The organism is Streptomyces sp. MH60 (assembly GCF_002939385.1).
Taxonomy (GTDB): Bacteria; Actinomycetota; Actinomycetes; order Streptomycetales; family Streptomycetaceae; genus Streptomyces.
In genome coordinates, this window is sequence record NZ_MULI01000001.1 from 56,776 (window position 1) to 114,446 (window position 57,671).

46 protein-coding genes and 1 pseudogene (2 of these 47 only partly in view) are annotated in these 57,671 nt (G+C 73.0%); 21 read left to right on the plus strand and 26 right to left on the minus strand.

The genetic code is table 11. The features are described from left to right. On the plus strand, positions 1-160 hold the final stretch of the coding sequence (locus tag BZZ08_RS00260; RefSeq protein WP_104630057.1) for a Gfo/Idh/MocA family protein. Its footprint begins 1,265 nt before the window's first position; only the last 160 of its 1,425 coding nucleotides appear in the window; its start codon lies off the left edge, out of view; it ends in the stop codon at positions 158-160. 48 nt (positions 161-208) lie between these two features. Here BZZ08_RS00260 and BZZ08_RS00265 read toward each other — a convergent pair whose 3' ends face one another. Further along, the gene (locus BZZ08_RS00265) at positions 209-961 is read right to left on the minus strand and encodes a hypothetical protein (protein ID WP_104630058.1); all 753 of its coding nucleotides are present in this window, start codon (positions 959-961) and stop codon (positions 209-211) included. A 330-nt stretch (positions 962-1,291) separates the two neighbouring features. Between BZZ08_RS00265 and BZZ08_RS00270 the strand changes: the two genes are divergently transcribed. After that, positions 1,292-1,495: a cold-shock protein gene (locus tag BZZ08_RS00270; RefSeq protein WP_003978336.1), complete on the plus strand. Its 204-nt coding sequence runs from the start codon at positions 1,292-1,294 to the stop codon at positions 1,493-1,495. A 93-nt stretch (positions 1,496-1,588) separates the two neighbouring features. Here the strand turns inward: BZZ08_RS00270 and BZZ08_RS00275 are convergent, their stop codons facing one another. The 8 genes from BZZ08_RS00275 to BZZ08_RS00310 form a co-directional block, all read right to left on the minus strand. Then, positions 1,589-2,422 (minus strand): alpha/beta fold hydrolase, encoded by an 834-nt coding sequence (locus tag BZZ08_RS00275; protein WP_104630059.1) that lies wholly within the window; start codon positions 2,420-2,422, stop codon positions 1,589-1,591. A gap of 37 nt (positions 2,423-2,459) precedes the next feature. Next, positions 2,460-3,275: an SAM-dependent methyltransferase gene (locus BZZ08_RS00280; RefSeq protein ID WP_104630060.1), complete on the minus strand. Its 816-nt coding sequence runs from the start codon at positions 3,273-3,275 to the stop codon at positions 2,460-2,462. Between the two features lie 203 nt (positions 3,276-3,478). Continuing rightward, positions 3,479-4,213: an SDR family oxidoreductase gene (locus tag BZZ08_RS00285; protein WP_104630061.1), complete on the minus strand. Its 735-nt coding sequence runs from the start codon at positions 4,211-4,213 to the stop codon at positions 3,479-3,481. A 373-nt stretch (positions 4,214-4,586) separates the two neighbouring features. Continuing rightward, entirely contained in the window at positions 4,587-5,168 is a 582-nt protein-coding gene (locus tag BZZ08_RS00290; protein WP_104630062.1) for a TetR/AcrR family transcriptional regulator, read from the minus strand. Positions 5,169-5,248: 80 nt separating this feature from the next. Further along, complete coding sequence (locus BZZ08_RS00295; protein ID WP_104630063.1) at positions 5,249-6,427, minus strand: YncE family protein; 1,179 nt, start codon at positions 6,425-6,427, stop codon at positions 5,249-5,251. After that, entirely contained in the window at positions 6,424-7,077 is a 654-nt protein-coding gene (locus BZZ08_RS00300; RefSeq protein WP_104630064.1) for an ankyrin repeat domain-containing protein, read from the minus strand. Before BZZ08_RS00300 ends, BZZ08_RS00295 begins: the two co-directional genes overlap by 4 nt. 229 nt (positions 7,078-7,306) lie before the next feature. Continuing rightward, positions 7,307-7,960, minus strand: a complete 654-nt coding sequence (locus BZZ08_RS00305; protein ID WP_104630065.1) for a maleylpyruvate isomerase N-terminal domain-containing protein — start codon at positions 7,958-7,960, stop codon at positions 7,307-7,309. Between the two features lie 93 nt (positions 7,961-8,053). Beyond that, positions 8,054-9,154: an AI-2E family transporter gene (locus tag BZZ08_RS00310; protein ID WP_104630066.1), complete on the minus strand. Its 1,101-nt coding sequence runs from the start codon at positions 9,152-9,154 to the stop codon at positions 8,054-8,056. 65 nt (positions 9,155-9,219) lie between these two features. On the opposite strand from BZZ08_RS00310, the gene BZZ08_RS00315 reads away from it, so the two are divergent. After that, complete coding sequence (locus BZZ08_RS00315) at positions 9,220-9,828, plus strand: TetR/AcrR family transcriptional regulator (protein ID WP_104630067.1); 609 nt, start codon at positions 9,220-9,222, stop codon at positions 9,826-9,828. A gap of 50 nt (positions 9,829-9,878) precedes the next feature. Here the strand turns inward: BZZ08_RS00315 and BZZ08_RS00320 are convergent, their stop codons facing one another. The 7 genes and pseudogenes from BZZ08_RS00320 to BZZ08_RS00350 form a co-directional block, all read right to left on the minus strand. Continuing rightward, positions 9,879-10,643, minus strand: a complete 765-nt coding sequence (locus tag BZZ08_RS00320; RefSeq protein ID WP_198601191.1) for an SDR family NAD(P)-dependent oxidoreductase — start codon at positions 10,641-10,643, stop codon at positions 9,879-9,881. Positions 10,644-10,838: 195 nt separating this feature from the next. Then, a complete protein-coding gene (gene glpK / locus BZZ08_RS00325; protein ID WP_104630068.1) occupies positions 10,839-12,362 on the minus strand; it encodes a glycerol kinase GlpK in 1,524 nt (507 codons plus the stop codon). 147 nt (positions 12,363-12,509) lie between these two features. Next, positions 12,510-13,340 (minus strand): ammonia-dependent NAD(+) synthetase, encoded by an 831-nt coding sequence (gene nadE, locus BZZ08_RS00330; protein ID WP_104630069.1) that lies wholly within the window; start codon positions 13,338-13,340, stop codon positions 12,510-12,512. Positions 13,341-13,474: 134 nt separating this feature from the next. After that, positions 13,475-16,483 (minus strand): family 16 glycoside hydrolase, encoded by a 3,009-nt coding sequence (locus BZZ08_RS00335; RefSeq protein WP_104630070.1) that lies wholly within the window; start codon positions 16,481-16,483, stop codon positions 13,475-13,477. A gap of 199 nt (positions 16,484-16,682) precedes the next feature. Continuing rightward, positions 16,683-18,042 (minus strand): annotated as a pseudogene (locus tag BZZ08_RS00340) (DEAD/DEAH box helicase). Positions 18,043-18,172: 130 nt separating this feature from the next. Next, the gene (locus BZZ08_RS00345) at positions 18,173-19,132 is read right to left on the minus strand and encodes an alpha/beta hydrolase family protein (RefSeq protein ID WP_104630072.1); all 960 of its coding nucleotides are present in this window, start codon (positions 19,130-19,132) and stop codon (positions 18,173-18,175) included. A 122-nt stretch (positions 19,133-19,254) separates the two neighbouring features. Further along, entirely contained in the window at positions 19,255-19,689 is a 435-nt protein-coding gene (locus BZZ08_RS00350) for a PGPGW domain-containing protein (protein WP_104630073.1), read from the minus strand. Between the two features lie 356 nt (positions 19,690-20,045). On the opposite strand from BZZ08_RS00350, the gene BZZ08_RS00355 reads away from it, so the two are divergent. Together BZZ08_RS00355 and BZZ08_RS00360 are read left to right on the plus strand one after the other, a co-directional pair. After that, positions 20,046-21,911: a CocE/NonD family hydrolase gene (locus tag BZZ08_RS00355; RefSeq protein WP_198601192.1), complete on the plus strand. Its 1,866-nt coding sequence runs from the start codon at positions 20,046-20,048 to the stop codon at positions 21,909-21,911. Positions 21,912-21,949: 38 nt separating this feature from the next. Beyond that, entirely contained in the window at positions 21,950-22,189 is a 240-nt protein-coding gene (locus BZZ08_RS00360) for a DUF5302 domain-containing protein (protein WP_104630074.1), read from the plus strand. 84 nt (positions 22,190-22,273) lie between these two features. On the opposite strand, the gene BZZ08_RS00365 is transcribed toward BZZ08_RS00360, so the two are convergent. Then, the gene (locus BZZ08_RS00365) at positions 22,274-23,221 is read right to left on the minus strand and encodes a methionyl-tRNA formyltransferase (RefSeq protein WP_104630075.1); all 948 of its coding nucleotides are present in this window, start codon (positions 23,219-23,221) and stop codon (positions 22,274-22,276) included. A 176-nt stretch (positions 23,222-23,397) separates the two neighbouring features. Here BZZ08_RS00365 and BZZ08_RS00370 point away from each other — a divergent pair, with 176 nt between their 5' ends. From BZZ08_RS00370 to BZZ08_RS00405, 8 genes are all read left to right on the plus strand, one after another. After that, entirely contained in the window at positions 23,398-24,753 is a 1,356-nt protein-coding gene (locus BZZ08_RS00370; RefSeq protein WP_104630076.1) for a lysine N(6)-hydroxylase/L-ornithine N(5)-oxygenase family protein, read from the plus strand. Between the two features lie 11 nt (positions 24,754-24,764). Continuing rightward, entirely contained in the window at positions 24,765-25,829 is a 1,065-nt protein-coding gene (locus BZZ08_RS00375; protein WP_104630341.1) for a FecCD family ABC transporter permease, read from the plus strand. An 11-nt stretch (positions 25,830-25,840) separates the two neighbouring features. Next, complete coding sequence (locus tag BZZ08_RS00380; protein ID WP_198601193.1) at positions 25,841-26,944, plus strand: FecCD family ABC transporter permease; 1,104 nt, start codon at positions 25,841-25,843, stop codon at positions 26,942-26,944. A 38-nt stretch (positions 26,945-26,982) separates the two neighbouring features. Further along, a complete protein-coding gene (locus tag BZZ08_RS00385) occupies positions 26,983-27,846 on the plus strand; it encodes an ABC transporter ATP-binding protein (RefSeq protein ID WP_104630078.1) in 864 nt (287 codons plus the stop codon). Positions 27,847-27,932: 86 nt separating this feature from the next. Further along, on the plus strand, positions 27,933-28,991 hold the full coding sequence (locus tag BZZ08_RS00390) for an iron-siderophore ABC transporter substrate-binding protein (RefSeq protein ID WP_104630079.1): 1,059 nt from the start codon (positions 27,933-27,935) through the stop codon (positions 28,989-28,991). Next, a complete protein-coding gene (locus BZZ08_RS00395) occupies positions 28,988-30,784 on the plus strand; it encodes an ABC transporter ATP-binding protein (RefSeq protein WP_104630080.1) in 1,797 nt (598 codons plus the stop codon). The genes BZZ08_RS00390 and BZZ08_RS00395 overlap by 4 nt, the downstream gene beginning before the upstream one ends. Before the next feature lie 57 nt (positions 30,785-30,841). Next, positions 30,842-41,857: a non-ribosomal peptide synthetase gene (locus tag BZZ08_RS00400; RefSeq protein WP_104630081.1), complete on the plus strand. Its 11,016-nt coding sequence runs from the start codon at positions 30,842-30,844 to the stop codon at positions 41,855-41,857. Beyond that, positions 41,844-43,544: an ABC transporter ATP-binding protein gene (locus tag BZZ08_RS00405; protein WP_198601194.1), complete on the plus strand. Its 1,701-nt coding sequence runs from the start codon at positions 41,844-41,846 to the stop codon at positions 43,542-43,544. Before BZZ08_RS00400 ends, BZZ08_RS00405 begins: the two co-directional genes overlap by 14 nt. Before the next feature lie 16 nt (positions 43,545-43,560). Here the strand turns inward: BZZ08_RS00405 and BZZ08_RS00410 are convergent, their stop codons facing one another. Continuing rightward, on the minus strand, positions 43,561-44,652 hold the full coding sequence (locus BZZ08_RS00410; RefSeq protein ID WP_104630082.1) for an alpha/beta fold hydrolase: 1,092 nt from the start codon (positions 44,650-44,652) through the stop codon (positions 43,561-43,563). Positions 44,653-44,739: 87 nt separating this feature from the next. On the opposite strand from BZZ08_RS00410, the gene BZZ08_RS00415 reads away from it, so the two are divergent. Then, positions 44,740-44,952 carry an MbtH family protein gene (locus BZZ08_RS00415; protein WP_104630083.1) on the plus strand — a complete coding sequence of 71 codons (213 nt, stop codon included), beginning with the start codon at positions 44,740-44,742 and terminating at the stop codon, positions 44,950-44,952. A 153-nt stretch (positions 44,953-45,105) separates the two neighbouring features. Next, entirely contained in the window at positions 45,106-45,822 is a 717-nt protein-coding gene (locus BZZ08_RS00420; RefSeq protein WP_104630084.1) for a DinB family protein, read from the plus strand. A 6-nt stretch (positions 45,823-45,828) separates the two neighbouring features. On the opposite strand, the gene BZZ08_RS00425 is transcribed toward BZZ08_RS00420, so the two are convergent. Next, positions 45,829-46,362 carry a MarR family winged helix-turn-helix transcriptional regulator gene (locus BZZ08_RS00425; RefSeq protein ID WP_104630085.1) on the minus strand — a complete coding sequence of 178 codons (534 nt, stop codon included), beginning with the start codon at positions 46,360-46,362 and terminating at the stop codon, positions 45,829-45,831. A 171-nt stretch (positions 46,363-46,533) separates the two neighbouring features. Between BZZ08_RS00425 and BZZ08_RS00430 the strand changes: the two genes are divergently transcribed. Next, positions 46,534-47,757 carry an FAD-dependent monooxygenase gene (locus tag BZZ08_RS00430; protein WP_104630086.1) on the plus strand — a complete coding sequence of 408 codons (1,224 nt, stop codon included), beginning with the start codon at positions 46,534-46,536 and terminating at the stop codon, positions 47,755-47,757. Positions 47,758-47,868: 111 nt separating this feature from the next. Here the strand turns inward: BZZ08_RS00430 and BZZ08_RS00435 are convergent, their stop codons facing one another. Further along, positions 47,869-48,486, minus strand: coding sequence for a TetR/AcrR family transcriptional regulator (locus tag BZZ08_RS00435; RefSeq protein WP_104630087.1), 618 nt, complete (start codon positions 48,484-48,486; stop codon positions 47,869-47,871). A gap of 148 nt (positions 48,487-48,634) precedes the next feature. Here BZZ08_RS00435 and BZZ08_RS00440 point away from each other — a divergent pair, with 148 nt between their 5' ends. Next, positions 48,635-49,792 (plus strand): FAD-dependent oxidoreductase, encoded by a 1,158-nt coding sequence (locus BZZ08_RS00440; RefSeq protein ID WP_104630088.1) that lies wholly within the window; start codon positions 48,635-48,637, stop codon positions 49,790-49,792. A gap of 28 nt (positions 49,793-49,820) precedes the next feature. Next, positions 49,821-50,228: a hypothetical protein gene (locus BZZ08_RS00445; protein ID WP_104630089.1), complete on the plus strand. Its 408-nt coding sequence runs from the start codon at positions 49,821-49,823 to the stop codon at positions 50,226-50,228. On the opposite strand, the gene BZZ08_RS00450 is transcribed toward BZZ08_RS00445, so the two are convergent. The 4 genes from BZZ08_RS00450 to BZZ08_RS00465 form a co-directional block, all read right to left on the minus strand. Continuing rightward, positions 50,225-50,965: a chitinase gene (locus tag BZZ08_RS00450; RefSeq protein WP_104630090.1), complete on the minus strand. Its 741-nt coding sequence runs from the start codon at positions 50,963-50,965 to the stop codon at positions 50,225-50,227. The two genes, BZZ08_RS00445 and BZZ08_RS00450, sit on opposite strands and share 4 nt — an antisense overlap. 115 nt (positions 50,966-51,080) lie before the next feature. After that, positions 51,081-51,599, minus strand: a complete 519-nt coding sequence (locus BZZ08_RS00455) for a lytic polysaccharide monooxygenase auxiliary activity family 9 protein (protein WP_104630091.1) — start codon at positions 51,597-51,599, stop codon at positions 51,081-51,083. A 221-nt stretch (positions 51,600-51,820) separates the two neighbouring features. Continuing rightward, positions 51,821-53,371 (minus strand): hypothetical protein, encoded by a 1,551-nt coding sequence (locus BZZ08_RS00460; RefSeq protein ID WP_104630092.1) that lies wholly within the window; start codon positions 53,369-53,371, stop codon positions 51,821-51,823. Positions 53,372-53,465: 94 nt separating this feature from the next. Next, on the minus strand, positions 53,466-54,410 hold the full coding sequence (locus tag BZZ08_RS00465) for an alpha/beta hydrolase family protein (protein ID WP_104630093.1): 945 nt from the start codon (positions 54,408-54,410) through the stop codon (positions 53,466-53,468). 141 nt (positions 54,411-54,551) lie between these two features. On the opposite strand from BZZ08_RS00465, the gene BZZ08_RS00470 reads away from it, so the two are divergent. Together BZZ08_RS00470 and BZZ08_RS00475 are read left to right on the plus strand one after the other, a co-directional pair. Further along, positions 54,552-54,929 (plus strand): MerR family transcriptional regulator, encoded by a 378-nt coding sequence (locus tag BZZ08_RS00470; protein ID WP_104630094.1) that lies wholly within the window; start codon positions 54,552-54,554, stop codon positions 54,927-54,929. Positions 54,930-55,189: 260 nt separating this feature from the next. Continuing rightward, the gene (locus tag BZZ08_RS00475) at positions 55,190-56,263 is read left to right on the plus strand and encodes a ferritin-like domain-containing protein (protein ID WP_198601195.1); all 1,074 of its coding nucleotides are present in this window, start codon (positions 55,190-55,192) and stop codon (positions 56,261-56,263) included. Between the two features lie 79 nt (positions 56,264-56,342). Here the strand turns inward: BZZ08_RS00475 and BZZ08_RS00480 are convergent, their stop codons facing one another. Together BZZ08_RS00480 and aztA are read right to left on the minus strand one after the other, a co-directional pair. Then, the gene (locus tag BZZ08_RS00480) at positions 56,343-56,735 is read right to left on the minus strand and encodes a VOC family protein (protein WP_104630096.1); all 393 of its coding nucleotides are present in this window, start codon (positions 56,733-56,735) and stop codon (positions 56,343-56,345) included. A gap of 86 nt (positions 56,736-56,821) precedes the next feature. Further along, positions 56,822-57,580, minus strand: a complete 759-nt coding sequence (gene aztA / locus BZZ08_RS00485) for a zinc ABC transporter ATP-binding protein AztA (protein ID WP_104630097.1) — start codon at positions 57,578-57,580, stop codon at positions 56,822-56,824. Between the two features lie 15 nt (positions 57,581-57,595). Between aztA and aztB the strand changes: the two genes are divergently transcribed. After that, positions 57,596-57,671: the beginning of a zinc ABC transporter permease AztB gene (gene aztB / locus BZZ08_RS00490; protein ID WP_104630098.1), read on the plus strand. The gene runs 776 nt beyond the window's last position; the window shows 76 of its 852 coding nt (coding positions 1-76); its start codon is at positions 57,596-57,598; its stop codon lies off the right edge, out of view.

The following is a 57,671-nucleotide window of genomic DNA, read 5'->3' on the forward strand; positions in this document are numbered from 1 at the left end:
CTACGACTCGGCCGCCTGGTGCTCGCCCGTCCCGCTCAGCGTCACCTCGCTGGCCAGGGGCGGCCGCCCCGTCGAGATCCCGGACTTCACCCGGGGCGCCTGGCGGGAGCGCAGGCCCGGCCTGGACTCGGCGCCCACCGACATGCCGCCCGTCGGCTGAGCACGGCACGCGGGCCGGCCCGCCTACGGCAGCCGCCCGCGGGGCGCCCTACCGCGCCAGGACCTCCTCCGGGCCCATGACGACGACCGGCCCCTTGTCCGGGTCCAGGGCGGTCAGCAGCGCGCGCATGTGCTCCTCGCTCAGGGACACACAGGCGTTGGTCGGCCCGTCGTGGTCCACGTGGATCCAGACCCCGCCGCCCTTGTCCTCGCCCATGGGGCGGGTCTTGTCCAGCGGGGTGGTGCCGGCCACCCGGTTGTAGTCGATGGCGACCACGTAGTCGAACGACCCTTCCAGGGGCTCGCCCAGGTACCCGGTGCCCGACACGGAGAACTCCGGGTCCTCGTCGTAGGGGAGCCGGGTGCCCGGGTCGGGCAGCCGGCCCCCGGCGTCGCTGAGGCCGAAGACGCCGATGGGCGAGTGCAGGTCGCCCGCCTCGTGGTCGTCGGTCCAGCCGCGCAGGCCGTTGTGCGCGGGCCAGGGACCGGCGACCGCACGCCAGCCCTCGGCCGGGTACTGCTCGTAGAGCACCACCTGGGACCGCGACGAGCTCTCGTCCTCACCGGTGACCACCAGGGCCTGCCGGGTGCCGTCCGGGAGCCGCTCCCGCATGACCGGGCCGACCCCGGGGAGGGGGCGGGGGAAGGAGCGCGGGGGAGCGGGGCGCGGGGCTGTGGAACTCGCGGGTGCGTGCGCGTCCTGCGGGGAGGCGCCCGCGGGCTCCCGGGTGCAGCCGGTGGCCAGCACGCCGGTGCACATGACAGCGCCGATCACCAGGGCCAGCGCTTTCCTGACGGTCATATCGATCTCCGACTCCGTGTGTGGACTCTTCATAGCTAGACCACTTCCGGAACCGCGTCGTGCGGCCGCCTCGCCGTCTCCCCCGGATGGCGCAGCGGGGACCCGCACGGCGGCGGTCGAGGCCTCAGGTCGGCAACAAGGTTCCCGCTCACCCCCCTTACTCACTGGTGAGGCTCGGACATGCCGTGTAGCGTCAGCAGCAGATGTCGTGGTTCGCCCAGACCGCCCGCGCCGGAGTGCGGGCGGTTTGCTGTGCAATGCCGGAGGACCAGGACGACCACCTCCGGGTTCGCGCGGTGCGGATCCGATAACGGCTGAAAGGCAAAAGGCATGGCCAGCGGAACTGTCAAGTGGTTCAACTCTGAAAAGGGCTTCGGCTTCATCGCGCAGGACGGCGGCGGCCCCGACGTCTTCGCGCACTACTCCAACATCAACGCTCAGGGCTACCGCGAGCTGCAGGAAGGCCAGGCCGTGACCTTCGACATCACCCAGGGCCAGAAGGGCCCGCAGGCGGAGAACATCACCCCCGCCTGATCGGGAGATCGCCGAGCAGGGCGGGGTCCCGGGGGAGCGCTCGTTTCCCCGGGGCCCCGCCCTGTGGCATGTCGTCCCCCGGACGGGCGGCCGTCAGCGCACGTCGCGGAAGAAGTCGAGCAGGGCGGCCGTCAGCTCGGCGGGGGCGTCCTCCTGCACCAGATGGCCCGCGTGGGCGATCGGTTCCCAGCGGGCACCGGGGACCAGACCGGCCAGTTCGCGTCCCTTGGCCACGGGGATCCAGGCGTCCTCCTCGCCCCAGCAGATCAGCGTCGGCACGTCGATCCCGGCGTACCGATCCTGTATCTCGTCGGTGTACCGCTGGTCCGCCTGGGCGATCTGCCGATAGAAGGCCGGCTGACCCGTTTCGCCGAGCCAGGGCTCGACCAGCCGGTCCAGGACCGCCGGGTGCAGCCCCGGGCCGCCGGTGGAACCGATGTACTCGCGCACCAGCGCCCGGTGCAGCGCCTCGGGCAGCTGCTCGAAGACCTCGGCGTGGTCGCGGACCAGGCGGAAGAACGGCGACCCCCAGGGCGCCAGCGCGACCGGGTCGACCAGGGCGAGCGCCGCGTACCGGACGCCGTGCAGCAGATGGGCCCGCAGGGCGACGGCACCGCCGAAGTCGTGCGCGGCCACGAGGGGCTCCTCCAGCCCCCAGTACTCCAGCAGCTCCGTGAAGAGACGGCCCTGCTCGGCCAGCGACACGTCCTGTCCGGCGCTCTTCTCCGACAGTCCGTAGCCGGGCATGTCCCAGACGAACACCTGGTGGTCGCGCCCCAGCGAGCGGGCCACCGCGCGCCAGACGTACGAGGAGAAGGGCGTGCCGTGCAGCAGGACCAGCGGGCGCCCGTCCGGGGCGCCCAGCCGGTTCCAGCGGACGGTGCCCGAAGCGCCGGCGAACGACTCGGGCAACGGCCATGCGGGCATGGTGCGGGTTCCTCTCGGTCCGACGCGGATCAGGACGTCACGGCTTGCGGGCGAGTCCGCCGTGCTCGCCGATGGGCTTCGGGTCGTCGGCGTCCGCGTCCGGACGCCACTGGGTCACCGGGACCACGCCGGGCTCCACCAGTTCCAGACCGTCGAAGAACGCGGTGATCCGGTCGACGGTGCGCAGGATGTACGGCGCGGCGCCGCTCTCGTTGTAGGCGTCCTGGGCCCGGTCGAACTCCGGGTCGACGCCGCGCGACCCGTCGTTGATCGAGAGGTAGCTGCCGGACGGCAGGGCGTCGACGAGCCGGGCGGCGACGGAACGCGCCTGGTCGTAGTCGGGGATGTGGCCCAGGATGTTGCTGAGGATCAGCGCGATGGGCTGGTCGAAGTCCAGCGTCTCGGCGGCCGCCGCCAGGACGGTGTCGGGGTCGAGCACGTCGGAGTCGATGTACGCGGTCGCGCCCTCGGGCGTCGAGTACAGCAGCGCACGGGCGTGGGCGAGGACCATCGGGTCGTTGTCGACGTAGACGATCCGGCTCTCGGGCGCGATCCGCTGGGCGACCTCGTGGGTGTTGTCGGCGGTCGGCAGCCCGGTGCCGATGTCCAGGAACTGCCGGATGCCCGCCTCGGTGACCAGGTGGGTGATGTTGCGGCGCAGGAACGCGCGGCTGCTGCGGGCGACGGTGACGATGCCGGGGAAGACGGCGGTGTACGCGTCCCCGGCCTGCTCGTCGACCGGGTAGTTGTCCTTCCCGCCCAGCCAGTAGTTCCAGATCCGGGCCGAATGCGGCACGGACGTGTCGATCTTCTGCTGCGCGGCGTGGCCGGGGGTCGTCGAGGGGTCGCTCATGGGTGCGGTCCGTCTTTCAGCCGAGGCGTGGATGCTTGACCACAACCTACGACGCAACGGCCCCCTTCTGTACACCGGTTGGCCGACGGGCCCGGACGGCACCGGGCAGCCGTCCGGACGGCGGCGGTCCTCACAGCCTGGAGACGTTCTTCGAACGTCCGTTGGACGCCGGCTCAGAGCCTGCCGGGTGACCGCCCGGCCGCCTACTGGGCGCTGGCGGCCGGGCGCACCACGATCTCGTTCACGTCCACCTCGGCGGGCCGGGAGACGGCGAACGCGATGGCGTCGGCGATCGCGGAGGCCGGCACGGCCACCGAGCGGTAGGTCTTCATGTCCTCGCGCGCCCGCGGGTCCGAGATGGAGTCGGCCAGCTCGGACTCGGTGACGCCCGGGGAGACCACACTGACCCGGATGTCCCCGGCCGACTCCTGGCGCAGCCCTTCGGACAGGGCGCGCACGGCGAACTTCGTCGCGCAGTAGACGGCGGCGGTCGGCACCACCTCGTACGCGCCGACCGAAGCGACGTTCACGACGTGCCCGCCGCCCTGTTCCCGCATGACCGGCAGGGCCGCCGCGATGCCGTGCAGCACCCCGCGGACGTTCACGTCGATCATCCGGTCCCACTCGTCCACCTTCAGTTCCGACAGGGGCGAGAGCGGCATCACGCCGGCGTTGTTGACCATCACGTCCACGCGTCCCCAGCGCTCGGCGGCGGCCGACACGAAGGCCCGTACGTCGGCGGCGTCGGTCACGTCGAGCCGCCGGAAGCCGGCGGTGCCCCCGTCCGCGGTGATCCGCCCGGCCAGCTTCTCCAGGCGGTCGGTGCGGCGCGCGCCCAGGAACACCCGGTGGCCGTCGGCGGCCAGGCGCAGGGCCGTCGCCTCACCGATCCCGCTGCTCGCGCCGGTCACCAGAACGACCTTGGTGGTCTGCGTCATGACGATGTCCTCCCGATGGATGGTCCCGCAGCTGTCTGCGCCACCGAGTCTGTGCGGTACGGCGGGGACGGACCAGGACGGTTGGTGCCTGGGTGCGGCACACCCCGGCAACGCGCCGACCGGCCGCCGACCTCACCGGACACAGCGCGGACTTCGACGGTTCGCGCATGCCCCACGGCGTGCGCAACGCTCGGGACGCCGAGAACCTGGGCCGGGCGGGGACGGACCCCCGACTTCGTCCGCCACGTCTTCGGCGCGCGCGAGGCCCCCGGTCGGCGACGGGTCGTCCACCGCGCCGACCGCGTGGCCCGAGCACCCGGGCCCTCGGCCCGCGTGTGTCACCAGGCCGCCGGACGGAGGGTGGGCCGCGTGGCTAGCCGGCGTTCGCCGTGCCGCGTGCGGATGCCGTGCGGAGGATGTCGAAGCACTCGGCGAGCAGGGGCCGCAGCGGTGGCTCCTGCCCCTCGTCGATCCAGCGCCGGAAGGCGACCTTGAGCACGGCGATCGCCGCCTCGGCGGCCAGTCCCGCCGTCAGGTCGTCCACGTCGCGCTCACGCAGCGCGTCGGCGAGGGCGCCGGACAGGGAGGCGAGCTTGGTCAGTTCCCGCTCCCGCAGCTCGGCGTTGGCGTCGATGACGCCCTGCCGCAGGCGGACCAGATCGCCGCGCTCCTCGAAGACGCCCGCCGCGGCGTCCAGGGCGGCGGCCACCGCCTCCATCGGCGTCGCCGTCGCGGGCGCCGCCGCGACGGCGTCCACGCACAGCCCCTCCAGCCCGCCGGAACCGCCGAAGAGGACCTCCCGCTTGTCGGCGAAGTGCCGGAAGAACGTCCGCTCCGTCAGCCCCGCACGCTTGGTGATCTCGGCCACCGGGGTCTGCTCGTAGCCGCGCTCCACGTACAGCTCCAGCGCCGCCTGCTCCAGGCGGCCGCGCGCGTTCGGCTCCCATCGACCCATGCCGCGGATTCTACGCGAGGGCAGGCACTGTCATGCCCGGCTCCGCCCGCCCTCCGGGGACCGGTCCCGGTCCCGGTGGCTCACGCGCCGCCCCGCTCCTCGTCGCCGAGGACCGCTACGGCCAGGGGCCGCTCGCCCACCGGGAGCCGGGTCACCCGGCCGGTGCCGATGTCGACGAGGCTCAGACCGTTCCAGTAGCCGTCGCGGGTGAAGCCGCCCGAGACGTAGGCGGTGCCGCCGTCGGCCGAGAGGGCGACGGTCTCGTGCGGGCCGTCCAGGGGGATGACCCGTTCGTCGCCGTCGGGCGTGCGGACGGTCAGGGACGGGCCGCCGTCCTCGGACGGGTCGATCGGGCCGGTGCCCACCACGTAGAGCGTGCCGTCGGCGCCCGCCGTGACGCCGTGCTGGTGCGTGTTGGCGGTCATGTTCTCGATCCGGACCCGCCCGCTGCCGGGGTCGACCACCGCCAGGCGCTCCCCCTCGAACGGCAGCAGCAGGGCCCCGTCGGAGGGGCGTACGGCGGCGTAGTGCGGCTTGAGCCACGAGCCGAGGCCGCCCTCGGTGCCGTAGGGGGCGACCTCGACGCGGCGCGCGGTCCAGTCACGGGTGTCGACGACGCTCACGTCGAACGAGTCGTGGTTCGTCGCGTAGACCTGCCGCCCGTCGCGCGAGACGTCGACGTCGAAGGGACGGCGACCGACCGGTACGACCTCCGTCACCTCGCGTCGCCCGGTGTCGACGACCTCCAGTGCGCCGTCGCCGCCGGGGACGTTGACCCCGACGTAGACGCGGCTGCCGTCGGGGGACAGGGCGATGCCCATGCCGCCGCCCCGGTACTCGCCGGTCGTCACCGGGCCCGTGTCCGTCCGGTACGGGATCAGGGCGGTGCGCTCGCGGGTGCGGGTGTCCACGGCGGCCACACCCTCCGCGGTCGCCACCCACGCCGTGCCGTCCTCGCCCAGGGCGATCCCGTACGGCGCCGTCCCGACCCGTACCGAGCCCAGGTCGGCCGTCCGGCCCCGCCCGGCGGGGTCGACGAAGGTGACGGTGTCCGCGTCGAAGTCCGTGACCAGCAGGGTGCCTTCCGGCGTACGTGCGGACGCGCCGCCGGAGCCGGGCGTACCCGGGGCCGTGCTGGAGGGCGGGGCGGGCACCGGTGACGCGGGCCCGTCGCCGCCGCCGTCCGACGCGCATCCGGCCAGCGTCGCGGTGACGGCGGCCAGCGCGGTGAGCCGGCCCGCGAGGCGACGCCGGTTCACCGCCGCCCGCCCTCGTCGCGAGTGCCGTCGCCGCCGCGTGACTCGGCCCGCCGCAGCAGGTCCGCGACGGCCTCGAAGCCCCTGCGCTCGGCATGCGCACGGGCCGTGACACCGTCGCCGTCCGGCAGTGAGGGGTCGGCGCCCGCGGCGAGCAGGGCCGCCACGACGTCCTGGTGCGCGCGGTCGCCGTCGCCGAGGACGACCGCTTCGAGGAGCGCCGTCCAGCCGAGCCGGTTGACGTGGTCGACGTCGATGTCCGTCTCCGCGAGCACCGCCCGTACGTAGGCCACGTGACCGCGTTCGCTCGCCGGGATGACCGAGACGCCGCCGAAGCGGTTGGTCAGCGTGACGTCCGGGCCGCCGGGCAGCAGCGTCCGCATCATCGCGACGCTGCCCGTGACCCCGGTGACCAGCCACGCGCTGTCCGCACGCGCGTCCTGGGCGTTGACGTCCGCGCCGGCCGCGACCAGTACCTCGGCGACGGCGACCCGGTCGGCCAGGGCCGCCAGCAGCAGCGGCGTGCGGCCCTGTTCGTCGCGCAGGTCCCGGTCGGCACCGGCCCGCAGTGCCGCCCGGACGGCGTCGGCGTCGCCGCGGCGAACGGCGTCCGACAGGGCGAGGTCGGCGGGGGTGGGTGGCTTGGCGGTCATGGTGGGACAGCTCCGCGGTGTCGGGGACGTGTGCCTCCAGCCTGGGCCCGCGGAGCGCCCGCACGGGTCGGCGCTCCGGCTCCCTCGCCGCTGCCGGACGGACGACGGCCCTGTCGTCCGATCGGACGACCCCCTGAACGACTCGTTAGGCCTCCCGTCGGGCGTCCTGCTGGACGGCTCACCGGCCGCCCCGTCGGCCGCCGGGGCCCCGCGGGGCCGGATGCGCCGGTCAGCCGACCGGGAAGGGGAGCCGCCCCGCCAACCCGCCCAGCGCGGCCGTCTCCGCCGCGGTCGGTGCCCGCCGCCCGGTGCCGATCAGCAGCGCGTCCCGGTCGGTGAACGACGCGGGGAACGCCGCTCCGACGACCCCCTCCAGCAGCTCCCGCGAGCGCCCGAGCCCCTCCGCGGGCGGTGCCGCCGCCTCCGGGAGATGCGCGACCAGGTCGAGATGGTGCAGGGACCATTCCAGGACGTACGCCGAGAGGTAGTCGCCCGCGGTGAGCACCTGGTCCTGGGTACTGACCCGGCCGGCGGGATCCGCGAGCACCGCGGCGCGGCCCGCGGCGGAACCGACGTCGTCGAGATGGAACTTGAGCAGCCACGGCTGCTCGTAGGCGGCGGCCAGGCGGACGATCAGCGCGTCGAGCGGATCGTCCCCGGTCGGGGGATCGACGACCTGCCAGTAGGTCACCGCGTCCCGGGTCGGCTCCTCGGTGGTCGGGGTGGCCAGGGTGATCAGGACGTCCTGGGCGTCGATGACCAGGTGGCAGACCAGGTCCCGCACGAGCCAGCCGGTGCAGCCGGACGGCCGGGCGAAGTCCTCGTCGGACAGGTCGGCGACCGCGGCGAGCAGGGCCGACCAGGAACGGCTGAAGGGATCCACGCCCGCCAGCCAACACCACCGCCCGCCCGGCCGCGACCCAATTCGCGCGAGGGGCCCGTCCTTCCCGTGCGGGGCACGTGTGTCTGTGTCCGCTCAGCCGTCGGCGGTCGCGGCCTCCTCGGGCGGCTCGGGCGGCTCGGCCAACTGCTCGCGCACGTAGTTCCACACCACCGCGATCAACGCGGCGAAGGGGACGGCGAGCAGGCTGCCCACGATCCCGGACAGGCTGCCGCCCAGCGTCACCGCCAGCAGGACCACCGCCGCGTGCAGACCGAGGCCACGGCTCTGGATGATGGGCTGGAAGACGTTGCCCTCCAGCTGCTGCACCACCACGATGATCGCGAGGACGATGAGCGCGTCCGTCAGCCCGTTCGACACCAGGGCGATCAGCACGGCCACGAAGCCCGCGAACAGGGCACCCACGATGGGCACGAACGCGGACACGAACGTCAGGACCGCCAGGGGCAGTACCAGCGGCACGCCCAGGATCCACAGGCCGAGGCCGATGAACACGGCGTCGAGCAGCCCCACCAGGGCCTGCGACCGGACGAAGGAGCCCAGGGTCTCCCAGCCGCGCAGGGCGACGACCGGGACGTCGGTGGCCAGCCGGCCGGGCAACTGGCGGGCCAGCCAGGGCAGGAACCGCGGCCCGTCCTTGAGGAAGAAGAACATCAGGAAGACGCCCAGGACAGCGGTGATCAGGCCGTTGACCACCGCGCTCACCCCCGTCGCCACCGCGGTGGTGATGCTGCCGACGCTGTCCTGGATGCGCGCCACCGCCGAATCGACCGCACCGGTGATCTCGTCGTCACCGATGTTCAACGGAGGTCCCGCGGCCCACTCGCGCAGATGCTGGATGCCCTCGGCCACGCCGTCGGACAACTCATCGGTCTGGGAGGACATCGGTACGGCGATCAGCGCCACGATACCCAGGACGACCAGCAGGAAGGCCACCGTCACCACCGCGGCGGCCAGTGCCGGACGCCACCCGTGCCGCCGCAGGAAGCGGGCCGAGGGCCAGGTCAACGTGGTCAGGAGCAGACCGACGAGCAGCGGCCACACCACCGACCACATGCGGCCCAGGAGCCACAGGGTCACGGCGAGCATGACGAGTATCAGCAGCAACTCGCCCGAGAAGCGCGCGCTGGTGCGCAGCGCGGCCCGGGTCCTGGCGGCGCTCAATCCGGCAGACATGGGATCACCCTAAGGGGACGTCAGTACGATGGACCCACCAGTCCAATATTTTCGAGGTGTGCGGCGTGCGCGGTGAGTTGACGGCCAAGGGGAAGGCGACGCGGCGCCGCATCGTCGAGGGTGCCGCGGCGGTGCTGCGGGAGAGGGGTGTCGCGTCGACGACCCTGGACGACGTCATGGCGCGGAGCGCCACCAGTAAGAGCCAGCTGTTCCACTACTTCCCCGCGGGCAAGGACGAACTGCTCGTCGAGGTGGCCCGGTTCGAGGCGGACCAGGTGCTGGAGGACCAGCAGCCGCAGCTCGGCCGCCTCGACTCCTGGGAAGCCTGGCAGGAATGGCGGGACGTGGTGATCGAGCGCTACGAGACCCAGGGCGACCAGTGCCCGCTCGGGTCGCTGTTCCTGCAGATCGGCCGCTCCACCCCCGGCACGCGCGCGATCGTGGTCGAGCTGCTGCGCCAGTGGCAGGAGAGCCTCGCGGCGGGCATCAGGTCGCTCCAGGCGTCGGGCAGGCTCCCCGCCGATCTCGATGTGGAGACCAGGGCGGCCGCGTTGCTGACGGCCATTCAGGGCGGGGTGTCCATCCTGCTCTCGACGGGGCGGTCGACCCATCTGCGGGCCGCTCTCGACCAGGGGATCGCGGACCTCCGGCAGGCGGGCGCCGCCGGTCGGTGACGCGTCCACCGCCCGGGCCGGGCCCGCCCCGGTCCGGACGGTGCCGCGTGTCAGGCGGCGATGACGGCGGCCGCGGTGCGCCCGCCGTCGACGTCGAGCACGGTGCCGTGCACGAACGAGGACTCGTTGCCGGCCAGGTAGACGGCCGCGCCCGCGATCGCTTCGGGGGTGCCCATCCGCCCCGCGGGCGTGCCCTTCATCATGATCTCGGCGGGGTGGACCTCGCCGGGCGGGGGCGTCTGCACCACGCCCGGCGAGATGGCGTTCACCCGTACGCCTCGGGCCCCGAACTCCGCCGCCCACGCCCGCGTCAGGGTCTCCACGGCGCCCTTGGTGGAGCTGTAGAGGGCGCCGACCGGGACGCCCAGGCGCGCGATCCAGGAGCCCAGGTTGATGATCACCCCGCCGCCGGCCTCCGCCATGGCGGGTGCGAGGGCCGCGGTGAGGAAGAACGGGGCCTTCACGTTCACGGCGTAGACCCGGTCGAAGGTCTCCTCGTCGGTGTCGGTCGTGGTGCCGGGCGGATAGATCCCGGCGTTGTTGACCAGCACGTCCACGCGTCCGCCGAGCACACGGGTCGCCTCGCGGGCCAGCGCCCGCGAGGCGGCCGCGCTGCCGTCCAGGTCGGCGTGGACGAAGTCGGCCCGGCCGCCGGCGGCGCGGACGGCGTCGACGACCTCCCTGCCCCGTTCGGCGCTGCGCCCGGAGACGGCCACGTGAGCCCCCTCGGCCGCGAAGGCCTCCGCGATGGCCCGCCCGATGTTGCTGGTCGCCCCGGTCACCAGCGCGGTCCTGTCCGCAAGCCGCATCGACATGTTCCTGCTCCTTGCCTGCCCTCTCGCCCGTGTGCTTCTCCGTCGCCCCTGGCCGGTCGGCGGCCGGGGCGCGGATGCCACTGTGCGGCGAATAAAATGGACTGGCAAGTCCAGAACATGAGGCTGGTCGGGGCGGGGGCCGCGACGGGGGACCAGCAGGACGACCGCGAGGTGCCGCGCCACTCCCCCCGCGCGTCAGCTCTCGGGGACCTTGACCCAGTCGAGCGTGCGCTCCACTGCCATCTTCCAGCCCGCGTACCCCTCCGCGCGCTTCTCCTCGGACCACTGGGGCTCCCAGCGCCTGGACTCGCTCCAGTGGGTGCGCAGTTCGTCGGTGTCCCGCCAGAAGCCCGTGGCCAGCCCCGCCGCGTAGGCCGCGCCGAGGGCGGTGGTCTCCGCGACCACGGGGCGGCTGACGGGGACGCCGAGCACGTCCGCCTGGATCTGCATGCACAGGTCGTTGGCGGTCACACCGCCGTCGACCCGGAGCACGTCCAGGTGGACCGAGGAGTCCTGTTCCATGGCCTCGACGACGTCGCGGCTCTGGTAGCAGATGGCCTCCAGCGTCGCCCGTGCCAGGTGCGCGTTGTCGTTGTACCTGGCCAGGCCGACGATCGCGCCCCGCGCGTCGGAGCGCCAGTACGGGGCGAACAGGCCGGAGAACGCGGGGACGAAGTACATGCCGCCGTTGTCCTCGACCGTGCGGGCGAGTTCCTCGCTCTCGGCCGCCGTCTTGATGATCTTCATCTGGTCGCGCAGCCACTGCACGGCGGACCCCGTCACCGCGATGGAGCCCTCCAGCGCGTAGACCGGCGGGCTGTCGCCGAGCTGGTAGGCCACGGTGGTCAGCAGGCCGTGCTGGGAGCGGACCAGTTCGGTGCCGGTGTTGAGGACCAGGAAGTTGCCGGTGCCGTAGGTGTTCTTGGCCTCGCCGGGCGAGAAGCAGACCTGGCCGACGGTCGCCGCGTGCTGGTCGCCCAGCACTCCCGTGATGGGCACGGCGGCGCGCAGGGGCCGGGAGGTCCGGGTCGTGCCGTACGCCTCCCGGTGCGAGGAGGGGTTGATGGTGGGCAGCATGCTGCGGGGGATGCCGAAGAAGCCCAGCAGTTCGTCGTCCCAGTCGAGCGTCTCCAGGTCCATCAGCATGGTGCGGCTCGCGTTGGTCACGTCGGTGGCGTGGATGCCGCCGTCGGGGCCGCCGGTCAGGTTCCACAGGACCCAGCAGTCCGTGTTGCCGAAGACCGCGTGCCCCTGCTCCGCCGCCTCGCGGACGCCGTCGACGTTCTCCAGGATCCACTGGATCTTCCCGCCGGAGAAGTACGTCGCGGGCGGCAGCCCGGCCTTGCGGCGGATGACGTCGCCCCGGCCGGAGCGCTCCAGGTGGGCCGCGATGGCGTCGGTGCGGGTGTCCTGCCACACGATGGCGTTGTAGTACGGGCGGCCGGTGCGCGGGTCCCAGACGACCGTGGTCTCCCGCTGGTTGGTGATCCCGATGGCCGCCAGGTCGGTGCCCGACAGTCCGCCGTTGCGCAGGGCGTTCTGCATCACCGAGTTGGTGCGCTCCCAGATTTCCACCGGGTCGTGTTCCACCCACCCGGAGCGCGGGAGGATCTGCTCGTGCTCCAGCTGGTGCTTCGCGACCTCGTTGCCGCCGTGATCGAAGATCATGAACCGGGTACTCGTGGTCCCCTGGTCCACCGCGCCGATGAAGTCCGCCATGTTCGCTCCGTCTCTCCGGCCGGTGTCGGTCCTGGTCCGGGCACCTCCTCGGCCAGAGTAAGGCGACTTCTGGCAATCCGCACATAAAGGACATACCCGGCGTGCGGCGGCCGCCGGTGGAGGCCGCCGCACGGCACCGGCCGAGGGTCAGGGAGCGATCGGCAGCCGGCGCTTGTGGTCGGTCTGCCGGTAGCGGGTGAGGATCTTCTCGAAGGTCTGCTCCTTCACCGGCTTGCCCTCCAGGAAGTCGTCGATCTCCTCGTAGGTGACTCCGAGGGCGTCCTCGTCGGCCTTGCCCGGGTCGAGGGTCTCCAGGTCGGCCGTCGGAACCTTCCGGACCAGCTCGGCGGGCGCGCCCAGCGCGTCCGCGACGGCGCGCACCCGGCGCTTGGTGAGGCCCGTCAGCGGTACGAGGTCGGCGGCGCCGTCGCCGAACTTGGTGAAGAAGCCGGAGACCGCCTCGGCCGCGTGGTCGGTGCCGACGACCAGGCCGCCGTGCGCACCGGCCACCGCGTACTGCGCGATCATGCGCTGCCGGGCCTTGATGTTGCCGTGCACGAAGTCCTGGTGGCCGGCGTCGCGGAAGGCCACGTCGGCGGCGAGCAGGGCGTCGAGCGCCGCGTCGCTCGCGGGCTTGATGTCCACGGTCAGTACGTGGTCGGCCCGGATGAACTCGAGGGCGAGCTGGGCGTCGTGCTCGTCGGCCTGGACCCCGTGCGGCAGCCGCATCGCGTAGAAACGGGCCTCGTGCCCCGCGGCGCGGGCCCGCTCCACGGCGAGCTGGCACAGGCGGCCCGCGGCGGTCGAGTCGACCCCGCCGCTGATCCCGAGCACGAGCGCGCGCAGACCGGTGGAGGTCAGCCGCTCGGCGAGGAAGGCCACCCGGCGCTCGATCTCCCGTTCGGCGTCGAAGGTCTCCGCGACCTCCAGTTCCCGGGCGATCTCCTTCTGCTGGGCGATGGACGCCGGCTCGCTCAATTCCGCTCCTTGTTCGACGGGCAGGGCAGTTCTCGTTTCACCCTACCCACAGGCGCCCGGGGAACTCGGACCCACCGTCCGGCGGAGCGGGAGGTGCGGGGCGGCCGTCAGGGGCCGCCCCGCACGGCTGCGGGTCAGTCCAGCGGTTCGATGCGGATGTCGCGGAACCGGACCTTGTTCCCGTGGTCCTGCAACCGGATCGCCCCGGCGGCCGGCGTCTCGGCCCGGCCGGCCGCGGTGGGCCCGTCGAGCACGATGTCGTCGTGGACCGTCCTGCCGTTCCACACCACCGTCACGCGCGCGTCGGCGGTCTTGGCGCCGTTCTCGTCGAAGCGGGCGGCACGGAAGACGATGTCGTACGTCTGCCAGGTCTCCGGGGCCGTCGCCGCGTTGGTGTCGGGTGCCTTCTTCAAGTAGATCGCCCCGGCCTCGTTGGTGTCCGGGGTGGTGTCGCCGTAGGAGTCGAGGATCTGCAGCTCGTAGCGGTCCTGGAGGTAGATGCCGCTGTTGCCGCGGTCCTGGCCGGTCACGTCGTCCGGCAGCAGGGGCACGCGGAACTCCACGTGCAGCTTGAAGTCCTGGTAGGCGTCCTTGGTGCGGATGTCGCCGCAGCACACCTCCATCGACCGCTCCTCGGCCAGCGGCCAGGCGACCTTCCTCCCGTCCGTGTGCTGCCACTGTTCCTGGGAGGCGGCGGTGCCGTCGAACAGGGCGACCTGGGCGCCGTGCGGGCGCACGGTGATCAGGTCGAGGTTGACGTGGCCGGTGTCGCCGGGGTCGTAGCGGTAGGAGAGCGTGTTGTGTCCGGCGCGCAGCCGCAGCGGCTCGGTCCGGGTGGACCAGGTGTCCCAGTCCCCGGTCGAGGGGAGCTGCGTCTGGCGGACCTTCGTCCCGTTGGCGTACAGGGAGAGCGACTTGGTGCCCTCGAAGGGGTTCGGGCCGTTGGAGTAGCGCAGGCCCACGTCGTAGGTGCCCGGCTTCGGGACGGTCACGTCGAACGTCGTGGTGACCTTGCCCTCGGTGGCGTAGCGGTCGACGAAGCCGCTGCCGGAGTAGCCGGCGTGGTCGGTGTTGATGCCCGCCTTCCCCGTCAGAAGCGCCTCCTCGGCCTCGTACAGGGTGGCCGCCGGCGGCTGCTTGCCGGGCATCTCGTTGAGGGTGTACCAGGCCTCGGTGCTCCACAGCGTCTCACCGGAGGCCGAGGTGAACGGGCGCGGGGAGCGCACGTGCACGACGCGGTCCGGCTTCAGGCCGTCCAGCCGCAGCCGCACGGTGCGGCCGTCGTCCGAGAGCGTCGCGGACCGCACGGCCAGCTCCTCCTCGGCGATCTTCGGGCCGCCGTAGTCGCCGGTCGGCGTGTAGCGCCACTGCTCGGCCTCGTAGCGGGAGGCCAGCTCCGCGGCCGTCTCCTGCGACACCGGCTGGGTGTACGTGAGGTCGAAGCCGCCCGGCACGGCCCGCATCTTCTGGACGTCGAAGGTGTTGCCGCCGTTGGGCGTCAGCTTCTGGAGGCCGAACTTGAGCTTGCCCTCCTGCCCCCAGTTGCCGTCGGCGCCCAGGCCGCCGGTGTAGATCGCGCCGTCGGGGCCCATGGAGACCCGGTTGACGCCCGCCTCCAGGCCCTGCGTGTAGCGGAAGACGGCGCCCTGGTACTGGCCCTTCACCTTCTCCAGGTAGGCGCGCTGGAGGCCGCCGTAGGTGACGTCGCCGATCAGCATCTGGCCCGCGAACCTGCCCTTGGTGAGGTACAGCGGGGTGGAGGGCGAGTTGCCGATCTCGTTCTGCGGCAGCCACAGCACCGGCTCGGTGACGGGGGAGTCCTCGAAGGGTCCCGCGGGCTCGGTGTAGTGGTTGAAGAAGCGGTCCTGCTTGATCTGGACGAGCTTCGAGGCGGGCAGCCAGCCGCCCTGGTTGTCGGTGGCGAACAGGTCGCCGCCCGGCCCCCAGCCGATGCCGTTGGGCGTGCGCAGCCCGCCCGCGATCGGGCTGATCTTCCCCGTCTTCTTGCTGATCTTGTACGTCGTCCCGCGGTTGGGGGCCGGCTGCGGGGTGGTGGTCGCGCCGCCGAGGTCGATGGCGACGGAGAGGTTCACGTAGAAGTAGCCGTCGCGGTAGAGCAGGCCGAACGCGAACTCGTGGAAGTTGCCGCCGTAGGGCCAGGTGGCGACCGTACGGTACTCGTCGGTCACGTCGTCGCGGTCGCGGTCGACGAGCCGGGTCAGCTCGTGCTTCTGCGAGACGTAGAGCGAACCGTCCACGTACTTGATGCCCATCGGCTCGCGCAGCCCGCTCGCCACCTTCTCGACGGTCACCTTGTCGCGGCTGGTCTCACCGGTGACGTTGTCCAGGAGGTACACCTCTCCGGCAACGTTGTCGGTGCCGCCCCAGGTGCTGATCGCCAGGCGCCCGTCGGGCAGCCAGTCCATGCCGGTGACCTGCGGTTCGAAGCCGTCGGGGCGCAGGTCGATGAGGTCGAGGTCGGGACGTACGGAGGTGAGCGGCAGACCGTCGCCGGGGGTGTCGCGCCCGGCCTCGCACTCCTTGCGGCCCGGCGCCGTCACCCGGACGACCCCGGCGTCGGTGCTGAGCGCCTCGGTGGGGACGACGGTGAACTCGCTCTCGCCCGGCGGCATCCAGGACAGTTGCAGTTGCTGGCCGCCGCCGCGGTCGAAGTGGTCGATGCGCAGCGGGTGCGTTCCCGCGGTGAGGTCGACCGTGCCGTCCTTGGGCTCCGCGCCGTGCAGTCCGTCGTGGTCGATCACCGTGGCGTCGTCCAGGGTCAGCCGGGAGCCGTCGTCGCTGACGAGCCGGAACACATAGGTGCCGTCACGAGGGGCGACCAGGTAACCGGACGCCTGGGAGACGAAGTTGTCGGCGATGCCGCCGAAGTCGGCGGTGCTCGACCAGTCGACCGTCGGCATCAGCTTGTCGTGGTTGGGGGTCTGGCCCGGCTTGAGGGTGCACAGCTCGTTGAGGGGTGTCTGGACGTCGAACACGCGCAGGGTGACGCCGGGTTCCTGCGGCGGGATGTCGGCGGGCGCCGCCGAGGACGCCGGGGCGGCCCAGGCACCGCCGAGCGCGACGGCCGACGTCAGCAGGAGGATGAGGTGTCTTCGGGCACGCGAGAACAGCCGTGGGTGCATTGGTCCTCCGGGAGATGGGGACCGGACCGTGCCGGATATCGCTCCGGTCTTGTGCGGTAGGACGGACGTTCCGCCGCCAAGGTAGGAGACTTCCGCTTGACATGTCCATACTTTGTCATCGGTGTGTTCAAAGTTCTCGGCGTCGACTCGGCCTCAAGTCCCGTTCCCCGGCGCCGTGATCGGCCCGCCCGCCCGGCGGTCAGCGGCCCCTGCGCACCCGGGCGGCCGCGCGCGCCTCCGCGGCCTTGCGTGCCTCGACGGCCTTGCGGGAGCCCTTGGCGGCGCGGCCCGGCCGGGTGCCCATCCCGCGGAAGGGGGCGTTGCCGCTCTCCTGCGCCGGACCGGTCGGCGGCCGGCTCGCCCCGGCGCAGGCCGCCGTCCTCTCCCTGCCCGCGCTTCGCGCCGGTGAGGGCCGTCAGCTTCTGCTCGCCCGAGCGCACCGGGGTCACCGTCGGCCGGATCCCGGCCTCGGACATCATCCGGTTCACCTCGCGCCGCTGGTCGGGGGTGACGAGCGTGACCACGCTCCCCGCCCGTCCGGCCCGCGCCGTACGCCCGCCGCGGTGCAGGTAGTCCTTGGCGTCGGCCGGCGGATCGACGTTGACGACGAGGTCGAGCGCGTCGACGTGGATGCCCCGCGCCGCGACGTTGGTGGCCACCAGCACGGTGACCTCGCCCGCCACGAACCGGGCGAGGGTGTGCGTGCGCTGCGGCTGCGACTTCCCGCTGTGCAGGGCGGCGGCGGGCACACCGGCGGCCCGCAGGTGCCGGGTGAACCGGTCGACCCCGGCCTTGGTGTCCAGGAACATCAGCACCCGGCCGTCGCGGGCCGCGATCTCGGTGGCGGTCGCGTACTTGTCGGCGGGGTGGATGGTCAGCACGTGGTGCTCCATCGTGCTCACCGAGGCCGACGCCGGGTCGACCGAGACGGGAACGGGGTCGTGGAGGTGGTCCCGCACCAGCTGGTCGACGTCGCCGTCGAGGGTGGCCGAGAACAGCAGCCGCTGCCCGTCGGAGGGCACCTGCTCCAGGATGCCGGAGACCTGCGGCAGGAACCCCATGTCGCACATCTGGTCCGCCTCGTCCAGCACCGTGATCCGCACCTGGTTCAGATGGCAGTCCCGGCGGGAGACCAGGTCGGCCAGGCGGCCCGGCGTGGCGACGACCACTTCGGCCCCGTCGCGCAGCGCCTGGATCTGCCGGTTGATCGACAGTCCGCCGACGACCGTGGTCAGGCGGACGTCCAGCGCCCGTGCGTACGGCGCCAGCGCCTCGCTCACCTGCTGGGCCAGTTCCCGGGTCGACACCAGGACGAGGGCCAGCGGCCGCTTCGACTCCGCGCGGCGGCCCGCGGTCCTGGCGAGCAGGGCGAGCCCGAAGGCCAGCGTCTTGCCGGAGCCGGTCCGCGCCCGGCCCAGGACGTCGCGGCCGGCCAGCGCGTCGGGCAGGGTCGCCGCCTGGATCGGGAACGGCTCGGCCACCCCGAGGGCGGACATCGTCTCCACCAGTACCGGCGGCAGTCCGAGGCCGTCGAAGGATGCGGTCGGCTTCGCGTTCATGGGGGACCTCTCTGATCAGGCGCCCGGAACGCGACCGGGTCCGTACCCCTCGGTACGGACCCGGGCGCCTCAAAGCGTGCCGCCATTTTACCAGCGGGGCCGCCCGCGCCCCGCGGCCGACCGTGCGGGCCTACTTGGACTCGACCCGCCCGAGCGGGTCCGGCCCGGCCGCCAGCCCGTCCCGGGCCTGCTGCCAGGAGGTGTCCCCGGGATACAGCTCGGAGCGCAGATAGGCCCAGGTGAGCCGCTGCACGACGGCCACCCGCGCGGGGTCCTCGTCGGTGGTCTCCGCGACGTCGTATCCGGCCACCCCGCCGAGCCCGTGCTCCGCGCCGAACAGGGTCAGCAGGGACTTGGGGCCGGGGGAGAGGGTGTACGGGTCGGCATGCCACTCGGGTCCGGACACCGTCAGGTGGGCGGAGTCGTCCTTGTCGCCGGCGACGACGAGCGCGGGCGTGGTCATGCGGGAGAAGTCCGTGGTCAGGAAGAAGGGCATGTGCTCGGCGGCGGACTCGCTGAGGGCGTCGCCGCCCCGGCCGGGGGCCGCGAGCAGCACGCCGGCCTTGACGCGGGGCTCGGCCAGGTCCACCTCCGTGCCGTCGTCCGGATCGGTGAGCCGGGCGCCGAGCAGCAGGCTCGCGGTGTGTCCGCCCATCGAGTGCCCGGCGACCGCGACCCTGCTCCGGTCCAGTCGGCCGGAGAGCTGCGGGACGGCCTCCTCCAGGACGTCGAGCCCGTCGAGGACGCGCGTCATGTCCTCGGCGCGCGACCGCCAGAACAGGGGCGCCCCGGGGGTCCCGGGGTCCAGCGCCAGTGTCCGCGAGCTGAGATGGGTCGGCTGGATCACGACGAAGCCGTGTGCGGCCCAGTAGTGGGCGAGCGGGGCGTAGCCGTTCAGGGAGGAGAGGTGGTTCGAGTAGCCCTGGCCGTGCGAGAGCAGGAGGACCGGCAGGCCGGTGCCGGTCACCGGCGCGGAGACCCGCACCTGGAGGTCCACCGGCCGCCCCGGGGCCGGCAGCACCACCGGGGCGACGGAGAGGACGGGAGCGGGCGGGGAGACGAAGTCGGTCGGGTGGGTCTGTGCGCTCATGATGCGTGGGTCCGTTCGATGAATCGACGGCGGGGACGGCGAGGCCGTCCAGGAGTGGGCGCGTCGGCGTGAGAAAGCGGGACGCTGTCCCGGTTAAATATACGGAACGCTGTCCCGTTTAGTCAACGTGCCTGCTCCTGGGCCGGTGGTGAGCCGCGACGCGCCGCCCGGACACGGCGGTGGCTCCACCCGAGCAGGGCGAACAGCACGAAGCCGGAGATGATCAGGCTCGCCCCGGTGGCCCATCCCGAGTACGGCAGCTCGGGCACGAGGCCCCAGGCCACGCCGGCGGCGAGGAGGAACAGCCCCACGAGCACGGACCCGGCGATGCGCCATCGGGAGGAGACGCTCTCCTCGGCGGCACGCATCGCCCGGGTGCGGACCGGGGCGACGAAGCGGTCCAGCGCCGGAACGGCGCGCGCCAGCAGCACCACCCCGGCGAAGACGAGCAGCAGGCCAGGGCCGGGCAGCACCAGCAGCGCGACACCGACCAGCAGCAGGACGGCGCCGAGGGCACCCACGGCGGTCCGCCGGATCGACTCGACACCCCGCGCCATGGCGCCCCACTCTCCTGCGGTCGGCAAGGAATCCGGTTCCGTCGGCCTGCCCCACCCTAGGCGGGGACCGCGGCGCGGGCGATTCCGACGGGCTCGGCCGGCGTGCTCGGAGGCGTCCGGACCCGGCGGCACCGGGGCCGGGCAGCCGCGGGCGAAGGGCGCGCGCCGGGGGGCGAGGCCCGACATGGGCCCATGTGCCCGGCGGGCCCGGCCGGAGACGGGTGCTGACCGGTCACGTCCGCCAACGCCCGATGTGACAGGGGAAGTTGCGATTCGGCCCCATCGACGTGCGGGGGACTTCGCTGCTAGACCTGCACCACCCGTACCACCTGCACCCGCCTTCCAAGGAGGAGCATGTGAGACCACGTCGCGCGGTCGCCCGGACCGCATCGGCACTCGTCGCCGCCCTCGCCCTGACCGTCGGCCTGGGCGGCACCGCCGTCGCGGCGCACGAGGCGGAGACCGGTCCGGCCGCCGCCGGGACCGGCCCCGTCACGCACGAGGAGAACGACCGGGTCCCGGAGGGCTCGGTCTGGACCCAGCACTACTTCCCGTCCTCCGACCGCTCGGGCACCCGGCTCCACGCCGACGTCCTGCTGCCCGAAGGGCTGAAGCGGAAGGAGAAGGTGCCGGTCATCGTGTCGATCGGCCCGTACTTCGCCCACGCGGGCCAGACCGGCCCCGAGGGCTGGTCCCACACCGGCCCCTCCGCCCGCTTCCAGGACTTCATCGAGGGCACCGACCTGTTCGACCAGGGGTACGCCTTCGTCATGGTGGACCTGCGCGGCTTCGGCGGCTCCACCGGCTGTCTGGACTGGGGCGGACCCGGTGAACAGGCCGACGTCAGGGCCGCGATCGACTGGGCCGCGAAGCAGCCGTGGTCCACCGGCGCGGTCGGCATGTACGGCAAGTCGTACGACGCCGTCACGGGTCTCATCGGCAACAACCTGGACCAGCGCGCGCTCAAGGCCGTGGTCGCCCAGGAACCCGTGTGGGACATGTACCAGTACATCTACTCCAACGGCGTGCCGCGCCCGAACGTGACGGGCACCGCCGACGCGTACAACTCCATCGCCTCGATGCCCCCGATGGCGGACGACGACCCCCGCTACCAGGCCGCCGCCCGCTACGAGGAGGGCCACCCGGAGTGCCTGACGGAGAACTCGGCCGGCTACCGGATATCCGACCAGGGGGACGAGCACTGGACCTCCCGTGACCTGGCGAGGATGGCCAGGGGCAGCGACACCCCGCTGTTCGTCACGCAGGGCTTCGTCGAGAACAACACCAAGCCCGAGGAGATGGAGGAGTACCTCGGCAACCACCGCGGCCCCGAGCGCGGCTGGCTCGGCCAGTGGGACCACGTGCGCGGCGGCGACCGCGTCGAGGACGGACGCCTGGCCATGGGCCGCGAGGGCTGGTACGACGAGACCCTCGCCTTCTACGACCAGTACCTGAAGGGCACCAGGCCGACGGTGCGTTACCCGGCCTACGCCGTCGAGGACTCCACCGGTGCCTGGCGGGCCCAGCGCACCTGGCCCGTCACCGAGCGGTCGGTGACCCTTCCGCTCGGCGGCGGCTCCTACCTGGACGACGGCGGCGCGTCCGCCCGCGCGGCGCTGACCGCGGCCGGCAGCCCGGCACCGAAGGCACCGCCGCAGCCGACCGGCAGGTGGGACATGGAGAACGCGCCCGCGACCGAGCGGCCGGCGCCGGCCGGGCTGGCCGCGGAACTGGCGAAGCGTCAGCGCGCCGGTGAGGTCGCCTCCAGCTTCTTCGTCTGGTCGAAGCCGCTGCGGAACGCCACGCGCGTCACCGGCACCCCGCAGGTGTCCCTGACGGCCCGCGGCGAGGGCAACGTCATGCTCAAGCTGTACGACGTCGCCCCCGACGGCACCGCCGTCATGTTCGACGAGCAGGTCTCCCTGGTGAAGTCGGGCCGCCTGAGCGTCGACCTGAAGGCGACCGACTGGACGCTCGCCGCCGGGCACGTCCTGGCCGTGGAGATCGGCTCCATCCAGACCGGCTCCTGGCGGGACACCCCCTCCGGCGAGACCATCGAGGTCAGGGGAGCGAGGCTGCGGCTCGCGCTGGACGACCCGGCCGACGACATCGCCACCGCGGGCGACCGGTCGCCGTACCTGGACACGTACCTGCGCCAGTACACGGTGACCCTGCCGGCGGGCCCGGGCACATACTCGGTGGTTCCGGGCGGCCGGTCGTGACAAGCTGTGCTCCTGTTGTCCGAGCCCAGGAGGTCGTCATGACTGAAGAGTCTTCATCGCAAGCAGGTTCGGAACCGGCGGAGGACGAGCGTCCCGCCCTGACACCCGACGCCGACGGTCAGTACGACCTGAAGGGCAAGTTCCGCCAGGCGCTGGAGCGCAAGCGCGGCAAACAGGCGGAGGCCGCGGCCCTCGCCGCGGGCGCCGACGTGGCGAAGATCCGGGGCACCCACGGCCCCGCCGCCAGTCAGCGTTCGTTCCGGCGCAAGAGCGGCTGAGGCCGCCAACGACCGTCCCGCGCGGGGCCCGACCGTGGCAGCACGGTCGGGCCCCGCCCGTCGTGGAGGGCCGTTCGGGAGTGCTCAGGGGCGGGTGGTCAGATAGCCGCCCATGGAGGTGAAGTACTCCGTCGCGGCCAGCTCCCTTCCGTCCTGCGTCCTCACCCGCGTCACGGCGAGACCGTGGTTGCGGCCCCGGCGCGCGTCCGCCCCGGCGACGATGACCACACCCTCGCCCTCGCGGTAGAAGATCCGGCCGGGCGTACCGCCGTAGCGGCCCTCGGAGACCACCGCGGCGAGGATCTCCAGACGCCTGCCCCGGTGGAAGGTGAAGGCGCTGGGGTACGGCTCGGACTGGGCCCGGACCAGACGCTCCAGGTCCTCGGCCGGCCAGTTCCAGTCGATGCGGATGTCCTCGGCGGACCGCTTGTGGAAGAAGCTCGCCCGGGACCGGTCCTGCTTCGTGAACTCCGTCTGCCCCGCCGCGATGAGGCCGAGGGCGCCGATGGTGACCGGGGCGATGAGGTCGACGGTCTTGTGGAACAGGTCGGTGGCGGTGTCCGCCGGCCCGACCGGCACCGCCTCCTGCCGGACGATGTCCCCGGCGTCCAGCTCGTCGTTCATCATGTGCGCGGTGACGCCCACTTCGGTCTCGCCGTTGATCAGCGCCCAGATCAGCGGGGAGAACCCGGCGTACTCGGGCAGCAGTGAGTCGTGCACGTTGAGCGTGCCGTGGCGCGGCAGGCCGAAGATGCGCGGGGGGATCCAGGTCCGCCAGTTGTTGGCGACGATGAGGTCCGGGTCGGCGTCCCTGAGGCGCTCGAACAGTTCGTCGTCGTCCGGGCGGTTGCGGATCAGCACCGGGACGCCGTGCTCCTCGGCGAGGTCGGCGACGGAGTCGCTCCAGATCTTCTCGTACGCGTGCTCGCTCTTGGGATGGGTCACCACCAGGACCACGTCGTGCTCGGAGTCCAGCAGGGCTCGCAGGGTGCGGTGCCCCCAGGTCTGGTAGCCGAACATGACGACCCGCATGGGTGTTCCTCCTCGGAGCAGGGGCTGACCCGGAAAGTTAAGCAAGCCTTACCTTAGTGTGCAACACCGCCATGAGACGCGTCAGTTGGCTCGAAACGGCCCCTGTCGCGCCCTATCGACACCCGTATCTCATTAGCTTAGGCTCACCTAAGTTTCCGGCGCACGAGGGGAGTGACATGTCACAGGTTCTTCCTGCTGACTCAACGCTGGTCCACGACCTCATTGGTATCGGCTTCGGGCCGTCCAATGTCGCCATGGCGATCGCGATCCGCGAACACGACGCACGGACCGGCGGGCAGGAGGCGCTCGACGCCCGCTTCTTCGAGCAGCAGCCGCGCTTCGGCTGGCACCGCGGCATGCTGATCGACGACGCGACCATGCAGGTGTCCTTCCTCAAGGACCTGGTGACCCTGCGCAACCCGGCCAGCGAGTACAGCTTCCTCTGTTACCTGCAGAGCAAGGGGCGGCTGATCGACTTCATCAACCACAAGAACCTCTTCCCGCTGCGGGTCGAGTTCCACGACTACTTCGAGTGGGCCGCGGGCAAGGTCGACGACATGGTCTCCTACGGCCACGAGGTCGTCGGCGTCGCACCCGTCGTGCGGGACGGAGTCGTGGACCACCTGGAGGTGACGGTCCGTTCGGGGGAGGGTCTTGAGGTCCACCGGGCGCGCAACCTCGTCGTCGGCACCGGGCTGCGCCCCCTCGTGCCGGAGGGTGTGGAGCGCGGCGACCGCGTCTGGCACAACTCGGAACTGCTGGCCAGGGTCGACACGTTGGAGGGCACCTCGCCCTCCCGGTTCATCGTCGTCGGCGCCGGGCAGAGCGCCGCCGAGAACGTCGCCTACCTGCACCGCCGCTTCCCCGCGGCCGAGGTCTGCGCGGTCTTCGCCCGCTACGGCTACAGCCCCGCCGACGACAGCGCGTTCGCCAACCGGATCTTCGACCCGGCCGCGGTCGACGACTACTTCACCGCGCCCGGCGGCGTCAAACGACGGCTGATGGACTACCACGGCAACACCAACTACTCCGTGGTGGACATCGACCTGATCGACGACCTGTACCGGCAGATGTACCGGGAGAAGGTCCTGGGCACCGAGCGGCTGCGCTTCCTCAACGTGTCCCGGCTCTCCGACGTCAAGGAGACGCCGGAGAGGGTACGCGCCACCGTGACCTCCCTGGTCACCGGCGAGGAGAGCCTCCTGGACGCCGACGTCGTGGTCTTCGCCACCGGCTACGGCCCGGCCGACCCCCTGGGCCTGCTCGGCGAGGTCGCGGACCGCTGCCTGCGCGACGACGAGGGCCGGGTGCGCGTCGAGCGCGACTACCGCGTCGCCACCGACCCCGCCCTGCGCTGCGGCATCTATCTGCAGGGCGGCACCGAGCACACGCACGGCATCACGTCGTCGCTGCTGTCCAACACCGCCGTCCGGGTCGGCGAGATCCTCGCCTCACTCCTCGGCCGGGGTCTCGAGTCCGCCTCCGACGCGGCCCGTACGGTCGCCGACGGAACCGGCACCGGCGCGCGTTGACGTACATCGCCATGACCACGACTGCGGCCCAGCGCCCCGCGTCCACGCCCAGCGGCCCGTCGGAGGCGCGCCGGCGTCGGCTTGCCGGCCTGGGTGTGCTGGCGGCGCTCCTCGTGGTCGCGGCGGCGGCCTCGCTGGCCGTCGGCGCGCGGGCGCTCAGTGCCGCCGAGGTCTGGCACGGGCTGTTCGCGGCGCCCGAGGCCGACCAGCGGCTCACCGAGATCAGGCTCATCGTGCAGACCGTACGGGTGCCCCGCACGGTGCTCGCCGTCGTGGCCGGCATCGCGCTGGGCGTCGGCGGGGCACTGATCCAGGGGTACACGCGCAACCCCGTCGCCGACACGGGGCTGCTGGGGGTGAACTCCGGCGCCTCGTTCGCCGTGGTGTCGGGGATCGCCGCCTTCGGGTTCACCAGCCCCTTCCAGTACGTGTGGTTCGGCTTCCTGGGCGCGGCGGTCGCCGGTGCCGTCGTGTTCGGGCTGTCGAGCATCGGCCGGGGGGCGGGCAACCCGCTGACGCTCGCGCTGGCCGGGCAGGGGGTCACGGTGTTCCTCGCGGCGATGACCACGGCGGTCGCGCTGACCGACAAGGCCTCGCTGAACGCCCTGCGGTTCTGGAACGCGGGCTCGCTGACCGGGGTCGGCTTCGACGTCATCTGGCCCGTGTCCGCCTTCATCGCGACCGGGCTGCTGCTGGCGCTGACCACACTGCCCTCCGTCAACCTGCTCAACCTGGGGGACGACGTCGCACGGGGGCTCGGCGTGAACATCGCGCTGACCCGCACGGTCGGCATCGTCGCCATCACCCTGCTGGCCGGGGCGGCGACGGCGGCCTGCGGCCCCATCGCGTTCCTCGGGCTCATGGTGGCCCACGTGGCCCGGTACCTGACCGGCCCGGACTACCGCTGGCTGGTGCCGTACGCCGGTCTGCTCGGCGCCGTCGTGCTGCTGGTCTGCGACATCGCGGGGCGCCTGGTCGTACGGCCGGGGGAGCTGGACGCCGGGGTCGTCGTCTCGCTCCTCGGCGCACCGTTCTTCGCCGTCCTGGTGTGGCGCGGGAAGTTCAAGAACGCGTGAACGGGGCGGACATGAAGACGAACGGGGCGGACCCGGCGGTGGACGCGGCAGTGGACGTGAAATCGGACGTGCGGGCCCCGGTGGCGCCCGGTGTGCGGTTCGGCGGCGTGTCGTTCGTGTGGCGGCCCTGGATCGCGGCTGTCACCCTGCTCCTGGCGGTGGCGGCCTTCCTGGTGTTCTGCCTGTCCATCGGGGTCGGGGACTTCCCCATCGCCCTGCCCAGGGTGTTCGCCACGATCCTCGGCCGGGGCGAGCAGGTCGACGAGTTCGTGATCATGGACCTGCGGATGCCCCGGGCCCTCGCCGGACTCGTCGTGGGCGTCGCGCTCGGGGTCTCCGGCGCCCTCACCCAGTCGATCGCCCGCAATCCGCTGGCCAGCCCGGACGTCCTCGGCATCACCAGCGGCGCCGGCGCGGTCGCGGTGTTCCTGGTGACGGTGTCGGGCCGCGCCGCGACGGCCGTGGCCGACTCCGTGGGCCTGCCGGCGGCGGCACTCGCGGGGGGCCTCGGCACCGGGCTGCTGGTGTACTTCATGGCGTGGCGCCGCGGGATCGACGGCTTCCGGCTCATCCTCATCGGCATCTCGGTGAACGCCGTGATGCAGGCGATAACGACGTGGCTGCTGGTCACCGCCGACATCAGGGACGTGGCCCGGGCCCAGGCGTGGCTGGTCGGCTCGCTGGACAACCGGTCCTGGCACGAGGTCCACGTCGCCCTGTGGTGCACGCTCGTCCTGCTGGCCGTCGTGGCCTGCGTCGCCTTCCAGTTCAAGCCGCTGCACTTCGGCGACGAGGTCGCCGCCGGGCTCGGCGTCCGGTACGGCGCGGTGCGCGCCGTCCTGCTGCTGTGCGCGGTACTGCTGGCCGGTGTGGCGGTGAGCGCGGCGGGACCGGTGCCGTTCGTGGCGCTGGTGGCGCCGCAGGTGGCGATGCGGCTGGCCAGGTGCCCGACCCCGCCGCTGGTGGCCTCCGGCCTGGTGGGGGCGCTGCTGCTGACCGGCTCCGACCTGGTCGCGCGCACCGCGCTGCCCGTCTCGCTGCCGGTCGGTGTGGTCACCGCCGCCATCGGCGGGCCCTTCCTCGTCTATCTGCTGGTGCGGGCGAACCGCAGATAGCTGGTACAAAGTAAGGTGAGCCTAATCGAGGGGGCCTTGTGGTCGTTCAGTCCATCACCGGGACCAAGACGGAAGTTGACGGCGCCTCACGGCTGGCGGCCAGGGGTGTCACCGTCGGGTACGGGGCCCGGTCCGTCATCGACGGTCTCGACGTGGCGATCCCGCCCGGGGTGATCACCACCATCATCGGACCCAACGGCTGCGGCAAGTCGACCCTGCTGCGCACCCTGTCCCGGCTGCTCAGGCCGACCGGCGGAACGGTCGTGCTGGACGGCGAGGACATCGCCTCGCTCAGGACCCGCGACGTGGCGAAGAAGCTCGGCCTGCTGCCCCAGGCGCCGGTCGCCCCGGAGGGACTGACGGTGTCCGACCTGGTCGCCCGGGGCCGTCACCCGCACCAGAGCTGGCTGCGGCAGTGGTCCTCGGACGACGCCGACGTCGTACGGCGGGCGCTGGCCATGACCGGCGTGTCCGACCTCGCGGACCGTCCCGTCGACTCGCTCTCCGGCGGACAGCGCCAGCGCGTGTGGATCTCGATGACCCTGGCCCAGGGCACCGACCTGCTGCTGCTGGACGAGCCCACCACCTATCTGGACCTCGCGCACGCGGTCGACGTGCTCGACCTGGTCGACGACCTGCACGAGTCCGGGCGCACCGTGGTCATGGTGCTGCACGACCTCAATCTGGCCACGCGCTACAGCGACAACCTCGTCGTCATGCGGGAGGGCGCGATCCTGGCGCAGGGGCATCCGCGCGACGTGATCACCGCCGACCTGCTGCACGAGGCGTTCGGACTGCGCGCCAAGGTGATCGACGACCCGGTCGGGGACCGCCCCCTCGTCGTACCGATCGGACGCACCCACGTCGAACTCGACCGGCAGGCCCCGGAGTTGGCGCAGTGAGGGTAGGCTAACCTCACTCGGGCGCGACAAGGTCTGCTGCCCTCAGGCGGGCGCAGTGGACGGCGCGACAGCAAAGGGATCTCCGGATGCTCCTCAGAACGACGCGTACGAAGCCCTGGCGACGACTCGCGGCGGCCCTGTCCGCCGCCGCGCTCGGCGTCGGACTCCTCGCGGGATGCGGTTCCGACTCGGACGACTCGGCGGACCGGGCCGGCGGCGACACCCCGGCCGCCGCCGGCGCCTTCCCGGTCACCGTGGAGCACGCGTTCGGAACGACGAAGATCGAGAAGGCCCCGGAGCGGGTCGTCTCCGTCGGCTACACCGACGACCAGACCGTCCTGGCCTTCGGCATCAAGCCCGTCGGCATGGTCGACCAGTACCCGAACCCGGCCGGGCAGAGCCCCGACATCAACACCCAGTGGCCCTGGGTGAAGGACAAGTGGGGCGGCGCCGTGCCCGAGGTCATCATGAAGAACGGTGACACGGGCCCCAACTACGAGAAGATCGCCGCCCTGCGCCCCGACCTGATCGTCGCGGTCTACTCCGAGATCGACCGGGCCGCCTACGACAAGCTCTCCAAGATCGCGCCCACGGTGGGCCGCACCAAGGGCGAGAAGGAGCCGTTCAGCGCTCCCTGGCAGGACAACGCGCTGCACATCGCCAAGGCGCTCGGCAAGGCCGAGGAGGGCGAGAAGATGGTCGCCGGCATCCAGGGCAAGCTGGACGCGGCCACGCAGGACCACCCCCGGTTCGCGGACCAGACCGCGGTGGTGCTCTCCTGGTACAAGGACTCGGTGGCCCCGTTCACCTCCACCGACGTGCGCGGGCGGCTGGTGACCGGCATCGGCTTCAAGTACCAGACCGAGATCGACGAGATCGCCGGCGGCGACTTCTACACCACGCTCTCGCCCGAGCGCGTCGACCTGGTCGACGTGGACCGCGTCTTCGTCATCAACGACAAGGCGGACCAGGACGCGTTGAAGAAGTTCGAGCTGTTCGGCAACCTGGACGCCGTCAAGAACGGCAAGGTGTCCTACCTGCTGGACAGCGAGGGCCCGGCGGTCGGCGCGGCCATCTCCCAGGGCACCCTGCTGTCGATGCCGTACGCCGTCGACGAACTCGTCAAGGCGGCCGGGCAGGGGTGAGCGCCACCGACGCCCCTCCCGCCCCGGCCGTCCTGCGCACGGCGACCGGACGCGAGGCAGTCCGATGGGTCGCGGCCCACTGCCGCCAGGTGCCGTGGCTGACGGCCGCCACGGTGCTCACCACGGTGGCCGGGGCGGCGCTCCAGGTGCTCCCGGTGCTCCTGCTGGGCCGCGTGGTCGACGCCGTGGCCGGGGGCAAGTCGCAGTCCGTCCTGGTCACGATCGGCGCCCTGATGGTCGCCGCGGCGCTGCTCGGCGCGGCGGCGACCGCGGTGTCGACCTACCTGATCGGGCGGCTGGGCGCCGACCTGCTCGCCCGGCTCCGCGAGGGCGCCGTCCGCGCGGTCCTGGCCATGCCCAGCGCCCGCGTCGAACAGGTGGGCCGCGGCGACGTGCTGTCCCGGGTCGGCGACGACGTCGCCGTGATCTCCAAGGGCATCCGCAGCGCCGTACCCACGGTGTTCTCCGCGGGCGTCCTCGTCACCATCGCCACGGCCGGCATGTTCGGCCTCGACTGGCGGCTCGGCCTTGCGGGCGCCGGCGCGCTGCCCGCCTACGCGCTGGCCCTGCGCTGGTACCTGCCGAGGTCCGCCCCGCTCTACCGCAGGCAGCGGGTGGCCCAGGCCGACCGGGCGCAGGCCCTGATCAGCGGCCTGGACGGCATCGACACCGTCCGGGCGTACCGGCTCGAGGGCGCCTTCCGCGAGCGGGTCACCCGCGAGTCGTGGCGGGTGCGCGACCTCGGCATCGAGGTGTTCCGGTTCTTCGGCCGGTTCGTCGGCCGGGAGAACCGCGCCGAGTTCATCGGGCTGACCCTCATCATCGTGGTGGGCTACGCACTGCTGGAGGCGGACGCGGCCACGCTGGGCGAGGTGTCGGCGGCCCCGCTGCTCTTCCACCGGCTGTTCACCCCGCTGGGCGCCATCATGTTCACCTTCGACGAGGCGCAGAAGTCGGGCGCGAGCCTGACCCGCCTGGTCGGCGTGCTGGGGGAGGACGCGGCGGACCGGCTGGTGGGCGACGAGTCCGTCGGCGCGGCGGCCGGACCGTACCCGGTCACGGTGCGGGGGCTGACGTTCACCTACCCGGGTGCCGGGGAGCCGGTCCTCAGCGACGTCGACCTGACGATCCCGGCGGGTGGTTCGCTCGCCCTGGTGGGGGCGACGGGCGCGGGCAAGACGACCCTGGCCGCGCTGGTCGCGGGCATCGGCACCCCGCAGGAGGGTTCGGTGCGCGTCGGGGCGACCGATCTGGCGGGACTCGACGGGGCCGGGGCGCGGGCCCTGGTGAGCATCCTGACCCAGGAGACGCACGTGTTCTCCGGGCCGCTCGCCGACGACCTGCGGCTGGCCGCCCCGCGAGCGACCGACGCCGAACTCCTGGGTGCCCTGCGCACCGTGGGCGCCGGTCAGTGGGTCGACGCGCTGCCCGACGGGCTGAACACGCCGGTGGGTGAGGGCGGCGAGCGTCTGGACGTGACCAAGGTCGCCCAGATCGCGCTGGCCCGGCTGGTGCTCGGGCGGGCACCGGTGGTGGTGCTCGACGAGTCGACCGCGGAGGCGGGCAGCGAGGGTGCCGCCGAGCTGGAGCGGGCGGTGCTGGCCGCGTGCGCGGGCCGCACCACCCTGTTCGTGGCGCACCGCCTGACCCAGGCGATGGCGGCGGACCGGATCGCCGTGCTGGACGGCGGACGGGTCGTCGAGGAGGGCACGCACGCGGAGTTGGTGGCGCTGGGCGGCCGCTACGCACGGCTGTGGCGGGCCTGGCGAGAGGGCAGCCGGGCGGGGTGTTAGGTATGCCTAAGTTAGGTTAGCCTGCCTTCATTCCTTGGAAGGGGCGTTGAGTCTTCGATGATGGAACCGACCGCTTCTCTCGTACGGCTTTCCCCCGCGCAGCTGACCGGCATGCGCCGGCGCACCGGCGACTTCCCCGACCAGGTCATCGCCGAGGCGTGCGCCGTCGGACTGGCGTACTGGACCTCGGGCCGCGGCCCCGCCGGACTCGACCTCACTGCGGGCACCCTGTTCACCGATGTGCTCGGCTGGACCGACAACGGCGGCACGGCGCCCAACGGTTGGACCGTCGGCACCGACGGCCGGACCATCACCCTCCCGGACGGCGTCGTACCGGACGACGCCCAGCTCGCGCTCGACGACCTCGCCGACTTCCCGGACCGCCCGCTCGGCACCATCGGCCCCTCCGGCCCGGCGGAGCGGCTCGCGGACCTCGCCCGGTGGAACGACACGGACGCCGACCGGGCCCGCCCCACCCTGGTGGAGATGTTCCGCGAACAGGCGCGCGCCAGGCCGGACGCCGTGGCCGTCGTCGACGAGCACCGCACACTGACCTACCGTCAGACGGCGGAGCTGTCCGCCCAGTTGGCCCACCACCTCATCGCTCGCGGGCTCACCGGCGAAGACGTCGTCGGCATCTCCCTGGAACGCTCCGCCGAGATGGTGATCGGGCTGCTCGGAGTGCTCCAGGCGGGCGGTGCGTTCGTCCCGCTCGACCCGCACTGGCCCGCCGAACGCCGGGCCGTCGTCATCGAGGACGCGGGCGTCGTCGTACAGCTCAACTCCTCGGGCGAGCACGCCCGGACGGAACCGGAAGCCGTGGCCGTGGACCTCGGCGACTGGCGGTTCGGCGCCCGTCCCACCGAGGGGACCGGGATCACCGTCTCCGGCGACGCCCTGGCCTACGTGATCTTCACCTCGGGTTCGACCGGGCGGCCCAAGGGCGCCATGATCCGGCACGAGGCGATCAGCGAGCGCCTGCTGTGGCAGATCCACGAGATCCTGGGCTTCGGACCCGACGACGCGGCACTGTTCAAGGCGCCGCTGTCCTTCGACATCTCCATCAACGAGATCTTCCTGCCCCTCGTCGGCGGCGGCCGCCTCGTGGTCCTGCGCCCCGGCGGCGAACGCGACCCGCAGCACCTGCTGAGCGTGATCGACGAACAGCGCGTCACCTTCACCTACCTGGTCTCGTCCATGCTGGACGTGCTCCTTGAGATGGTGGGCGACTCGGGGCGCCTCGACAGCCTCCGGCACGTCTGGTGCGGCGGCGAGGTGCTCACGCCCGAACTGTACGAGCGCTTCCGCACCCGGCTCGACATCCCCCTGTACCACGGCTACGGCCCCGCCGAGACGACCATCGGCGTCTCGCACGTCGTCTACCGGGGAGCGGCCGAGCGCCTGTCGACGTCGATCGGCCGGGCCAACCCCAACACCCAGCTGTACGTCCTGGACGACGAACTGCGCCCGGTGCCGGTCGGCGTCGGCGGCGAACTGTACGCGGGAGGACTGCTGCTGGGGCGCGGCTATGTGAACGCGCCGGGCCTGACGGCCTCCCGGTTCGTGGCGAACCCCTTCGCGAACGACGGCTCCCGGCTGTACCGGACCGGCGACCTCGCGCGCTTCGCCCCCGACGGCTCGCTCGACTTCCTCGGCCGCGCGGACAACCAGATCAAGATCCGCGGCATGCGCCTGGAGATCGAGGACGTCGAGGTCGGCCTCGCCGAGCACCCCCACGTGCGCCACACCTGCGTCGTCGCGAAGAAGAACACCGCCGGCGGCACCTACCTGGTGGGATACGTCATCCCGGCCGCCGGCCACGAGGACCTGCGCGCGGACGACGTCAAGGCGTGGGCCGGCGCGCACCTGGTGGAGTACATGGTGCCCACCCACGTCGTCGTGCTGACCGAGTTCCCGCTCACCGCCCACGGCAAGCTCGACCGGCACGCGCTGCCCGACCCCGTGCTCGCCGCCGCCTCCGTCGTCCCGCCCGCCACCGACGAGGAACGGACGGTGTGTGCCGCGGTCGCGACCCTGCTCCGGCTGGACCGGGTGGGGACCGACCAGGACTTCTTCCAGCTGGGCGGGGACAGCATCCTGGCGATCTCCCTGCTGAGCGCGCTGCGCGACGCCGGACTCTACGTCACGGCCGGGCAGATCTTCACCCACAGCACGGTGGGAGCGTTGGCGGCGGTGGCGAGCCGCGAGGACACCACAGCCGTGGACCACCGCGACGTGGCGACCGGAACCGTCGTCGGACCACCGGTCGTGCAGTGGCTCGGCGAGACCACGGACGCGATCGACGGCTTCGTCCAGTCGGTCGTGCTCAACACCCCGGCGGACCTCACCGCGGACGCCCTCGACACGCTCCTCACCGCCCTCGTCCGCCGCCACCCCATGCTGCGGGCCAGGCTGGTGCGCGGTGACCGCTGGAGCTTCGACATCCCGGAGGCGGACGTCGTTCCTGCCGGGTCCCTCTGGCAGGAGAGCGACGAGTCACTGGACGCGTGCGTCGCCCTCGCCACCGGGGAACTCGACCCGACGGGCGGCACGATGCTGCGCGCCGTCTGGCGCCGCGAGGCACGGCAACTGGCCGTCGTCGTCCACCACGTGGTGATCGACGGCGTGTCCTGGCGGGTGCTGACGGACGACCTGGCCACGGCCTGGCGGCAGCTCGCCTCGGGCACTCAGATCGCACTCCCACCGGTCGGGACGTCGTTCCGGCGCTGGACCCAACTCCTGGAGCGCGCGGCGTTCGACGCGGACAGCACCTACTTCCGGCGCCCCCTGCCGGGCCCCGACGAACCGCTGGGCAGACGCGCCCTCACCGAGGACGACGCCGTGGCACGCGAGCGGACCCGGACCGTCACGGTCGGCGCCCGGACCACGGCGGCGCTGCTCGGGGACACCCCCGCGAAGTTCCACGCGGGCGTCAACGACGTCCTGGTCACCGCGCTCGCCGTCGCCCTCGCCCGACGGCGCCGGGACCTCGGACAGAGCCAGACCTTCGCCCACCTCGAACTGGAGGGCCACGGCCGCGAGGCCGCGTTCGTCGCCCCGTCCGCCGGTTTCGAGCCGGAACTCTCCCGGACCGTGGGCTGGTTCACCACCCTCTTCCCGGTGACCGTCGACCCCGGCACGGCCACCGACCCCACCGCACCCGAGTACCTGGCCGCAGCCCTCAAGGCGGTCAAGGAGGACCTCGCGCGCGTACCGGACCACGGCGTCTCCTACGGCGCCCTGCGCCACCTGGCCCAGGCCGCCTTCGACGCGCCCGCACCCCAGGTGCTCTTCAACTACCTGGGCCGCTTCGACGCGGGCTCGTCCGGCGACTGGCAACTCGCCCGCACCACCGGACAGCTGGGCGAGAAGCGCGACCCGCGGATGCGGCTGCCCCGCGCCCTGGAGTTCAACGCGATCGCCGAACCCGGCCCCACCGGCGCGTACGAGCTGGTCACCGCCATCTCCTGGCCCGACGGCATGTTCACCGACACGGACATCAACACCCTCGGCGCCTACTACGAGCAGGCCCTCGCGGGTCTTGCCGCGCTGGAGAGCGGCGGCCACTCGCCCAGCGACTTCCGCCCGCTGCCGCTCACCCAGGCCGACGTCGACGCGCTGGACGGCCCGGCGCTGCGGGACATCCTCCCGCTGACCCCGCTGCAGGAGGGCCTGTACTTCCACTCGGTCTACGACGACGACGCCACCGGCAGCTACGTCGAGCAGCAACTGCTGACCCTGGAGGGCGAGGTGGACCCCGGCCGGCTGGCGACGGCGGCCACCCGCCTGCTCACCCTCCACCCGAACCTCGCCGCGCGTTTCGTGGCCCTGGCCGACGGCCGTGTGGTGTCCGTGCTGGAGAACGGCGTCGAGGCACCCTTCACCACGCTGGACCGCCCGGGCATCACCGACGACGAGATCCGCGCCCTCGCCGAGCGGGACCGCCGCGCCGGATTCGACCTGGCCACCGGTCCGCTGATGCGGTACACACTCGTCCGCGCGGGAGCCGGCCGGCACGTCCTGGTGCAGACGGTGCACCACATCGTCGCCGACGGCTGGTCGGTGCCGCCCATGCTGCGCACCCTGCTGGCCGAATACCACGCGCCCGGTTCCGGACACGCGCTCGGCGGCTTCCCCGGCCACGTACGCCGCCTGGCCGCACGCGACGACGCGGCGAGCGACCGGGTGTGGGACGAGCAACTGGCCGGGCTCCCCGGCCCGTCGCTGATCGCCGAGGGACACACACCCTCCGCGCACTTCGCCGACACCGCCGTGACGGCGGACACCGACGTCGACGCGGCCGCCCGGTCGGCCGGGGTGCCGCTGAGCGTCGCCGTGCACAGCGCCTGGGCCCTCACCCTGGGCGGCCTCCTGCACAGCGACGACGTGGTGTTCGGCTCCACGGTCTCCGGGCGGGACGCGGACGTGCCCGGCATCGAGGACATGGTGGGCCTGCTCATCAACACGGTTCCCCTGCGCGCCCGCTGGTCCGGCACCACCACCGCGCGCGAACTGCTCGCCTCCGTCCGGGCGCACCAGAGCGCGGTACTGCCGCACCAGCACGTCTCGCTGGCCCGCATCGCCCGCAGGGCGGGTACCGGAGCGCTCTTCGACACCCTGGTGGTGTTCGACGTGGCGACCGACGTGGCCGGACTGCGGCGCCCCGGCGACACCCTCGCCGTCACCGAAGTCGTCAACGAGGGCGCCCCGCACTACCCGCTGACGCTGGTGGTGGAACGCACACCGGACGGCCGCCCGCGCTTCAACCTGATCCACGACGCCGAGCTGCTGGGACAGACCGGCGTCCGCGAGATCCTGCGCACCTTCACCCGGACCCTCACCGCTCTGCTCACCCGGCCGGACGCCCCGGTCACCGACCTGGCGACCGAGCGCCCCGGGCACGCCGAGCCGATCACCCCGACCACCCTGGACGACCTGTTCGACGCCGCGGCCTGCCGCGACCCGGCCGCCACCGCCGTCACCCAGTGCGCCCTCGACGGCACCACCCGGAGCCTGACGTACGGCGAACTGGGCGTCGCCAAGGACGAGTTGGCCGCCGCCCTGCGCACGGCCGGGGTCGGCCCCGGCAAGCGGGTCGCCGTCGCCGTGCCGCGTTCCGTCGAGCAGGTCGTCGCCCTGATCGCCGTCGTCGCCGCGGGCGGGGCCTATGTACCGCTGGACCTGGCGTACCCCGACGAGCGCCTGGAGTACGTCCTCGCCGACTCCGCCCCGCAGGTCGTCCTCGTGGACCCGGAGCAGCGCGACCGGTTCACGAGGCTGCTGGGCCGCGCGGGAGGGTCGGCCCGTGTCCTCGTGGTGGGGGAGGAGCACCCGCCCACCGCCGCGCAGTCCGGACCCGGGGCCGACTGGCACGACCCCGCGTACGTGATCTACACGTCCGGCTCGACCGGGCGGCCCAAGGGCGTCGTCGTCCCGCACTCCAGTGTCGTGACGCTGCTCGCCCACACCCGGCCCGCGATGGCCTTCGGCCCGGACGACGTGTGGGTCCAGTTCCACTCCTTCGCCTTCGACTTCGCCGTCTGGGAGCTGTGGGGAGCGCTCGCGCACGGCGGTGAGCTGCTGGTGCCGGAGTACGGGCTGACCCGCTCCCCGGTCGACTTCCACCGCCTGGTCCGCGAGCGCGGGGTGACCGTGCTCAACCAGACCCCGTCGGCGTTCCACCGGTTCGCCGAGGCCGACCGGCACGCGGGCGAGCCGCTGCCCGCGCTGCGCCGGATCGTCTTCGGGGGCGAGGCGCTGGACCTCGGGCGGCTGCGCGGCTGGGTCGAGCGGCACGGCACCGACTCGCCCGAGCTGGTCAACATGTACGGCATCACCGAGACCACCGTCCACGTCACCCACCGGGTGCTGACCGCCGCCGACTTCGCTCCCGGCGCGGCCACCACCAGCCCGATCGGCGGTCCGGTCCCCGGCCTCGTCACCCACCTCCTCGACGACCGGCTCCGCCCGGTGCCACCGGGCCGGGTGGGTGCCATCTACGTCGCCGGTGACCAGGTGTCGCTCGGCTACCTGGGCAGACCGGGGCTCACCGCCGCCCGTTTCGTGGCCGACCCGTTCAGGGCGGACGGCTCCCGCATGTACCACACGGGCGACCTCGCCCGCCGCACGCTCGACGGCGAGCTGGAGTTCGTGGGCCGCGCCGACGACCAGGTGCAGCTGAAAGGGTTCCGCATCGAGCCGGGCGAGGTGGAGTCCGCGATCCGGGGCATCGACGGCGTGGTCGACGCCGCCGTCACCGTCGCCGACAGCGCCGACCACCTGGTCGCGCACGTCGTGGGCCGGGTACCCGCGGACCTCACCGCGCTGCTGTCGGCGAAGCTGCCCGCGCACCTGGTGCCCGGCCGCGTGCTGCCCGTGGACGCCCTGCCGCTGACGGTCAACGGGAAGCTCGACCGCGGGGCGCTGAGCGAGCGCGCGGCACTGACGCCACCCGGGAGCGGCGGTGTGCGGGACGGTGGCGCGTGGGGCGGCGACGCGTCCGAAGGCGGTGCGTGGGACGGGGGCGCGGCGGACGGCGGTGCGTGGGACGGGGGCGCGGCGGACGGCGGCGAGGACTCCGTGCTCGCGTCACTCGTCGGCGTCTTCGCGGCGACGCTGCCCGGCTCCGACCCGGACGCCGACACCGACTTCTTCACCGCCGGAGGCGACAGCATCGTCGCCATCACGGTGATCAACCGGGCCAGGGCGCTCGGCCTGCCGATCGCGCCGCGCGACGTGTTCCTGCTCCGGACCCCCCGCGCGCTCGCCGAGCACCTGGGCACCCGCACCCCGCGGCCCGCGGCGTGCGCACCCGCCGGCCAGGAGGACGGCCCGCTGCCGCCCACACCGATCATCCTGCGCCAACGGGAACTGGGCGGCTCGCTCGCCCGGTTCGCTCAGGCCAGGACGCTGACCGCCCCCGAAGGCGCCGGGTTCGCCGACGCGGAACGCGCCGCGCGTGCCGTCGTCGCCACGCACCCGGCGCTGCGGCTGCGGCTGCGCGTCGACCACGGGGCGTGGTCCCTGCGCACCGAACCCGTCCGCGAGGTCACCGTGGTCCGGGCCGCCGGGACCGACGCGGCGGGCGCGGCCGACCAGGCGGCCGGCCGCCTCGATCCCGAGAACGGCGACGTCATCGCGTTCACCTGGCTGGAGGCGACCCGGACGCTGGTGGTCGCCGTGCACCACCTCGCCGTCGACGCCGTGTCCTGGCTGATCCTGCTGGACGACCTGGCCGACGCGATGCGCGGCGCGGACCCGGCACCCCAGACCACGCCCTACGCCGAGTACGCCCGGGCACTGACGTACCGGTCCAGTGAGGGGACCGACGGCCTGGCCCACTGGATCACCACGCTCCAGGCCCCCGCCCCGCTGCCCGCCGCCGTGAACCCGCGCGCGAGGACGGTCGTCCTCGCCCCCGACCTGAGCGACCGCGTCACCCGTACCGCGCCCACCGCGCTGGGCCTCGGCCTCACCGAGCTGCTGTGCGGGGCGCTGCGCACCGCGCTGACCCGCGTCCAGCCGACGCCCACCGACCTGGCGGTCGACCTGGAGCGGCACGGCAGGGTCCCGGCCCGCGACGACCACGACTACACCCGCACCGTCGGCTGGTTCACCGCCGTCGCACCCGTACGGCTCACCGCGCACACCGACCCCGTCGCCGCGGCGCGCGAGGTCGCCGAACGCCAGCCGGACGAGCGCGCACACGTCGCCTACGGCGCCCTCAGGTACCTCAACCCGCAGACCGCCCCGCTGCTCACCGCCCGGCCGCAGGTCCTCTTCAACTACCTGGGCCGGGGCGGCGAGTCCGAGGCACCGCGGCTCACGGACGACGGCCAGGGCACCCCGTACGCGGTCGAGGTGAACGCGTGGACCGACGCGGCCACCGGCAGCCTGCACGCGGCCTTCACCCTGGCCGAGGGCGTCCCCGACGAGATCACCCAGCACTGGCACCGCGCGCTGGAACGGATCGCGGAGGCCGCCGCGACGGCCGAGCGCACGGCACCGGTCGGCCCCCTCCAGCGGGGCCTGTACTTCCAGGCCCAGCTGACGGGCCCGGCCGGGCACTACGTCGCCCAGAGCTACTTCACCTTTGAACGACGCCTGGACACCGAGGCGTTGTCCCGGGCGATGGAGTACGTGCTCGCCCGGCACCCGGCCGTGGGCGCGGGCTTCACCACGGACGAGGACGGGAACCCGGTGCAGGTCCTCGCCGCGGGCCGCCGGGTCGACGTCCGCACCGTCGAGGCGGCCACGGACGCGGAGGCCGACGCCCTGCGGCTGGCGGACCGGGAGCGGGGATTCGACCCCGGCGAGCCGCCGCTGATCCGGCTGACCGTGGTGCGGCTGCCCGACGACCGCGACGGCCTGCTGCTCAGCTACCACCTGCTGCTGTGGGACGGCTGGTCACGGGAGATCGTCCTGCGCGACCTGTTCGACGCCTACGAGGCCACCGTCGAGGGCGCCCCCCTCGACGCCGTGCCCGCCACACCCGCCTTCGAGGACCACACCCGGGCCCTCGCCGCCAAGGACCCGGCCGCGTCGGAACGCTTCTGGGCGCGGCACCTGGCCGGACTGACCGGCCCGACCCTGCTCGCCGGACCGGCTCCCGCCCTCCCCGACGACCTGCCGCACGCACTCGCGCACACCCTGACCGCCGAACGGTCGGACGCGCTGAGGGCGGCGGCCAGGACGTGCGGCGTCACGCTGAACTCGGTGCTGACCGGCGCCTTCGGCCTCCTCCTCGGCGCCCGCACCGGCCGCGCCGACGCCGTCTTCGGCGTGACCGTCTCCGGCCGGGAGGGCGAAGGGCTGGCCGACGTCGTCGGCGTGCTGCTCAACACCGTGCCCCAATGGACGCGGGCCCGGCCGCACGACACGGTCCGCGCCTATCTGGCGGCGGTGCAGGCGGCCCGGGTCGACGCCATGGAGCACGAGCACCTCGGGCTCGGCGAGATCCAGCGGGCCGGCGGCCACGACACGCTGTTCGACAACCTGTTCGTCCTCCAGAACTTCCTGGACCTGGACGCCTTCGCCGAGATGAACGCCCGGCACGGCATCACCTCGGTGCGGGCCGACGACTCCACCCACTATCCGTTCACGTGGGTGGTCACCCCGGGCGACCGGCTCACCGTCAAACTGGAGTACCGCGACCACGACACCGAGGGCGCCCGGCGCCTCCTCGACGACTACCTGCGCGTGCTCGACGACCTCGCCGCGCGCGCCGGCTCCGACGGTCCGATCGGGTCCCTCCCCGGACCGGCCCCCGCACCCGAGCCCGCCGCACGCACCGACATCGGCACGGACACCGTCGTGGACCGCTTCGACCGGGCGGCCGGCCGCGACCCGCGACGGACGGCACTCGTCGCCCACGGCTCCAGCATGACCTTCGCGCAACTGCGCGACCGCAGCCGGGCGGTGGCCGGTGTGCTGGCCCGGCGCGGCGTCGGACCCGAGGCGACCGTGGGCCTCGCCCTCCCGCGCTCCCTCGACTCGATCGTGGCCCTCTTCGCCGTACTGCGCACCGGCGCCGCCTACGTACCGCTGGAGCTGGACCACCCGGACGAGCGGATCGCCGCGATCGTCGCGGACGCCCGCCCGGACGCCGTCCTCACCACCAGCGCGGTCTCGCACCGGCTCACCGGCGGCCTCGACCTGATCGAGCTGGACCGGCCGCTGCCCGAGGCCGAGCCGTTCGTGACCTTCGCGCCGGACGACCCGGACCGGCTGCGGCACCCCGCGTACACCATCTACACCTCCGGCTCGACCGGCCGGCCCAAGGGGGTGGTGACCGAGTACGCCGGACTCACCAACATGCTGGTCAACCACCAGCGCCGGATCTTCGAACCGGTCCTGGCCCGGCACGGCCACCGGACCTTCCGCGTCGCCCACACCGTGTCGTTCGCGTTCGACATGTCGTGGGAGGAGCTGCTGTGGCTCGCCGACGGCCACGAGGTCCACATCTGCGACGAGGAGTTGCGCCGCGACGCGCCCCGGCTGGTGGCGTACTGCCTGGAGCACGGGATCGACGTCGTCAACGTCACCCCGACCTACGCCCAGCAACTGGTCGCCGAGGGCCTGCTCGACGACCCGGGCCGCCGGCCCGCGCTGGTGCTGCTCGGCGGGGAGGCCGTCACCCCGGCGCTGTGGCGGCGGCTGGCCGAGACCGAGGGCACCGTCGGCTACAACCTGTACGGGCCCACCGAGTACACGATCAACACCCTCGGCGTCGGCACCTTCGAGTGCCCGGACCCGGTGGTGGGCGTCGCGATCGACAACACGGACGTGTACGTGCTCGACCCCTGGCTGCGGCCGCTGCCCGACGGCGTCCCCGGAGAGCTGTACGTCGCGGGCACCGGCATCGCGCGCGGCTACCTCGGACAGCCCGCCCAGACCGCGCACCGCTTCGTCGCCTGCCCGTTCGGCGTCCCCGGCGAGCGCATGTACCGCACCGGCGACCTGGTGGTGCGGCGGCCCGACGGGAACCTGACGTACCTCGGCCGCACCGACCAGCAGGTCAAGATCCGCGGCCACCGGGTCGAACTCGGCGAGGTCGAGGCCGGGTTCGCCGCCCACCCGGCGGTGCGGTTCGTCGCCGCCGTCGCCCAGCCCGACCCCCAGGTCGACGGCGCCCACCGGCTGGCCGCCTACCTCGTGCTGGACGGCGCCGGACTGGCCGAGGTCGCCGCCGAAGTGGGCGCCGGACTGCCGGACTTCCTGCGCCCCACGCACTACGCCCAGGTCGACGCCATCCCGCTGACCGTGAACGGCAAGGCCGACACCAGGGCCCTCCCGGAGGCCAAGCCGCTGGGCGCACTGACCACGGCGGGGGAGCGCGCACCGGAGACGGAGACCGAGACGACGGTGTGCGAACTCTTCGCCGAGGCCCTGGACCTGGACGACGACGAGGTGAGCGCCGTGAGCGACTTCGTGGCCCTCGGCGGCCACTCCATGCTGGCGGTGCGCCTGACCGGGCTGCTCCGCCGGGAGTACGGTCCAGTGATCACGATCCGCGATCTGTTCAGCCTGCGCACCCCGGAAGCGATTGCCCGCCACCTCGATGACCACTCCTGACGCACAGCGGCCCCGCGCGGGGTCCGACATCCTCCGTACCGCCCTGCGGCGCAACATCGGCGCGATGGCCTGGGGCACCGTCCTCATGGGCCTCTACCAGGCCGGTGAGACGGCCTTCCCCATCGCCCTGGGCCTGATCGTCGAACACACCATGCGGGACCGGAGCCTCGACGCGCTCGGCGTCTCCGTCGGCGCGCTGGCCGTCATCATCACGACCGTGTCCCTGTCCTGGCGGTTCGGGATGCGGATCCTCCAGAAGGCCAACACGACCGAGGCGCACCGCTGGCGGGTCCGCGTCGCGGGCTGCGGACTCCAGCCGGTGGCCGGGGACGTCGACCTCAAGTCCGGCGAGGTGCTCACCATCGCCACCGAGGACGCCGACCAGACCGCCGACATCATCGAGGTGGTGCCGCTGCTGATCAGCTCGCTGGTGGCGGTGCTGATCGCGGCGGTCGCGCTGGGCCTGGCCGACATCCGGCTCGGGCTGCTGGTCATCGTGGGGACCGTCGCGATCCTGTCCGTCCTGAGCGTGATGTCCAGGCGCATCGGCTCCAGTACCCGCGAGCAGCAGGCCCGGGTGGCACGGGCGGGCGCCAAGGTCGCCGACCTGATCACCGGACTGCGCCCGCTGCACGGCTTCGGCGGCAACCACGCGGCGTTCCGCTCCTACCGCGAGGTCAGCACGGAGGCGAAGCGCCAGTCCGTCACCGTCGCCCGGGTGAGCGGCGTCTACGCGGGCACCGCACTGGCCCTCAACGCGGTGCTCGCCGCCGCCGTGACCCTCACGGCGGGCTGGCTGGCCTTCCGGGGCCGGATCAGCATCGGCGAACTGGTCATGGCCGTGGGCCTCGCGCAGTTCATCATGGAACCGCTGAAGCTGTTCTCGGAGATGCCGAAATACGTGATGATCGCGCGGGCCTCGGCCGAGCGGATGGCCCTCGTCCTCACCGCACCCCCGGGGACGGCACCGGGGACGGAGCGACCGGCCCCGGGCGGGGACCTGGAGGTCGAGGACGTGCGGCACGGGGCGCTGCGCAAGGTGCGGTTCCGGGTGCGGGCCGGCGAGTTCGTGGCCGTCGCGGCGTACCAGCCCCGGGCGGCGGCCGACCTCGCGGCGGTCCTCGCGCTGCACGTGGCGCCCGACGCGTACGAGGGGACGGTGCGGATCGGCGGACGGGACCTCGCGGACCTGGCGGTCGAAGGCGTCCGCGAGCATCTGCTGGTCAACCCGTACGACGGCGAGATCTTCGCGGGCACCCTGCGGTCCAACATCGACCCCTCGGGCACCAGCCGTTCGGTCCCCGAAGCCGTCGAGGCGTCGATGCTGACCGACGTCGTCGCGCTGCACCGGGAAGGGCTCGACCACCCCGTCCGCGACCGGGGCGCCAACCTCTCCGGCGGGCAGCGCCAACGGCTGTCCCTGGCCCGCGCGCTGGCCGCCGACACCGACGTCCTGGTGCTGCGCGACCCGACGACGGCCGTGGACGCGGTGACCGAACAGCTCATCGCGCGGGGCGTGGCCAAGCTGCGCCGGGACCGCACCACCCTGGTGATCACCAGCAGCCCCGCCCTCCTGGACGCCGCCGACCGCGTCCTCGTCCTGGACGAAGGGGTCATCACCGCCGAGGACACACACCGCAACCTCCTCGCCACCGACGAGGCGTACTGCCTGGCCGTGACCCGCTGATCCGGCCGCGGCGCCCCTATCCGAGGGCCCAGGCCACGTCCCGGAGCAGCGCGTGCCGCCAGCCCGCGCGGTCGTGGCCGCAGGCCGACCTGGAGACCCGCACGGTCGCACCGGCCTGCTCGGTGAGGGTCTCCACCAGGGCGCAGTGGGGGAGCATCCGCGTCTCGTGCTCGCCCACGTCGAACGCGATCCGCAGCCCCGACAGGTCGGGACGCGCGCGCAGCCGTGCCGCGAGGGTGCCGCCGACCGGGCCGCCCAACGGGTCCGCCAGATCCGCGGCGCCGGGCGTCCACCACAGCGAAGCCGACTGACAGGCGACACGCGACACCAGGTCCGGGAAGTCCAGCGCCGCGTACAGGGCGCTCAGCCCGCCGAGGCTCTGCCCCGCGACCACCGTCCGGCCGGGGTCGGCGGGCACCCCGCTGCCGGCCACCAGGGGCAGCAACTCGTCCCGCACCGCCTCCCACAGCGCGGGCCGGCACCCGAACTCGGCCCCGCGGTCCTTGGCCGGGAGGAACACCAGGGTGACCGGAGGCATCTCACCGCTCGCGACGGCCGAGTCGAAGGCGGCCGCCGCCGGGTGCAGATGCAGCCAGTCGTCCCCGTCCAGCAGCAGCACCAACGGCCCGCCCCCGCCCACCGGATGGACCCGCACGGTGCGCCGCCCGCCGAGCCGCTCGCTGGTCCAGCGCAGTCGGGTGCGGGGCAGCGGCAGGACGTCCGAGGCGCCGAGCAGGGGCCAGTGCGGCTGGGGCGGGGCGTCCGGGGTGGCGGCGATGGACCGGTCACCGCCCGCACCCGCGGGGTTGCACGGGTCGGCGTACGCCGCGTCGCCCACCAGGAACCGGTAGGTCACCCGCAGCCGCGCCGGCATCCGCACCTCGGCGTACCAGCAGTCCGTGTCGCCCCATCGGCGCAGGGGCACCGGAGCCGACCAGCTCTCGAAGACGACGCTCGCCGCCCGCGACCCGCGCCGCAGGAACAGGGCCGTCCACCCGTCACCGTCGGGCACCGCGAGGGGAGTCTTCACGGCGGCCCAGAAGGCGTCGGTGCCCGGCACTGCGGACAGCCCGAACGCGGCGAAGGCGTCCGGCCCCGACGGCCTCATGAACGTCTCCTTGTGGAGCGGAAATCCAGAAGGCTAAGCTCAACGCGCATTAGGCGAGCCTAACCTAATCCAACGGGAGGTACGCGGATGAGCACCAACCCCTTCGACGACCCCGACGGCCGATTCCTCGTCCTGGTGAACGACGAGGGCCGGCACTCGCTCTGGCCGTCCTTCGCGGCGGTGCCCGGCGGATGGACGACCGTCTTCGAGGAGAACTCCCGGGACGCCTGCCTGGCCTACGTCGAGGCCAACTGGACCGACCTGCGCCCGCGTTCCCTGGCCGGGTCCGCGGACGCCTGAGGCGGGGCCCGGTCACGTGCCGCTCCAGGGCGGTTGCCGTCCCGCCGTGCGAGCGGGAAATCGGTCGCGTGCGCGGGGTGCGAGTCGTTAGCCTCGGCCTCCGCCGGAGCGCCGCGTGGCGTGGGGCACCGTGGAACCGTGGAAGGGGCCGGCATGGAGATCGAGGGCGCGCGGACGGACCGACTGGGCGTGCTGCTCGACCAGTTCGACCAGGCCAGGGAGATGGCCGAGGTGCGGCTGGCGGGGCTGGGCGACGAGGAGTACCTGTGGGAGCCCGTGGCCGGTTGCTGGTCGATCCGGCGTAGGGGCGAGGCGGTGACGCCCAGGGCGTACGGGCCGGGCGAGTGGGTGCTCGACAAGGGCGCCCCCGACATCCCGGCGAGCGAGTACGCGGAGGTGGCCCGGCAGGCCGCCGGCGGCATGCCGGTCACCAAGATCGCCGACGACTGGAGCGTGAGCGTCGAGCGCGTCGAGCAGGTCCTCGCCCACAAAGGCACGCCGGAACCCGACGCGACGCCGGTCACCACCATCGCCTGGCGGCTCGCGCACCTGCACTCCTGCTTCGCGGGCCAGTGGGAGTGGACCTTCGGTGAACGACGCCGGGACCCGCGGCAGCTGGTCGACTTCACCCCCTCCGCCGCCCTCGAACTCGAACGGTTCTGGGCGGTGATCGACCGCTGGCGCGAGGACGTCGCCCACGTCACCGAGGAACAGCTCGACACCGTCGGCTTCTCCCAGTACCCGTACGGCTCCGATCCCGACGACCCCTACATCGGCGTCGTGGCCGGGGACAGCCTCGAGTTCATCCACCACATGGCCGAGATCGCGCTCCTGCGCGACCTGTGGCGGGCCCGCTCCGCCGCCCGGTAGGTCCGCTCACTCCTCCGCGTCGAACCGGGCCAGACGCGCCGTCACGTCGTCGGCGAGACGGTTGAGAAGGCGGGTGAGATCCTCCCGGTCCTGCCGCGGCCAGTCGGCGAGCGCCTCGGCGAACCAGCCGAGCAGGGACGTCACATACCGGTTGGCGGCCTCCATGCCCGCCGCGGTCGGTTCGATGAGACTCGCGCGGCGGTCGTGGGGGTCGGCGACCCGGCGGACCAGACCGCGCTTCTCCAGCGCCTGCACCTGGCGGGTGACGTGCGGGCCCACGACCTGCATCCGGTCGGCGATCTCGCCGATCCGCAGCGGCTGGTCGGCCGTACGGAGGGTCACCAGCACGCCCATGGCGGGACGGTCGAGGGCGAGCCCGGCCGCCTCGGCGGCGCGTTCCGTGAGTCGGCCCTTGGTGAAGGCCGCGCTGAGCTGGGTGAGCCGCGGCAGCACGGCGAGCAGGTCGGAGTGCGGGTCGTCCGGCTCGGACGGCCCGGCGGATCCGGACGGCCCGGCGGGCTCGGCGGGTTCGAGGGTCATGGGGTCTCCATTTGCATACCTGAGTTAGGTATCTATATCGTGGGGAGCGGCCGGTGCCTGGGAGGGTGCCGTATGGCCTCCATAAAGATACCTAAGGTACGTATATTTGCCGTCCGTGCGGCACGTGCCTCCGTTTTCCCGGGGTCCACCCCGGTGAAAGGGTGAGAAGCCATGATCCACACGTCCCGTTCCGCTCGTCGCGTACTGATCTCCGGAGCAAGTATCGCGGGCCCCGCGCTCGCGTACTGGCTCGACCGGTACGGCTTCGAAGTGACCGTCGTCGAGAAGGCCGCCGCCGTCCGCGGGGGCGGCTACGCGATCGACGTGCGCGGCACGGCCCGCGAGGCCGTGGACCGCATGGGCCTGCTGCCGGCGCTGAGCAAGGCGCACGTCGACAGTCAGCGGATCACCTTCGTGGACGCCGAGGGGGAGACGGTCGGCTCGCTGCGGCCCGAGCAGCTGACCGGGGGAGAGGCGGGAGCCGACCTCGAGATCCGGCGCGGTGACCTGGCCGACGTGCTCTACGCCTCGCTGCGGGACCGGGTCGAGTTCCTCTTCAACGACTCGATCGCGACGCTCGACGACGCCGGGGACGCCGTGCACGTCGTCTTCGACAGCGGTGTGCGCCGCACCTTCGACCTGGTGGTCGGCGCGGACGGGCTGCACTCCAACACGCGCAGGCTGGTCTTCGGCCCGGAGGAGCCCTTCCACCGCTACCTCGGCCACGTCTTCGCGGGCTTCACGCTGCCCAACGAGTTCGGGCTCGCGCACGAGGCCGTCATCTGGAACGAGCCGGGACGCGGCGCCGTCCTCTACGCCCACGAGCCCTCCGACCGGCTGCACGGCTTCCTCACCTTCACCCGCGACACCCCGCCTTTCGATGCCTTCCGCGACCCCCGGGCCCAGCGGGACCTGGTCGCGGCGCGCTTCCCCGAACGGGTCTGGCACCTGCCGCGCCTGGTCGAGGGCATGCGGGAGGCCGACGACCTCTTCTTCGACATCGTGAGCCAGATCCACATGCGTACGTGGTCCCACGGGCGTGTCGTCCTGGCGGGCGACGCCGCGCACGCCACGTCGTTCCTCTCCGGCCAGGGGTCGAGCGTCGCGCTCGTCGGCGCGTACGTCCTGGCCGGTGAACTGGCGACGCACGCGGACCACGCCGACGCGTTCGCGGCCTACGAGCGCCGGATCCGGCCCTTCGCGGAGCGCAACCAGGCGCTGGCCACCGGCGGCGGCTCGGCGGTGGCCCCCGCGACGCGGCAGGAGATCGAGGCCCGCAACGCCCTGCTGCGCGACCCGGAGGCGGCGGCGAGGGTGCTGGTGACCGCGAGCGCGCAGGAGGGCCGCGCGGCCCACTCGGCCCTGGAGCTGCCCGACTACCCGCGGGCCGCCTGAGCGGTCGCCGGGCCGTCGGCCGCCGGACCGTCGGCCGCCAGACTGAGCGGCCGCCGGACTGAGTGGTCGCCGGGCCCCCGGTCGCCGGACTGAGCGGTCGTCGCCGCCGGTTCAGTCCGGGCGGCGGTCCGCCGCCGTGTCCGGCGGACCGGCCTGCGAGCGCCAGCCGTGCAGGAGCAGGTCGAACACCGTCTCCACGGTCGCCCGGGGATCGTGCCGTCCCGTGGTCAGGGCGGGGACCTCCAGGACGAACCGGGCCAGCGCCGCGCACGCCGGATCGTCCGGCTCCCGGCCGAGTTCCTCCGCGATCACGCCGCTCAGCGTGTCGGCGTGTCGCATCCACATGCGCTCGCCGTACTCGCGGAGCGCGGGCGTGTCGCCGACCAGAGCGGTGAAGCTCGCCCGGCGCGGGTCGGTCACGATCGGCACCCAGGTCTCCAGGGCGTGCGCGCGGAGCGCCTCGACCACTCCCTGCCCCCGGGGCCGCTCGCGGACGGCGGCGGCCAGTGCGGCGTCGACGTCCTGCTCACGGTCGAAGACCAGCGCCTCCTTGCTCGGGAAGTGCGCGAAGAGGGTCGTGGTCGAGACATCGGCCCGCTCGGCGACGTCGCGGACGCTGACCCGGTCGAACCCGTGCTCCAGGAAGAGTTCGAGCGCGGCGTCGGCGATGGCCTGCCTGGTCGCCGCCTTCTTGCGCTCGCGACGGCCGGGAGTCGGGGAGTCGGGCATGGCGCCACTCTAACGCACCACTGGAACGACACAGAAGTCGAGCTGAATCAGAAAACTGAATGACTAAGAAACTGGAACAGTTGCAGTTTCTCACTCGTTTCTGCTTTGGTGGTTCCACGGGGGACGCCACCAACGGAAGGAAACCGTCATGCACTCTCCGACTCCCGCGACCGCGCGGATCAGCATCATCGGCGCCGGCCCGGGCGGGCTCACCTGCGCCCGCGTCCTGCGGCAGCACGGCATCGCGGCGACGGTGTACGACCGCGATCCGGACGCCGCCTCCCGGGACCAGGGAGGCTCGCTCGACCTGCACGAGGAGGACGGCCAGCTCGCGCTCCGCGAAGCGGGCCTGCTGGAGGAGTTCTTCGCGCTCGCCAGGTGCGAGAGCCAGGAGGAGCGCCGTTTCGACAGCGCGGGGCGCCTCCTCGCCCACCGGGTGCCGGACGAGGGGGAGACGGCCCGCCCGGAGATCGACCGCGGTCAGCTCCGGGACCTCCTGCTGCGCTCGCTCGACGCCGGGACGGTGCGGTGGGGGCACACCCTGGAATCGGTGGGCGGGTCGGCCGACGGGCCGCGGACCCTGACGTTCACCGACGGGAGCACCGTGGAGACGGACCTCGTGATCGGAGCGGACGGCGCCTTCTCCCGCGTCCGGGCGGCGGTGTCCGACGCCGTACCGCGCTACACCGGCGTCGGCTTCCTCGAAGCGTGGTTCGACGCGATGGAATCCGCGCATCCGGAGCTGTCCGAACTGGTCGGCCGGGGCAGCGCCCACGTGGCCGACGGCGAGCGCGGCCTCTTCGCGCAGCGCAACAGCGGTGGACACATGCGCGTCTACATCATGCGCAGGGTCGCCCTGGACTGGATGGCGGCGGGCGGCCTGCGTCCGCAGGACACCGACGGCATCCGCGCACGGCTCCTCGCCGAGTACGCGGGCTGGTCACCGCGGATACTCCGCCTCATCACCGAGAACGACGGCGCCTACGTCGACCGGCCCCTCTTCGCCCTGCCGGTGCCGCACACCTGGCGGCACACGCCCGGCGTGACCCTCCTGGGAGACGCCGCGCACCTGATGCCCCCGCTCGGCGTCGGCGTCAACCTCGCCATGCTCGACGGCGCCGAACTCGCGCTCGCCCTCGCCGGTTCCGCCACCGTCGACGATGCCGTGCGCACCTACGAGAAGACGATGCTCCCGCGCTCGGCCGAGATCGCCGGGATGCTCGAGGGCGGTGCGGGATTCCTGCTGGAGGAGCCGGACGCCGAGTACCTCGCACGGCTCGGTGCGGACCGCGGGCCGGGGGAGTGACGCGTGCCCGGCCGGTAGGCTCGCGCCCATGGATGCGCTCCTGCCGTACGTGCTCCTCGCCGGTGGCCTCGCCGCGGTCCTCGGCTTCTTCACCTGGCTGGCGTCGCGCGTACGCCGCCGGGGCACGGCGGGCGGGGCGATGGGCGCGGCCCTGGCCTCCTACGAGGAGGCGTTCCGCGCCACGGCGTACGCGTCCCACGTCGAGATCCGGGCCGAGGCGGAACGCACCTCCCCCCTCCTGTCGCCCGACGGCGACTGGCGGCGGGGCCGGCCCGCTGTGGACGGGGCCGGTGCGGAGGACGGCCGGACGGCCCGCCGCGGCCGGCGCGGGTCGCGACGGCGCCCGGGACGCTGGTTCGGCCGCCGGCGTGGCCCCCTCGCGACCGGGCGGCCCGGTGGGCACGAGGGGGCGGACGGGTCGGGCTCGGCCCGCTAGCAGCTCAGGTTGCCGCCGGGCTCGACACCGAGGAGCTGGGTGAAGCGCTCGTAGTTGTCGATCCGGCTCTGGACCTGCGCGGGATTGCGCCCGTCGCACTCCAGGCTGCCGTTGATGGACCGGATGGTCTCCCCGAACCCGGCGCCGTTGACCATGGCGTCGTGCGGGGTCATGGTGCCGGGCCCGGACTGGGTGTTCCAGTACCACAGGCCCGTTTTCCAGGCCACGGCCGAGTCGTTCTGGACCAGGTCGGGGTTGTTGAGCAGGTCGATGCCGAGGGCGTCCCCGGCGGCCTTGTAGTTGAAGTTCCAACTCAGCTGGACGGGCCCGCGCCCGTAGTACTTGTCGGTGCCGGCCGGGCAGCCGTACGGCTGGGAGGCGTCGCAGTAGTGCGGGTAGTTGGCGGTGTTCTGCTCCACGACGTACGCCAGTCCGCCGGTTTCGTGGCTGACGTTGGCGAGGAAGGCGGCTGCCTCCTGCTTCTTCACCGTGTCGCTGCCGGTGTTCGAGAACCCCGGGTAGGCGCTGAGCGCGGCGGTGAGTCCGCTGTAGGTGTAGAAGGAGTTCCGGTTCGGGAACATCTGGTTGAACTGGGTTTCACCGACCACGAATTCGGCGGCGGCCCGGGCGTCGGGCTTCTCGGTCTTCTGGGCGACGGCCGACGGCGCCATGGTCAGGGTGCACAGGGCGGCGGCCGCACCGGTGGCGGCCAGCAGTGCGAGCTTGCGGTGCTGCACGGTAGGACTCCTGCTCGATGGGGGGAGGGAGGGCGGCGCGGGCAGGGCGGAGGGGGGAGCGGCCGTGCGCCCCGGGAAGGGGCGTGGCCGCTCCCGAACCGCCCCGCCGGGCCCGTCAGCCGCCGACGTTGACGTCGATGCAGGCGTAGAACGCGTTGGACGTGTCGGCGACGTTCCAGACGGCCAGGACCTTCTGCTGTCCGGTGAGCCCACCGAAGTCCACCTGGTGGTTCACCACCGCGCCCGGCTTCGCGCCACCGTCGTCGAACAGCGCGATCCGCTGACCGCCGACGTAGTACTCCCAGGTGCTGGTGGCGTGCTGCGCGGTGAGCCGCCACGAGAACGTCGTGGTCTTCGACACCGGGGTGACCTGCCAGCCCTTGCTGTCGTCGTCCAGCTCCGCGAACCGGCTGTTGCCGCCGCTGCAACTGGTCAGGCCCTTGGGGCCCTCGACGCTCTGCGGCTCGTACGTGATGTCACCGCAGGACACCGTGCCCGCGGCGCACTGGGCCTGACGGCTGGGCGGGTCGGAGATGTAGCCGTGCGCGCTCGCCGAGGAGGCGGGCAGGCTCACGGCCACGACAGGGGCGAGGACCGCGCCGATCAGGGCAGCGGTCTTCCGACGTGCGTGCATGGGAACTCCTTCACATCCGGCCGCCCCAGGGCATGCGCGGCCGTGTGTGGGGGGACCGCGCGCACGCCGGGTACGGCCTCTCGTGGGTGGGGCCAGGAGGCGCGAAGGTGACGCGCACTCACCGTCCCCGCAGGGGCGTGGGACCCCGGCAGGGCTCAACTCCGCAACCGGAGCGGCGAGTTCTGTTGGACTAGACCATACAAGCGGCCGACGTGACCGTGTCAAGAGTGCGACGACGGCGAACCAGGCTCCGGAGAAAGCCGGTTGACCAGATCCTCCATCGCGGCGCGCGGCAATGACGGATTGCCCGCCGCCGCCTCGACCACCTGCCAGTCCGCGTCGTCCAGCAGTTCCAGGAGGACCTGCGGGGGAAGTGCCGGATGACCGGCGGCCCGGATACGCCCTTGTTCGTCCGCCAGGCAGGCGAGCAGGGCGGTAGCCGTCGCCCGGGGGTGCCGGGCGACCTCGCGCAGCGCCTTGCGTGCCGCCTTCCCGTGCCGGGTGATGGCCTCCAACAGGGTGGCAGGGGTGTTGGGGTTGGCGGCCACCTTGGCGGCGACCCGGCTTCCGTGCCGGTCCACCATGGCGTGCAGCTGTCCTTCGGACAGACCCGGGTCCGTGGCGAGGGGCTTGGCCACCCTCGCGTCGGCGTCGGCGGCCAGGGCGTCGCGTATCCGGGCCGGCAGATCGCGCCGCTGGGCCAGGAGCATACGTGCCGCGGGGTCCGACGACCGGGCCAGTTCCTCCACCTCGGCCGGGGAGGCGGTGGCGATCCGGGGCAGCAGGGTGGGGCCGACCCGGGTCTTCCCGGCCACTTGGAGGAGCACGTCGAGGGGCACGTCGGGATGGTGCGCGACCGCGCGCCGTACTTGGGCGGACGGATCGCCGGACAGCGCGCGCAGCACGGTGCCGTCGGCCGCGGGGTTCGCGGCGAGGTCTTCCCGGACACCGGGAAGGGGGTCCGCCACGAGTCGGGCGGTCACCTCGGAGGACAGGCCCGGGCGGGCGGCGAGCACCCAACGCAGCAGCGCCGAGGGGTGATCGACGAAACCGGCGACGGCCTCTGCGGGTGTGGCAGGGTTGCGCAGGGCCGCCTCCTGGATCTCGTGCACGGCGGACTCGTGGGAGCCGCCACAGCGCGCCCCCGGCGGCAAGTCGCAGTCGGGACGCGGGCATTCCCGGTCATGCGCGAACGGAATCTCTTCCTGGTCGCAGACCGGGCAACGCCGTGCGGCAGGCAGTCCCGCACCGGTCAGCAGCGCCGCCAGCAGGACCGGAGGTGTCGCCTCGTTGGCCGCGACGGCACGGCGGACCTCCGTGTGCGGATGGGCCGCGAGCCGGACGGTGGCGTCCTGCCCAGCCCACAACGCCAGCTCCGCGACGACTCCTACGTCGGTGTCCGCGACGAGTGCCTCGACCACGTCCGGCGGGAGGCGCGGGCAGGCCGCCAGCTTCTCCCGGCGGACGCGGTCCGGGTCGCCCGCGAGCAGGCGGGCCCACCGGGGATCACCGCCGCCCTCGCCGAGCAGTGCGAGGGCGGCGTCCGGCCGCGTCACCGGATCGATGTCCGCCTCGGTCAGCCGTCCCTCGTGCACGAGCCGGACCGCGCACTCCGGTACGCGCGATACCAGGGCGAGCACCTGTGCACGGCCGAGATCCTCACGGCCCGCCAGGTCTTGGGCGATGTCGGGGTCAGCGACCGCGATCAGTCGGTCGACCAACTCGGCCGGCAGCACGGGGTTGGCGGCGAGGCCGCACAGGACGTGGTTCACAGCGGGCATTCTTCCCGGTCCGCGACCGGGCGCCGTCGGGACGAGGAGTCTCGCACCGACCGAGAGACGCGATCGCGTCGGCACGGCCGGAGGTTCACTTGGATTCGAGCCGTCCCAGGGGATGGGTGGTGACGGACAGGTCACGCTGGGCCGTTGTCCAGGCGGTGCTGTCGATGTCGAGGGTGTGGCGGAGGTAGGCCAGGGTGACGCGCTGGACCAGGGCGACGTGGGCGGGGTTCTCGTCGGTGGTCTCCGCTGCCCCGTAACCGGAGATGCCGCCGAGGAAGTGTTCCGCTCCGAAGAGCGTCAGGAGGCTCTTCTCGCCGGGGCTCAGCACGTACGGGTCGGCCGTCCAGTCCGCGCCGCGGACGGTGAGCGGGAGGTCGTCCTCGTCGCCCGCGACCACGAGGGCGGGGGCGGTCATGTGCGTGAAGTCGGGGTGCCGCAACCAGGGGAGGTGCTCGGCGGCGAACGGCGTCAGGGCGTCGCCGCCGGCGCCGGCCGTCGCGAGCAGTACCCCCGCCTTGACCCGGGGGTCGGAGAGGTCTGCCGCCTCCCCGGTGGCGGGGTCGCGGACGCGCAGACCCAGCAGGATGCCCGCCGTCTGGCCGCCGAAGGAGTGGCCGGCCGCCGCGACGCGGGTCCGGTCCAGCCGCCCGGCGAGGCCGGGGACGGCCGCCTCCACCGCGTCCAGCTCGTCGAGGACCCGCTTCATGTCCTCGACGCGCGAGCGCCACAGGCCCGGCCTGCGCGGGTCGTCCCCGGGCAGGTCCAGTGTCCGGGAGTCGAGATGAGTGGGCTGGACCACCACGAAGCCGTGGGCGGCCCAGTGGTCGGCGAGCGGGCCGTAGCCGTCGAGCGACGAGCCGAAGCCGTGCGCGAGGAGGACGACGGGCAGGCCGTGCCCGGTCACCGGCGCCGACACACGCACACGCAGCTCCTCGCCCCGCCCGGGCACGTGCAGCACGACGGGTTTGACCGAGACGACCGGTGTGGTGGTGGCGACGACGCGGGCCGTCGCGCTGACGGGTGCGCTCATGAAGGTGCCCTTCTTTCTGCCGGCCCCAGGGAGTGGGGGAGAAGGGCCCGGGACTGGGCGGGGCCCTCGGGAGTTACGCTAAAACCTGACGTTGACGTGAGGGGCAAGTCGCACGGCCCGGACCGGGAGAGGAGGCGCGGGATGCGCATCGGGGAGCTCGCCGCCAGAACGGGCGTCAGCGTGCGGGCGCTGCGCTACTACGAGGAACAGGAACTGCTCGTCGCGGAGCGCAGCCACAGCGGCCAGCGGCAGTACCCCGAGAGCGCGGTCGACCACGTCCGACTGATCCAGCGGCTCTACGCCGCGGGCCTGTCGAGCCGGACCATCGTCGAACTCATGCCGTACGCGGTCGACGGCAGGGCCACGCCGGAACTGCTCGACCGCCTGTCCACGGAGCGGGACCGCGTCGAGGGCCGGATCACCGCACTGGTCGGCACCCGGGACCGACTCGACTCCGTCATCACCGGCGCCACGAGCAACCTCGACACCGGCCGGCCCTGCCGCGCCGGAACCTCCTGAGCCGCTCACCCGTGAGCCCCACGGCGTCCATCCGGACCGTCCCGGCCCGCGCCCTCGCGGGTAGGGCCGACCGGGTAGAGGATGACCCGTTCGGTGCTGCCCGCCCGGCAAACGACCTCGTCGCTGCTAGTTTCGCCAGCCGTCGGAGGAATCCGGACGTCTCGGTAGGAGACGGGCGTCGGCTTGGAGAGGGAGTACGGGTGACTGGTGTGCGCGAGGAACCGTCGGGGACGGGCGGTCCGTTCGGGCGAAGGACCTTCATGGCGTCGGCCGTCCTGACGGCGGCCGCCCCCGTCTCGGCCGCCGCCCCCGCCCGCGCGGCCGGGCGGCCGGAGGGCACCGTGTCCGGCTGCCGGTCCGTGGCACGGCTGCTCGCCGTCCCCGAAGGGGGCCGCGGCGTCGACTGGCTGCGGGAGGCCCTCCAGGTCGCCGTCGCACTCGAACTCGCCACGATCCCGCCCTACCTGTGCGGATGGTGGTCCGTGGGGGACCGCAGCAGCCACGTCGCACGGCTGATCCGGCGCATCATCGGCGACGAGATGTACCACATGGGCGTCGTCTGCAACCTGCTGGCGGCCGTGGGCGGCCGGCCGCGGATCACGGACGCGGCCCTCGCCTACCCCGGCCCCCTCCCCGGCGGGGTGCGCGAGGAGGTGAACGTCTACCTCTCGGGCCTCACCAGGCCCTTCGTGCACGACGTGATGATGGCGATCGAGGCCCCGGAGGAGCCCCTCGCCCGCGGCCTGGACAACTCGCCCAGCATCGGCCACTTCTACGACGACCTGCTGCGCGCCTTCCGGTCCACCGCGCCCGCGCTGTCGGCCCGTGGGCAGTTGTCCCAGCGCATCGGCTCCGACGTCCTGGAACCCGTCACCGACCTCGACGGCGTCGAGCGGGCGATCGAGATCATCAAGGAACAGGGGGAGGGCACCGCCAGTTCCCCCGAGGACGCCTTCGGTGACGACTATCCGGCCCACTACTACGCCTTCGGCGAGATCTACCACGGACGGCAACTGCGCCAGGAGGACGACGGCTGGCGGTTCACCGGCGCCCCCGTGCCCTTCCCCGACGCACGCCCCATGGCCCGGGTCCCGGCCGGTGGCTGGCCCGATCCGCCGCAGCGGGTGGCGGACCTCCTCGACCGGTTCGACACCGCCTACGCCAAGGTGCTGAGCACCCTGGAGGCGGCCTGGGCGCACGGCGACGCGCGCACCCTGGGCTCGGCCGTGCGGACGATGCGCGGACTGGAGAGCCCCGCCCTGGAGCTGATGGAAACCGGCATCCCGGGCGCCCGGGGCAACTACGGACCCCAGTTCCGCCCGCCCCGCGGATGACGTCGGCGGGACGGTCACGCGGTCCCGACCGTGTGCGGACGCGTGCCCTCCTGGAGGCGACCGACCGCCTGGACGGACGCTACTGGACCTGCATGATCTGGATCAGGTTGCCGCAGGTGTCGTCGAGGACAGCCGTGGTGACCGCGCCCATCTCCAGCGGCTCCTGGGCGAAGTGCACCCCGAGACCGCGCAGCCTGTCGTACTCGGCCCGTACGTCGTCCACGGCGAAGGACGCGGCCGGGATGCCGTCCTCGGCCAGCGCCGTCCGGTACGGCCGCACCGCGGGATGGGCGGAGGGCTCGAGCAGCAGCTCGGTCCCGTCGGGGGCCTCGGGCGAGACCACGGTCAGCCACCGGTCCCCGCCCGCCCCCACCGGCACGTCGTGCTTCTTCAGGAAGCCCAGCGCCTCGGTGTAGAAGCGCAGGGCATGCGCCTGGTCGTCGACGAAGACGCTGGTGAGGTGGATCTTCATGGGGTCATCTCCGGTGCGTGGGTTCCGGGCCGTCGGGTCACGAGGTGCTCGGGCGGGCCGAAACCCTCCGGGACACCACCTGCCTATCAAGGGCCCGCGTGTCCGGCAACGGCCCAGACCTCGGCCAGGGCCGAGGTGGTGAGTACGCGGCCGGGGTGGCCGTGTCCCGCCAGCCCGCCCTCGCGCAGCAGGAGGCAGGCCTCGGCGGAGCGTGCGGCCGCCAGGTCGTGCGTGGCGTGGACGACCGTCACGCCGTCGGAGACCAGCTCCGCCAGGAGCGCGGTGATGCGCTCCCGGGCCTCCGGGTCCAGGCCGGTGGTCGGTTCGTCCAGGAGGAGCAGGTCGGACTGCTGGGCGAGACCCTGGGCGATGAGCGCGCGCTGTCGCTGACCGCCCGACAGCTCCCCGAGCTGACGCGGGGCGAGGTCGGCGACGCCGAGCCGGTCGAGCGCCGAGTCCACGACCAGGTGGTCCCGGCGGTTCAGCCGGCGCCACGGCCCGCGCTCACCCCACCGCCCCATCTCCACGGCCTGCCGGACGGTCAGGGGCAGGGCGTCCGCGACGGCGCCCCGCTGCGGCACGAAGGCGGGCGGCCGCTCGCCGTTCCGGTGGAGGTCTCCCGATGTCGGACGGATCACACCGGCCAGCACGCCGAGCAGCGTCGACTTGCCGCTGCCGTTCGGGCCGACGAGCGCCGTGACGGCCAACGCCGGTATTTCGCACGTGAGTTGCCGCAGTACGGGTCGCCCCGGATAGCCGGCGCAGAGCCCGGTCAGCCGGGCGTGCGACGTCCGCCCCGGAGTGGCGGAGGGCGAAGGACGGGATTTGTTGAACATGATTTTCATTGTAGTGTCCTCCGCATGGACTGGTTGACGGCCCCGTTCGAAGTGACCTTTGTACAACGAGCCCTGTGGGGCGGCATCCTGGTGTCCGCCA

Bases quoted from the DNA above. Each gene is read 5' to 3' on its own strand.
- BZZ08_RS00390 (WP_104630079.1), top strand. From the start codon at position 27,933: ATGCTCCTCAGAACGACGCGTACGAAGCCCTGGCGACGACTCGCGGCG.
- BZZ08_RS00265 (WP_104630058.1), bottom strand. From the start codon at position 961: ATGACCGTCAGGAAAGCGCTGGCCCTGGTGATCGGCGCTGTCATGTGC.
- BZZ08_RS00420 (WP_104630084.1), top strand. From the start codon at position 45,106: ATGGAGATCGAGGGCGCGCGGACGGACCGACTGGGCGTGCTGCTCGAC.
- glpK (WP_104630068.1), bottom strand. From the start codon at position 12,362: ATGGCGGACTTCATCGGCGCGGTGGACCAGGGGACCACGAGTACCCGG.
- BZZ08_RS00435 (WP_104630087.1), bottom strand. From the start codon at position 48,486: ATGCCCGACTCCCCGACTCCCGGCCGTCGCGAGCGCAAGAAGGCGGCG.
- BZZ08_RS00375 (WP_104630341.1), top strand. From the start codon at position 24,765: ATGACCACGACTGCGGCCCAGCGCCCCGCGTCCACGCCCAGCGGCCCG.
- BZZ08_RS00405 (WP_198601194.1), top strand. From the start codon at position 41,844: ATGACCACTCCTGACGCACAGCGGCCCCGCGCGGGGTCCGACATCCTC.
- BZZ08_RS00380 (WP_198601193.1), top strand. From the start codon at position 25,841: ATGAAGACGAACGGGGCGGACCCGGCGGTGGACGCGGCAGTGGACGTG.
- BZZ08_RS00400 (WP_104630081.1), top strand. From the start codon at position 30,842: ATGATGGAACCGACCGCTTCTCTCGTACGGCTTTCCCCCGCGCAGCTG.
- BZZ08_RS00280 (WP_104630060.1), bottom strand. From the start codon at position 3,275: ATGAGCGACCCCTCGACGACCCCCGGCCACGCCGCGCAGCAGAAGATC.
- BZZ08_RS00415 (WP_104630083.1), top strand. From the start codon at position 44,740: ATGAGCACCAACCCCTTCGACGACCCCGACGGCCGATTCCTCGTCCTG.
- BZZ08_RS00320 (WP_198601191.1), bottom strand. From the start codon at position 10,643: ATGTCGATGCGGCTTGCGGACAGGACCGCGCTGGTGACCGGGGCGACC.
- BZZ08_RS00275 (WP_104630059.1), bottom strand. From the start codon at position 2,422: ATGCCCGCATGGCCGTTGCCCGAGTCGTTCGCCGGCGCTTCGGGCACC.
- BZZ08_RS00475 (WP_198601195.1), top strand. From the start codon at position 55,190: ATGGCGTCGGCCGTCCTGACGGCGGCCGCCCCCGTCTCGGCCGCCGCC.
- BZZ08_RS00350 (WP_104630073.1), bottom strand. From the start codon at position 19,689: ATGGCGCGGGGTGTCGAGTCGATCCGGCGGACCGCCGTGGGTGCCCTC.
- BZZ08_RS00480 (WP_104630096.1), bottom strand. From the start codon at position 56,735: ATGAAGATCCACCTCACCAGCGTCTTCGTCGACGACCAGGCGCATGCC.
- BZZ08_RS00455 (WP_104630091.1), bottom strand. From the start codon at position 51,599: ATGCACGCACGTCGGAAGACCGCTGCCCTGATCGGCGCGGTCCTCGCC.
- BZZ08_RS00300 (WP_104630064.1), bottom strand. From the start codon at position 7,077: ATGACCGCCAAGCCACCCACCCCCGCCGACCTCGCCCTGTCGGACGCC.
- BZZ08_RS00360 (WP_104630074.1), top strand. From the start codon at position 21,950: ATGACTGAAGAGTCTTCATCGCAAGCAGGTTCGGAACCGGCGGAGGAC.
- BZZ08_RS00370 (WP_104630076.1), top strand. From the start codon at position 23,398: ATGTCACAGGTTCTTCCTGCTGACTCAACGCTGGTCCACGACCTCATT.
- aztA (WP_104630097.1), bottom strand. From the start codon at position 57,580: ATGAAAATCATGTTCAACAAATCCCGTCCTTCGCCCTCCGCCACTCCG.
- BZZ08_RS00465 (WP_104630093.1), bottom strand. From the start codon at position 54,410: ATGAGCGCACCCGTCAGCGCGACGGCCCGCGTCGTCGCCACCACCACA.
- BZZ08_RS00365 (WP_104630075.1), bottom strand. From the start codon at position 23,221: ATGCGGGTCGTCATGTTCGGCTACCAGACCTGGGGGCACCGCACCCTG.
- BZZ08_RS00310 (WP_104630066.1), bottom strand. From the start codon at position 9,154: ATGTCTGCCGGATTGAGCGCCGCCAGGACCCGGGCCGCGCTGCGCACC.
- BZZ08_RS00270 (WP_003978336.1), top strand. From the start codon at position 1,292: ATGGCCAGCGGAACTGTCAAGTGGTTCAACTCTGAAAAGGGCTTCGGC.
- BZZ08_RS00285 (WP_104630061.1), bottom strand. From the start codon at position 4,213: ATGACGCAGACCACCAAGGTCGTTCTGGTGACCGGCGCGAGCAGCGGG.
- BZZ08_RS00345 (WP_104630072.1), bottom strand. From the start codon at position 19,132: ATGAGCGCACAGACCCACCCGACCGACTTCGTCTCCCCGCCCGCTCCC.
- BZZ08_RS00425 (WP_104630085.1), bottom strand. From the start codon at position 46,362: ATGACCCTCGAACCCGCCGAGCCCGCCGGGCCGTCCGGATCCGCCGGG.
- BZZ08_RS00410 (WP_104630082.1), bottom strand. From the start codon at position 44,652: ATGAGGCCGTCGGGGCCGGACGCCTTCGCCGCGTTCGGGCTGTCCGCA.
- BZZ08_RS00445 (WP_104630089.1), top strand. From the start codon at position 49,821: ATGGATGCGCTCCTGCCGTACGTGCTCCTCGCCGGTGGCCTCGCCGCG.
- BZZ08_RS00470 (WP_104630094.1), top strand. From the start codon at position 54,552: ATGCGCATCGGGGAGCTCGCCGCCAGAACGGGCGTCAGCGTGCGGGCG.
- BZZ08_RS00290 (WP_104630062.1), bottom strand. From the start codon at position 5,168: ATGGGTCGATGGGAGCCGAACGCGCGCGGCCGCCTGGAGCAGGCGGCG.
- BZZ08_RS00430 (WP_104630086.1), top strand. From the start codon at position 46,534: ATGATCCACACGTCCCGTTCCGCTCGTCGCGTACTGATCTCCGGAGCA.
- BZZ08_RS00440 (WP_104630088.1), top strand. From the start codon at position 48,635: ATGCACTCTCCGACTCCCGCGACCGCGCGGATCAGCATCATCGGCGCC.
- BZZ08_RS00335 (WP_104630070.1), bottom strand. From the start codon at position 16,483: ATGCACCCACGGCTGTTCTCGCGTGCCCGAAGACACCTCATCCTCCTG.